Origin of the sequence: Mesorhizobium sp. WSM3224, assembly GCF_000427725.1 — a bacterium.
In the GTDB taxonomy this organism is placed as follows: Bacteria; Pseudomonadota; Alphaproteobacteria; order Rhizobiales; family Rhizobiaceae; genus Mesorhizobium.
Genome location: NZ_ATYO01000012.1, coordinates 113,491 through 168,831, shown reverse-complemented (window position 1 = coordinate 168,831; position 55,341 = coordinate 113,491). Strand labels below are relative to the sequence as shown.

At 64.1% G+C, this 55,341-nt stretch carries 58 protein-coding genes (2 of these 58 cut by a window edge); 33 read left to right on the top strand and 25 right to left on the bottom strand.

The features are described from left to right. On the bottom strand, positions 1 to 539 hold the 5' portion of the coding sequence (locus YU3_RS0120920) for a DUF899 family protein (protein ID WP_027168085.1). The gene continues 211 nt to the left of window position 1, outside the view; 539 of the gene's 750 nt are visible here — the first part of the coding sequence; the start codon lies at positions 537 to 539; its stop codon lies beyond the left edge, outside the window. A 122-nt stretch (positions 540 to 661) separates the two neighbouring features. On the opposite strand from YU3_RS0120920, the gene YU3_RS0120915 reads away from it, so the two are divergent. Together YU3_RS0120915 and YU3_RS0120910 are read left to right on the top strand one after the other, a co-directional pair. Further along, positions 662 to 1,882 carry a hypothetical protein gene (locus YU3_RS0120915; protein WP_027168084.1) on the top strand — a complete coding sequence of 407 codons (1,221 nt, stop codon included), beginning with the start codon at positions 662 to 664 and terminating at the stop codon, positions 1,880 to 1,882. An 84-nt stretch (positions 1,883 to 1,966) separates the two neighbouring features. Continuing rightward, complete coding sequence (locus tag YU3_RS0120910) at positions 1,967 to 2,608, top strand: DUF5074 domain-containing protein (RefSeq protein ID WP_027168083.1); 642 nt, start codon at positions 1,967 to 1,969, stop codon at positions 2,606 to 2,608. Positions 2,609 to 2,635: 27 nt separating this feature from the next. Here the strand turns inward: YU3_RS0120910 and YU3_RS36940 are convergent, their stop codons facing one another. The 3 genes from YU3_RS36940 to YU3_RS0120895 form a co-directional block, all read right to left on the bottom strand. Further along, positions 2,636 to 3,724, bottom strand: a complete 1,089-nt coding sequence (locus tag YU3_RS36940; protein ID WP_036259057.1) for an acyltransferase family protein — start codon at positions 3,722 to 3,724, stop codon at positions 2,636 to 2,638. A gap of 107 nt (positions 3,725 to 3,831) precedes the next feature. After that, on the bottom strand, positions 3,832 to 5,094 hold the full coding sequence (locus YU3_RS0120900; protein WP_027168082.1) for an MFS transporter: 1,263 nt from the start codon (positions 5,092 to 5,094) through the stop codon (positions 3,832 to 3,834). Next, on the bottom strand, positions 5,091 to 5,822 hold the full coding sequence (locus YU3_RS0120895; protein ID WP_027168081.1) for an MBL fold metallo-hydrolase: 732 nt from the start codon (positions 5,820 to 5,822) through the stop codon (positions 5,091 to 5,093). The genes YU3_RS0120900 and YU3_RS0120895 overlap by 4 nt, the downstream gene beginning before the upstream one ends. 103 nt (positions 5,823 to 5,925) lie before the next feature. Here YU3_RS0120895 and YU3_RS0120890 point away from each other — a divergent pair, with 103 nt between their 5' ends. Together YU3_RS0120890 and YU3_RS0120885 are read left to right on the top strand one after the other, a co-directional pair. After that, positions 5,926 to 6,591, top strand: coding sequence for a metalloregulator ArsR/SmtB family transcription factor (locus YU3_RS0120890; RefSeq protein ID WP_027168080.1), 666 nt, complete (start codon positions 5,926 to 5,928; stop codon positions 6,589 to 6,591). 116 nt (positions 6,592 to 6,707) lie between these two features. After that, complete coding sequence (locus tag YU3_RS0120885; protein ID WP_027168079.1) at positions 6,708 to 7,430, top strand: phytochelatin synthase family protein; 723 nt, start codon at positions 6,708 to 6,710, stop codon at positions 7,428 to 7,430. A gap of 112 nt (positions 7,431 to 7,542) precedes the next feature. Here the strand turns inward: YU3_RS0120885 and YU3_RS0120880 are convergent, their stop codons facing one another. Beyond that, a complete protein-coding gene (locus YU3_RS0120880; RefSeq protein WP_027168078.1) occupies positions 7,543 to 8,127 on the bottom strand; it encodes a TetR/AcrR family transcriptional regulator in 585 nt (194 codons plus the stop codon). A gap of 103 nt (positions 8,128 to 8,230) precedes the next feature. Here YU3_RS0120880 and YU3_RS0120875 point away from each other — a divergent pair, with 103 nt between their 5' ends. From YU3_RS0120875 to YU3_RS0120865, 3 genes are all read left to right on the top strand, one after another. After that, entirely contained in the window at positions 8,231 to 9,046 is an 816-nt protein-coding gene (locus tag YU3_RS0120875; RefSeq protein ID WP_027168077.1) for an oxidoreductase, read from the top strand. An 86-nt stretch (positions 9,047 to 9,132) separates the two neighbouring features. After that, positions 9,133 to 9,999, top strand: coding sequence for an alpha/beta hydrolase (locus YU3_RS0120870; RefSeq protein WP_027168076.1), 867 nt, complete (start codon positions 9,133 to 9,135; stop codon positions 9,997 to 9,999). Positions 10,000 to 10,065: 66 nt separating this feature from the next. After that, on the top strand, positions 10,066 to 11,067 hold the full coding sequence (locus YU3_RS0120865) for an NADP-dependent oxidoreductase (RefSeq protein ID WP_027168075.1): 1,002 nt from the start codon (positions 10,066 to 10,068) through the stop codon (positions 11,065 to 11,067). Between the two features lie 151 nt (positions 11,068 to 11,218). On the opposite strand, the gene efp is transcribed toward YU3_RS0120865, so the two are convergent. Beyond that, a complete protein-coding gene (gene efp, locus YU3_RS0120860; protein WP_027168074.1) occupies positions 11,219 to 11,788 on the bottom strand; it encodes an elongation factor P in 570 nt (189 codons plus the stop codon). 129 nt (positions 11,789 to 11,917) lie between these two features. Here efp and epmA point away from each other — a divergent pair, with 129 nt between their 5' ends. The 7 genes from epmA to lpxK all read left to right on the top strand — a co-directional run bounded on the left by epmA (position 11,918) and on the right by lpxK (position 18,844). Continuing rightward, positions 11,918 to 12,961, top strand: a complete 1,044-nt coding sequence (gene epmA / locus YU3_RS0120855; protein WP_027168073.1) for an EF-P lysine aminoacylase EpmA — start codon at positions 11,918 to 11,920, stop codon at positions 12,959 to 12,961. 222 nt (positions 12,962 to 13,183) lie between these two features. Then, complete coding sequence (locus YU3_RS0120850; protein ID WP_027168072.1) at positions 13,184 to 14,527, top strand: TldD/PmbA family protein; 1,344 nt, start codon at positions 13,184 to 13,186, stop codon at positions 14,525 to 14,527. Continuing rightward, positions 14,514 to 15,323, top strand: coding sequence for a 3'(2'),5'-bisphosphate nucleotidase CysQ (locus tag YU3_RS0120845; protein WP_027168071.1), 810 nt, complete (start codon positions 14,514 to 14,516; stop codon positions 15,321 to 15,323). Before YU3_RS0120850 ends, YU3_RS0120845 begins: the two co-directional genes overlap by 14 nt. Before the next feature lie 74 nt (positions 15,324 to 15,397). After that, positions 15,398 to 15,643, top strand: coding sequence for a DUF4170 domain-containing protein (locus YU3_RS0120840; protein ID WP_027168070.1), 246 nt, complete (start codon positions 15,398 to 15,400; stop codon positions 15,641 to 15,643). A 5-nt stretch (positions 15,644 to 15,648) separates the two neighbouring features. Further along, entirely contained in the window at positions 15,649 to 16,428 is a 780-nt protein-coding gene (locus YU3_RS0120835; protein ID WP_027168069.1) for a lysophospholipid acyltransferase family protein, read from the top strand. Further along, positions 16,425 to 17,741: a lipid IV(A) 3-deoxy-D-manno-octulosonic acid transferase gene (waaA, locus tag YU3_RS0120830; protein ID WP_027168068.1), complete on the top strand. Its 1,317-nt coding sequence runs from the start codon at positions 16,425 to 16,427 to the stop codon at positions 17,739 to 17,741. The genes YU3_RS0120835 and waaA overlap by 4 nt, the downstream gene beginning before the upstream one ends. A gap of 74 nt (positions 17,742 to 17,815) precedes the next feature. Continuing rightward, positions 17,816 to 18,844, top strand: a complete 1,029-nt coding sequence (lpxK, locus tag YU3_RS0120825; protein ID WP_027168067.1) for a tetraacyldisaccharide 4'-kinase — start codon at positions 17,816 to 17,818, stop codon at positions 18,842 to 18,844. Between the two features lie 32 nt (positions 18,845 to 18,876). On the opposite strand, the gene YU3_RS0120820 is transcribed toward lpxK, so the two are convergent. From YU3_RS0120820 to YU3_RS0120810, 3 genes are all read right to left on the bottom strand, one after another. Further along, on the bottom strand, positions 18,877 to 19,821 hold the full coding sequence (locus YU3_RS0120820; protein WP_027168066.1) for a UDP-glucuronic acid decarboxylase family protein: 945 nt from the start codon (positions 19,819 to 19,821) through the stop codon (positions 18,877 to 18,879). Positions 19,822 to 19,970: 149 nt separating this feature from the next. Next, positions 19,971 to 20,774 carry a glycosyltransferase family 92 protein gene (locus tag YU3_RS0120815; protein ID WP_036259054.1) on the bottom strand — a complete coding sequence of 268 codons (804 nt, stop codon included), beginning with the start codon at positions 20,772 to 20,774 and terminating at the stop codon, positions 19,971 to 19,973. 96 nt (positions 20,775 to 20,870) lie between these two features. After that, a complete protein-coding gene (locus tag YU3_RS0120810; RefSeq protein ID WP_027168064.1) occupies positions 20,871 to 21,104 on the bottom strand; it encodes a DUF2093 domain-containing protein in 234 nt (77 codons plus the stop codon). Between the two features lie 116 nt (positions 21,105 to 21,220). Here YU3_RS0120810 and YU3_RS38700 point away from each other — a divergent pair, with 116 nt between their 5' ends. Next, complete coding sequence (locus tag YU3_RS38700) at positions 21,221 to 21,811, top strand: hypothetical protein (RefSeq protein ID WP_051334008.1); 591 nt, start codon at positions 21,221 to 21,223, stop codon at positions 21,809 to 21,811. 131 nt (positions 21,812 to 21,942) lie between these two features. Here YU3_RS38700 and YU3_RS0120800 read toward each other — a convergent pair whose 3' ends face one another. Further along, complete coding sequence (locus YU3_RS0120800) at positions 21,943 to 22,869, bottom strand: LysR substrate-binding domain-containing protein (protein WP_027168063.1); 927 nt, start codon at positions 22,867 to 22,869, stop codon at positions 21,943 to 21,945. A gap of 90 nt (positions 22,870 to 22,959) precedes the next feature. Between YU3_RS0120800 and YU3_RS0120795 the strand changes: the two genes are divergently transcribed. Next, complete coding sequence (locus tag YU3_RS0120795; protein ID WP_027168062.1) at positions 22,960 to 23,853, top strand: DMT family transporter; 894 nt, start codon at positions 22,960 to 22,962, stop codon at positions 23,851 to 23,853. Between the two features lie 198 nt (positions 23,854 to 24,051). On the opposite strand, the gene mutL is transcribed toward YU3_RS0120795, so the two are convergent. Both mutL and YU3_RS0120785 read right to left on the bottom strand, forming a co-directional pair. Further along, positions 24,052 to 25,938: a DNA mismatch repair endonuclease MutL gene (gene mutL, locus YU3_RS0120790; RefSeq protein ID WP_027168061.1), complete on the bottom strand. Its 1,887-nt coding sequence runs from the start codon at positions 25,936 to 25,938 to the stop codon at positions 24,052 to 24,054. Positions 25,939 to 25,983: 45 nt separating this feature from the next. Beyond that, a complete protein-coding gene (locus tag YU3_RS0120785) occupies positions 25,984 to 26,886 on the bottom strand; it encodes a LysR substrate-binding domain-containing protein (protein ID WP_027168060.1) in 903 nt (300 codons plus the stop codon). Positions 26,887 to 26,975: 89 nt separating this feature from the next. Between YU3_RS0120785 and YU3_RS0120780 the strand changes: the two genes are divergently transcribed. The 4 genes from YU3_RS0120780 (at position 26,976) to YU3_RS0120765 (ending at position 31,399) form a co-directional block, all read left to right on the top strand. Next, complete coding sequence (locus YU3_RS0120780; protein WP_027168059.1) at positions 26,976 to 28,526, top strand: trimethylamine methyltransferase family protein; 1,551 nt, start codon at positions 26,976 to 26,978, stop codon at positions 28,524 to 28,526. 64 nt (positions 28,527 to 28,590) lie between these two features. Beyond that, positions 28,591 to 30,240, top strand: a complete 1,650-nt coding sequence (locus YU3_RS0120775) for an ABC transporter substrate-binding protein (protein WP_027168058.1) — start codon at positions 28,591 to 28,593, stop codon at positions 30,238 to 30,240. Between the two features lie 99 nt (positions 30,241 to 30,339). Next, positions 30,340 to 30,813 (top strand): DUF3828 domain-containing protein, encoded by a 474-nt coding sequence (locus YU3_RS0120770; RefSeq protein WP_027168057.1) that lies wholly within the window; start codon positions 30,340 to 30,342, stop codon positions 30,811 to 30,813. 4 nt (positions 30,814 to 30,817) lie between these two features. After that, on the top strand, positions 30,818 to 31,399 hold the full coding sequence (locus YU3_RS0120765; protein ID WP_027168056.1) for a hypothetical protein: 582 nt from the start codon (positions 30,818 to 30,820) through the stop codon (positions 31,397 to 31,399). 11 nt (positions 31,400 to 31,410) lie between these two features. Here the strand turns inward: YU3_RS0120765 and queF are convergent, their stop codons facing one another. Continuing rightward, positions 31,411 to 31,872, bottom strand: coding sequence for a preQ(1) synthase (gene queF / locus YU3_RS0120760; RefSeq protein WP_027168055.1), 462 nt, complete (start codon positions 31,870 to 31,872; stop codon positions 31,411 to 31,413). A gap of 207 nt (positions 31,873 to 32,079) precedes the next feature. Between queF and YU3_RS42150 the strand changes: the two genes are divergently transcribed. Beyond that, a complete protein-coding gene (locus YU3_RS42150) occupies positions 32,080 to 34,125 on the top strand; it encodes an NADH:flavin oxidoreductase (protein ID WP_027168054.1) in 2,046 nt (681 codons plus the stop codon). 97 nt (positions 34,126 to 34,222) lie between these two features. Here the strand turns inward: YU3_RS42150 and YU3_RS0120750 are convergent, their stop codons facing one another. Further along, positions 34,223 to 34,630, bottom strand: a complete 408-nt coding sequence (locus YU3_RS0120750; protein WP_027168053.1) for a hypothetical protein — start codon at positions 34,628 to 34,630, stop codon at positions 34,223 to 34,225. A gap of 137 nt (positions 34,631 to 34,767) precedes the next feature. Between YU3_RS0120750 and YU3_RS0120745 the strand changes: the two genes are divergently transcribed. Continuing rightward, positions 34,768 to 35,205, top strand: coding sequence for a MarR family winged helix-turn-helix transcriptional regulator (locus YU3_RS0120745; protein WP_027168052.1), 438 nt, complete (start codon positions 34,768 to 34,770; stop codon positions 35,203 to 35,205). Here the strand turns inward: YU3_RS0120745 and YU3_RS0120740 are convergent. Both YU3_RS0120740 and YU3_RS0120735 read right to left on the bottom strand, forming a co-directional pair. Further along, positions 35,196 to 35,930, bottom strand: coding sequence for a polysaccharide deacetylase family protein (locus YU3_RS0120740; protein ID WP_036259050.1), 735 nt, complete (start codon positions 35,928 to 35,930; stop codon positions 35,196 to 35,198). The two genes, YU3_RS0120745 and YU3_RS0120740, sit on opposite strands and share 10 nt — an antisense overlap. Positions 35,931 to 36,003: 73 nt before the next feature. Continuing rightward, positions 36,004 to 38,073: an EAL domain-containing protein gene (locus YU3_RS0120735; protein ID WP_027168050.1), complete on the bottom strand. Its 2,070-nt coding sequence runs from the start codon at positions 38,071 to 38,073 to the stop codon at positions 36,004 to 36,006. A gap of 297 nt (positions 38,074 to 38,370) precedes the next feature. Between YU3_RS0120735 and YU3_RS0120730 the strand changes: the two genes are divergently transcribed. From YU3_RS0120730 to YU3_RS0120720, 3 genes are all read left to right on the top strand, one after another. Further along, positions 38,371 to 39,558, top strand: a complete 1,188-nt coding sequence (locus YU3_RS0120730) for a glycine C-acetyltransferase (RefSeq protein ID WP_027168049.1) — start codon at positions 38,371 to 38,373, stop codon at positions 39,556 to 39,558. 219 nt (positions 39,559 to 39,777) lie between these two features. Beyond that, positions 39,778 to 40,812, top strand: coding sequence for an L-threonine 3-dehydrogenase (tdh, locus tag YU3_RS0120725; protein ID WP_027168048.1), 1,035 nt, complete (start codon positions 39,778 to 39,780; stop codon positions 40,810 to 40,812). A gap of 34 nt (positions 40,813 to 40,846) precedes the next feature. Then, positions 40,847 to 41,470: a DUF4304 domain-containing protein gene (locus YU3_RS0120720; protein WP_027168047.1), complete on the top strand. Its 624-nt coding sequence runs from the start codon at positions 40,847 to 40,849 to the stop codon at positions 41,468 to 41,470. A 14-nt stretch (positions 41,471 to 41,484) separates the two neighbouring features. Here the strand turns inward: YU3_RS0120720 and YU3_RS0120715 are convergent, their stop codons facing one another. Then, positions 41,485 to 41,928, bottom strand: coding sequence for a MarR family transcriptional regulator (locus YU3_RS0120715; protein WP_027168046.1), 444 nt, complete (start codon positions 41,926 to 41,928; stop codon positions 41,485 to 41,487). Positions 41,929 to 42,087: 159 nt separating this feature from the next. On the opposite strand from YU3_RS0120715, the gene hmgA reads away from it, so the two are divergent. The 4 genes from hmgA to YU3_RS0120695 are packed head-to-tail and all read left to right on the top strand — an operon-like array spanning position 42,088 to position 45,694. After that, entirely contained in the window at positions 42,088 to 43,401 is a 1,314-nt protein-coding gene (hmgA, locus tag YU3_RS0120710) for a homogentisate 1,2-dioxygenase (protein WP_027168045.1), read from the top strand. After that, positions 43,398 to 44,300: an MBL fold metallo-hydrolase gene (locus tag YU3_RS0120705; RefSeq protein ID WP_027168044.1), complete on the top strand. Its 903-nt coding sequence runs from the start codon at positions 43,398 to 43,400 to the stop codon at positions 44,298 to 44,300. The genes hmgA and YU3_RS0120705 overlap by 4 nt, the downstream gene beginning before the upstream one ends. Further along, positions 44,297 to 45,310 (top strand): fumarylacetoacetate hydrolase family protein, encoded by a 1,014-nt coding sequence (locus tag YU3_RS0120700; protein WP_027168043.1) that lies wholly within the window; start codon positions 44,297 to 44,299, stop codon positions 45,308 to 45,310. Before YU3_RS0120705 ends, YU3_RS0120700 begins: the two co-directional genes overlap by 4 nt. A 57-nt stretch (positions 45,311 to 45,367) precedes the next feature. Then, complete coding sequence (locus YU3_RS0120695) at positions 45,368 to 45,694, top strand: BrnA antitoxin family protein (RefSeq protein ID WP_027168042.1); 327 nt, start codon at positions 45,368 to 45,370, stop codon at positions 45,692 to 45,694. A gap of 67 nt (positions 45,695 to 45,761) precedes the next feature. On the opposite strand, the gene YU3_RS39480 is transcribed toward YU3_RS0120695, so the two are convergent. Next, positions 45,762 to 45,977 (bottom strand): type II toxin-antitoxin system prevent-host-death family antitoxin, encoded by a 216-nt coding sequence (locus tag YU3_RS39480; protein ID WP_084508174.1) that lies wholly within the window; start codon positions 45,975 to 45,977, stop codon positions 45,762 to 45,764. Between the two features lie 64 nt (positions 45,978 to 46,041). Beyond that, complete coding sequence (gene hppD / locus YU3_RS0120690; protein ID WP_027168041.1) at positions 46,042 to 47,157, bottom strand: 4-hydroxyphenylpyruvate dioxygenase; 1,116 nt, start codon at positions 47,155 to 47,157, stop codon at positions 46,042 to 46,044. Positions 47,158 to 47,296: 139 nt separating this feature from the next. On the opposite strand from hppD, the gene YU3_RS0120685 reads away from it, so the two are divergent. Beyond that, positions 47,297 to 47,764 carry an Lrp/AsnC family transcriptional regulator gene (locus YU3_RS0120685; protein WP_027168040.1) on the top strand — a complete coding sequence of 156 codons (468 nt, stop codon included), beginning with the start codon at positions 47,297 to 47,299 and terminating at the stop codon, positions 47,762 to 47,764. 248 nt (positions 47,765 to 48,012) lie between these two features. Here the strand turns inward: YU3_RS0120685 and YU3_RS0120680 are convergent, their stop codons facing one another. The 4 genes from YU3_RS0120680 to aztA form a co-directional block, all read right to left on the bottom strand. Next, positions 48,013 to 48,351 carry a TIGR01244 family sulfur transferase gene (locus YU3_RS0120680; protein ID WP_027168039.1) on the bottom strand — a complete coding sequence of 113 codons (339 nt, stop codon included), beginning with the start codon at positions 48,349 to 48,351 and terminating at the stop codon, positions 48,013 to 48,015. Positions 48,352 to 48,499: 148 nt separating this feature from the next. Then, positions 48,500 to 49,441 (bottom strand): zinc ABC transporter substrate-binding protein AztC, encoded by a 942-nt coding sequence (aztC, locus tag YU3_RS0120675; RefSeq protein ID WP_027168038.1) that lies wholly within the window; start codon positions 49,439 to 49,441, stop codon positions 48,500 to 48,502. A 29-nt stretch (positions 49,442 to 49,470) separates the two neighbouring features. After that, on the bottom strand, positions 49,471 to 50,346 hold the full coding sequence (aztB, locus tag YU3_RS0120670) for a zinc ABC transporter permease AztB (RefSeq protein ID WP_027168037.1): 876 nt from the start codon (positions 50,344 to 50,346) through the stop codon (positions 49,471 to 49,473). Further along, complete coding sequence (aztA, locus tag YU3_RS0120665) at positions 50,346 to 51,161, bottom strand: zinc ABC transporter ATP-binding protein AztA (protein ID WP_027168036.1); 816 nt, start codon at positions 51,159 to 51,161, stop codon at positions 50,346 to 50,348. The genes aztB and aztA overlap by 1 nt, the downstream gene beginning before the upstream one ends. A 222-nt stretch (positions 51,162 to 51,383) precedes the next feature. On the opposite strand from aztA, the gene YU3_RS0120660 reads away from it, so the two are divergent. Then, positions 51,384 to 51,728 (top strand): RidA family protein, encoded by a 345-nt coding sequence (locus YU3_RS0120660; RefSeq protein WP_027168035.1) that lies wholly within the window; start codon positions 51,384 to 51,386, stop codon positions 51,726 to 51,728. Positions 51,729 to 51,777: 49 nt separating this feature from the next. Here the strand turns inward: YU3_RS0120660 and hutC are convergent, their stop codons facing one another. After that, positions 51,778 to 52,524, bottom strand: a complete 747-nt coding sequence (hutC, locus tag YU3_RS0120655; RefSeq protein WP_036259047.1) for a histidine utilization repressor — start codon at positions 52,522 to 52,524, stop codon at positions 51,778 to 51,780. Positions 52,525 to 52,537: 13 nt separating this feature from the next. Continuing rightward, positions 52,538 to 53,893 carry a formimidoylglutamate deiminase gene (locus tag YU3_RS0120650; protein ID WP_027168033.1) on the bottom strand — a complete coding sequence of 452 codons (1,356 nt, stop codon included), beginning with the start codon at positions 53,891 to 53,893 and terminating at the stop codon, positions 52,538 to 52,540. Between the two features lie 97 nt (positions 53,894 to 53,990). On the opposite strand from YU3_RS0120650, the gene hutI reads away from it, so the two are divergent. Together hutI and hutH are read left to right on the top strand one after the other, a co-directional pair. Further along, positions 53,991 to 55,220, top strand: coding sequence for an imidazolonepropionase (gene hutI / locus YU3_RS0120645; RefSeq protein WP_198021691.1), 1,230 nt, complete (start codon positions 53,991 to 53,993; stop codon positions 55,218 to 55,220). After that, a protein-coding gene (hutH, locus tag YU3_RS0120640; RefSeq protein WP_027168031.1) for a histidine ammonia-lyase crosses the window boundary here: on the top strand, positions 55,217 to 55,341 show its start. Its footprint extends 1,417 nt past the window's final position; the window shows 125 of its 1,542 coding nt (coding positions 1–125); it begins with the start codon at positions 55,217 to 55,219; the stop codon falls past the right edge of the window. The genes hutI and hutH overlap by 4 nt, the downstream gene beginning before the upstream one ends.

Genomic DNA, 55,341 nt, shown 5'->3' with positions numbered 1-55,341 from the left:
TCGCCGCGGTTGTTGACGAAATAGGTGCGGAAGATGCGCTTGCCGTCATGGATGAAGACGTTGTGGCCATGCCATTCGTCGACGCCGAAATCCTTATCCCAGCTGTCGGTGATGGTGTACCAGGGCATCTTCCAGTCCATCTGCTGCTTCAGCCGCTGGATGTCGGCCTGTGGCGCGCGCGAGGCATAGGCAAGCGTGGTGTCGCGGGCGTTGAGATGCGCGAGGTTGCCGACCTGGTCGGCGCCGAGCGAGCAGCCGCGGCAGGCATGTTCCGGCCAGCCAAAGACGCCCGGCTCGAAGAAGGCGCGGTAGACGACGAGCTGGCGGCGGCCTTCGAACAGATCGAGCAGGCTCACCTTGCCGTTCGGGCCTTCGAACACATAGTCCTTCTTGACTTCCATCCACGGCATGCGGCGGCGTTCGGCCGCAAGCGCGTCTCGGGCGCGGGTCAGGGTCTTTTCCTTCACCAGCATCTCTTCATAAGCGCCTTCCCATGCTTCCTGCGAAACGACCGGCGGTGTCTTCATGTGTTGGGTCATTGCTCTTGTCCCGTTCTTGGGTTTGGTTGGGGGGTGACACGGACAGACATAGGGCCGCACAGTGCGATGGTGAGAGTTACAAGTGTGACGCGATTTGCTGCGGCGGGCCTTGAGGCGATGGCATGGACTCGCTGATCAACGCCGCCGGCCGCGCGCTTGCCGCTGGTGATCCGCTCGGCGCCCTGAAGCGCGTTGCGCTGCGCGATGACGCGCCGGCGTTGGCGCTTCGCGGCATCGCGATGGCGCAGCTCGGCGATTTCGCCAAGGCAAAGTCGCTGCTGAAGGACGCCGCCCGCGCCTTCAGCCCGAGGGAAGCGGTGGCGCGTGCACGCTGCGTCGTCGCCGAGGCCGAGATCGCGCTGGTCTCGCGCGACCTTGGCTGGCCGGAGAAGGCCTTGCGGTCCGCGCGCGCTACGCTTGCCGCACATGGCGACCGGCTGAATGCCGCCTATGCCGGCAGCCTCGAGGCGCGCCGCCTGATCCTGATCGGCCGCCTCGACGAGGCCGAGCGCCTGCTTTCGGACTTCGATCCGGCGCCGTTGCCGCCGGTCGCCCGCGTCGCGCATGAATTGGCCGCCGCCGGCATCGCGGTTCGGCGCCTCAGGACAAAGGCGGCGCGCTCGGCATTCGGCCGGGCATCGCTCGCCGCTTACGAAGCCAACATCCCGGCATTGAGGGCGGAAGTCGAAGCGGCGTCGCTGGTCCTGAACACGCCGGTCGGCCGACTGATCGCGCGGGGTTCGGAAAAGCAGCTGCTGCTTGACGAGGTCGAAGCGCTGCTGGCCTCGGGCGCGCTGGTCGTCGATGCCTGCCGCAATGTCGTGCGCGAAGCCGACGTGGTCGTTTCGCTGGCGACCCGGCCCGTGCTGTTTACGCTGGCGCGCACGCTTGCCGAGGCGTGGCCGGCGGATGCATCGCGCGAGGTGCTGCTGAAGCGCGCCTTCCGGGCGAAGCATGTCGACGAGTCGCACCGTGCGCGGCTCAGGGTCGAAATGGGACGCTTGCGCGCCGAACTCGCCGCGTTCGCCGAGATCAATGCGACGGCCGCCGGTTTCGCGCTCACGCCGCTGAGCGCCGCCGAGGTCGTCGTGCTCGCGCCGCCGGTCGAGGACGAGCATGGCGCCGTGCTCGCCTTCCTGACCGACGGCGAGGTCTGGTCTAGCTCGGCGCTGGCGATCGCCCTTGGCGCCAGCGCGCGCACTGTCCAGCGCGCACTGGAGCAGCTCTCGGCGCAGGACAAGGTGCAGGCGGTCGGCCGCGGCCGGGCGCGCCGCTGGATGATGCCGCCGGTAACCGGATTCCCGACTGTCTTGTTACTCCCGGGCCCGCTGCCGAGCGATTAAGCATGTCTCCCGAAAGTGGCCTCCGGTTTCGGGAAAGAGACATGCGCGGAACCTGAGACATTGTTCAGATCGATGGAGACAATAATGAAACGAGCAGCCGCCGAAATCCTGCGTGAATACGGACCCTTTCCCGGCGCCGAACGCGTCAACGGTGTCACCTATGACGGTAAGAATGTCTGGTTCGCGAGCGACGACAAGCTGAACGCTCTCGATCCCGAAAGCGGCGCGATCGTGCAGTCGATCGATGTAGCCGCGCATGCCGGCACAGCCTTCGACGGCGAGCACCTCTACCAGATCGGAGAGGACCGCATCCACAAGGTCGACCCGAAGACCGGCAAGGTCGTCGCCACCATTCCAGCCCCTGGCAATGGCGGTGACTCTGGGCTTGCCTGGGCCGAAGGTTCGCTCTGGGTCGGCGAATACAGGGCCCACAAGATCCATCAGATCGATCCTGAGACCGGCAAGGTGATCCGCACCATCGAATCGAAGCGCGTCGTCACCGGCGTCACCTGGGTCGATGGCGAGCTCTGGCATGCCACTTGGGAAGGGGAGGAAGGCGATCTGCTGCGCATTGATCCCGAGACGGGCGACGTGCTCCAGGAGGTGGCGATGCCCTCTGGCGTGTCGGGACTGGAATCCGATGGTGGCGGCTGCTTCTTCTGCGGTGGCGGCAGCAGCGGTAAGATCAAGGCCGTGCGCCGCCCCGGATACGATTCCGGCAAGTGACCAATGGCCGGATACGAGGCGGCCTGATCAGGCCGCCTCGCGCACCGGCCGCGTCATAGGCTTGTTAGAGGCCTTCGCGGCGTTCGGCCCGTCGACATGCGCCCAGGCCGGCCGCTCGAACAGGAACGCGCCGAAGCCGATGCGCTTGATGATGAAGTAGAGCACCACCGGGCTGATGACCGAGACGAGCAATACCGCGAGGCTCAGCATGCCGGTGTCGGTCAGAAGGCCACTCGCAAGTGCCGCACCGCGGAACAGCGACATCGGGATGGTGAAGGCGACATAGACGACCAGTGAATGTTCGCCCAGCCAGCGCAGCCATTCCATCGAGGCGAATTTCGACAGGAAACCGCCGGCGGCGCACAGCGCCACCGCACCGGCAACGGCAAGCGCAAGATGCAGCGGCGGCCATGCCGCCAGGCCCATCTGCATGCCGACAGGCTGCATGGCGTAACCCGGCGAGTAGACGAGCAGGCCGTCGACGAGTGCCCAGGCGAGCAGGCCCGCAACGGCGATCGCCGGCCGGGCTTGCGTCCATTCCACCAGCCGGAATATTAGCGGCGCCAGGACGAAGCCGAGATAGAAGAACACGAAATAGGCCGCGAACTGCTCGAGGGCGTAGCTGTCCGGCTTTGGCGCCCACATCTGCAGCGCCGCAGCGAGCGGGATGACGATCCAGTGCGGCACGCGAAGGTCGCGCAGCACGCGTATGACGACCCCGAACACCGCCAGCATGTAGATGAACCACAGGACGCCGTAGGGCTGGACAACAGCCATTGCGAGGTCATGCAGCATGCCGGCGGGATCGCGGCTGAAGATGCCGATCTTAAGTCCGATCGAGATGATGGCCCACAGCACGTAGAAATAGAGATAGTGGACGACGCGGCGGTCGACATAGCGCCGCCACGGCCGGTCGATCACCTGCGACAGGAACAGGCCCGAGATCAGGAAGAATTCCGGCATGCGGAACGGTGTCGCGAAACCGATGACATAATGCAGGAAGCCGACGCCGCCGGTGTACTCGCCGGTGTTGTAGGCCGAATACATCATCACCACCAGGATGATGGAAAGGCCTTTGGCCGTGTCCACCCACGGCATGCGGTTCGGGTTGCTCATGTGCGATCTCGAGGAAAATTCAACTGCCGCGATTGTAGCGGACCGGCGGATGCCCCGCAGCAACAAGCTTACGATATCGTAAACGGAAACCTTGTTCGGCGCCGGTGTTAACCATCGCCCGGCGCCGAAACCGGGGCGGCGGCACGCGTCTCCCGCATCGCCACGGCGACGATCGCGCCCGACAGGAAGGTCAGCACGGCAACGGCCGTGATCGCCGCGGAGAAGCCGAAGAAGTCGGCGATCAGGCCGGCGGACAACGCCCCGATCGCATAGCCGAGGTCGCGCCAGAAGCGGTAGACGCTGAGCGAGCGTGCCCGCCAGGACGGATGCGATGCATCCGACACCGCCGCGATCAGGCTCGGATAGACCATCGCCGTGCCGAGGCCGAGGAGCAGGCTCGCCACCAGCCACCAGCCGAAATCGCGCGTCATCGCGGTAGTGAGAAGCCCCGCCGCCTGCACCCACATGCCGGCGACGATCAGCCCCTTGCGGCCCAGCCGATCGCTTAACGGCCCGGTCGCGACCTGGCAGATGCCCCACACCGCCGGGTAAACCGCCTTGAGGATGCCGATGCGCTCGATGCCGAGCCCATTGGCAACGAAAAAGAGCGGGAACAGCCCCCAGCTCATGCCGTCGTTCAGGTTGTTCACCAGGCCGGCTTGCGATGCGGCGAAAAGGTTGCGGTCGCCGAACGAGGTCAGCATGAATATCTCGCGGAAGGAGAGCGGCGAAGCCTGTTTTGCATGGTTTGAAAGCTCCAGCCGCACATGCGAGCGCGTGTCGCGCACAAGCAGGATCGACAGCGCGGCACCGACGACTGCATAGCCGACGCCGAGATAGATCGGCACCGGACGCAGCCCGTAGCGGCTCGCCAGATAGCCGGTGAGGAAAGCGGTGACGCCGACGGCGAGGTAGCCGGCGAACTCGTTGAGGCCGACGGCCAGCCCTCGCGATTTCGGCCCGACGAGGTCGACCTTCATGATTACCGTCATCGACCAGGCAAGCCCCTGGTTGATGCCGAGCAGCGCGTTGGCCGCGACGATCCAGCCCCAGCTCGGCGCCCAGATGATGATGAATGGCACCGGCAGGCCGAACAGCCAGCCGAGGATGAGCACCCGCTTGCGGCCCCATATGTCGGCGAGCTGCCCGGAGACGAGATTGGCGCAGGCCTTGACCACGCCGAAGCTGACGATGAAGGAGACGACCAGCGTGGTCGAGGCGACGCCGAATTCCTCCGCGCCGATCAGCGGCACCACGGTCCGCTCGATGCCGACCATGCCGCCGACGAAAGCGTTGATCAGCACCAGCAGCGCGAACTGCTTCCAGTTGGCCTTGAGGCCGAGCGCGACGGCAGGCGCCGCTGTGCTCAAGGTTTCGCCCCGGCGTTGACAGCCCGGGTCCGGGCCGCATCAGGTGGCGGGGGAGGAATATCGGCAGTCATGGCGGCGATGAACTGGTCCTCGTCATCGATGCGGAATGCCTTGTTGAAGCGACGTTCGAAGCCGATGGTCGATGTCGGCTTGCCGCTCAGCGAGCGCCCGCAGACCGAGCCCGAATAGGCGCCGGGCAGCACCTCGATATGGTCGGGCAATTCCTTCAGCCGGCGCACGCTGGCATAGAGCGAGCGCGCCCCGTCCTCGGCGCTTGATGCAAGCTCGGTACGGCCGAGATCGCCGACCATCAGCGTGTGTCCGGTGAGCACGAACCACGGTTCGGCCGACCGTGTCCGGTCGGTGACCAAAAGGCTCAGATGCTCCGGCGTGTGGCCCGGCGTGTGCATGACCGTCGCCGTCACATTGCCGAGCTCCAGCACCTCGCCGTCCTTCGCGCGCCGGAACGGGAAGCCAGCTTCGGCGCCTTCGAACAGCACGTAGTCGGCGCCGGTCGCCTCTGCGAGCGTTCGCCCCGCCGAGATATGGTCGGCATGGATATGCGTGTCGACGACATAGAGGATGCGCATGCCCGTGGCATCCGCCGCAGCGATATAAGGCGCGATGTCGCCGACAGGATCGACGACCGCCGCGGACGCCTTGCCGCCGCAGCCGAACAGATAGGAAGCGGCGACGGGGTCGGTGTGCAGGAACTGCCTGAGAATCATTGCTTCCTCCGAATGGGCAACCGCGCGAGCCGCCCAGCTTGACAGCAGGTCGAAACTATCATTCAATAATTCTGTTGAATGACGATGCGTCGCTGAAAGGCCAATGTCAATCCGCAATCCGAAGCAGGCACTCTACGAACAGTTCGCGATCGTCGCCAAGGCGCTCGGCCATCCGCTGCGCCTTGAGATGATCGAGCACCTGGCGCAAGGCGCGCGCAGCGTCGAGGCTCTCGCCGCCAAGCTCGGCCAACCGGTCGCCAATATCTCGCAGCATTTGCAGGCGCTGCGCCGCGCCGGCATCGTCTCGGCCGAACGAGACGGCAAGTTCGTGCACTACGCTCTCGTGGATGAGAGCGTGCTCTCCGCTTTTGCGTCGGTGCGGACCGTCGCCGAGCGTCACCTTGCCGAGGTCGACCGCATCGTGCGCGGCTATTTCGACGCGCGCGACGACATGCGGCCGGTTACGCGCGACGAGCTCCGGAAACTGATGCGCGATGGAGTGGTGACGCTGATCGACGTCCGTCCGGCGGACGAGTTCGCGCTCGGCCATGTGCCGGGCGCGATCAATGTCCCGCTAGGTGAAGTCAGGGCCTGGTCAGCTGGTGCCGCTACCCGTCGCGAAGTCGTCGCCTACTGCCGCGGCCCGTGGTGCGTGATGTCCTTCGAGGCAGTGGCCGCGCTGCGCTCGCTCGGCCATTCGGCGCGCCGCCTCGAGGACGGCATGCCGGAATGGAAAGCCGCCGGCCTGCCGGTGGAGACGACCGCCTGATATTGTGGCTGGCCAATTGGCCCCGCCTGGCGGGCGCGCCGGCAGATCGACGTGCGTTGGGTTGCGAATGCTGATAGCATCCCTCGATGCTTTTCTTGACCGGGCGGAGGGTCACCATGTCTGCGCGTTTCTATTCGCTCTTGCTAGCATTTCTATTGATTGCACCCAGCGCGTTCTCGGAGACGCTGAAGCTTCCGGACAATCTGACGGGATTCAGTTCTCCTTCCGGGGAGAGCTTTCTTGCCGAGAGCACGGCGAAGGAAGCCTATTTTCCTCTCGCGAGCAACTTTCTCACACAAAAGACGCAAGCCTATTGCGGCGTGGCTAGCATCGTCATGGTGCTGAACGCGCTCAACGTTCCGGCGCCCGCGGTGCCCGAATACGAACCCTATAGAACGTTCACACAGGAGAATGTCCTGAACGAGCGCACGGAGGCCATTCTTCCTCGCCAGGTCCTGGACGAGCAGGGAATGACGCTCGACCAGATCGGGGCCATTGTTTCCACGCAGCCGATCAAGGCCGAGGTCCGCCATGCGTCGGACGCCAGTCCTGAGCAGTTTCGGACCCAGGCCAGTTCCTTCCTTTCCAAGGCCGGACACTTCGTCATCGTCAACTATCTGCGCAAGGCAATGGGCCAGGAGAAGGGCGGGCATATATCCCCGCTCGCCGCTTACGACGAGAAAGCGGACAGGTTCCTGATCCTCGATGTCGCTCGCTACAAATATCCGCCAGTGTGGGTGAAAACGGCCGACCTGTTCGCAGCGATGAACACGGTCGACAGCGACAACGAGAACAAAACCCGCGGATACGTGCTGATATCGTCCCTTTCGGGACAGTAGTTCGAACCGTCCGTTTTCGCGATGAAAGGGGCGAGAAGCGGACGGATGCGCCCGCCTCGATGCGGGCTGCTTCATGCCCAAGCCAGACTTATGACTGGCCCGGCTCCCCACCTCAAGGCGCCGGTGCTTCCTGAAGCGGCTGGATCAAGCTCCGCGCCGCATCTTTGCCCGCCGCGAGTATGCGATCCGACAGCGCCGTGCCTTCCACGGCTCGCGCCATTTGAAGCGTGCCGATGAGCGTCGCAAAGATAGCCAGCGCCGCGCGTTCCGGGTCCTTGCTCTGCGGAAGCGCATCGGCCAACTCGCGCACCAAGACCAGCAAGCGGTCGGTATAGACTTCGCGCGTTTCAGGCGGCTGACGCGTAATCTCCGGCAGCAGCGCGGCGGAGGCACAGCCCTTTCCCGGATTGTCTCGGTGCTCGGCCGACAGATACGCCTCCATGGCCATTTCCGGGCCACCGGCGGCCAACGCTTCCCGTATTTGTTGCGCCTGAAGCTCCATCGCCGCCGCCACGCTTTCGCGCACAAGTTCCGCCTTGGATTGGAAGTGCGGATAGAAGGCACCGTTGGTCAGGCCGGCGTCGCTCATGATGGTCGCCAGTCCGGAGGCCGCGATCCCGTCACCGCGAAACCGGTCGGCGGCGGCCTCCATGATCCGGCCGCGTGAGGCGTCCTTTCGGCCCTTTTCATAGCGCATGGCTGCGTTTCCTTTCTGCTATTGCATTATGAGCGTAATCTGATATTATGAGTGTAATTCAATTGGTGGCGAAAAGCTAGCCCTCACGATTTTGGAGCACGAAATGAAAGCGAATTCGGGAAGAACTGCAATCGTGACCGGAGCCTCTTCGGGCATCGGCCGCGCCAGCGCCGAGGCTTTGGTGAGGGCGGGATTCACTGTCTTTGGGACAAGCCGCCGCAAGGCCGACAATGGCCCGGACGGGGTGACGATGCTGGCATGCGACGTGACCGACGGTGAGGCCGTCACCGCACTCGTTTCGACGGTGCTGTCGCAGACCGGTCGGATCGATCTCCTGGTCAACAATGCCGGTGTCGGTCTGCTTGGGGGCGCCGAGGAATTCTCGGTTCCACAGGTGCAGGCGCTGTTCGACGTCAACCTGTTCGGTGTCATCCGCATGACCAATGCGGTTTTGCCGTCGATGCGGCGGCGTGGCGAAGGCCGCATCGTCAACATCGGCTCGGTGTTGGGTTTGGTGCCGGCGCCGTATTCAGCGTATTATTCGGCGGTCAAGCACGCGCTTGAGGGCTATTCGGAATCGCTCGATCACGAGGTTCGTGCCTTCAATATTCGTGTCTCGGTCATCGAGCCGGCATTCGTGCGTACCGTCTTCGACCAGAACGGCATCGAGCCGGATTCTCTGTTGAAGGAATACAATCAGGCTCGAGCCGGGCTCAAGGCGCTGCTGAGCGATGTGATGCCCAAAGCCGATCGGCCGGAGGTGGTGGCCCAGGTGGTCGTCAAGGCGGCGACCGATGCCCATCCGCGACGGCGCTACACGGCGGGCAAAGCCGCGCGGCAGGTCAGCCTCCTGCGCCGCTTTGCCCCTGCAGGCATATTCGACAAGAGCTTGCGAAAACAGTTCCGCCTCCCGGTCTGAACAGCAATTCGGCGAAGGATTTCACGCACATGCGACTGGCAACCACCACACACTTGATCAGGCGGCACGGGACGGAGGAGTCGAGCATGCCACTTACATTCAGTCGGTCGCCGCACTCACCGGCATCGTTCCAGGACACGCCAACGCGCTCCGTCGATGTCGACGGCACGGCATTTGTCTACCGGGAGCTCGGGCCCAAGACGGGCGTGCCGGTGATCCTGCTCAACCATCTCGCTGCCCAGCTGGACAATTTTGATCCGCGCATCGTCGACGGCCTCGCAGAGAGCCGGCGGGTGATCGCCTTCGACAACAGAGGCATTGGCGCTTCGGGTGGCAAAACGCCGTCGACCATCGCCGGGATGGCGCGCGATGCGGTCGCCTTCGTCAGGGCTTTGGGGTTCGAGGAAGTCGATCTCTTCGGCTTTTCGCTCGGCGGCTTCGTGGCGCAGGAGATCGTCCTGACCGAACCCGGGCTTGTGCGCAAACTGATCCTTGCCGGCACCGGTCCGGCCGGTGGCGAAGGCATCGACAAGGTGACGCCGCTGACGATCGTGGACATGATCAAGGGCGCGCTGACGTTTCGCGATCCAAAATACTACCTCTTCTTCACGACGACGCCGAATGGGCGCCGCGCCGCCAAGGCCTTCCTGCAACGGCTGACGGAGCGCCATGCCGACCGGGACAAGCCGATATCGCTGGGCGCGTTCGGCGCGCAGCTCAAGGCGATCAAGGCTTACGGACTGCAGGCGCCGCAGGATCTGAGCGCCATCCGCATTCCTGCCTTGGTTGCCAACGGCGATCACGACAGGATGGTGCCGAGCAGCAACACCTTCGATCTCGCCCGGCGCATACCGGGGGCGCAACTGGTGATCTACAGGGATGCCGGGCATGGCGGGGTCTTCCAGAACCATGCCGATTTCGTCCCGAAAGCCCTGGCCTTCCTCGAGGCCTGACGCCTGTCTCGGGACGGCTTGACTGGTCCCGGAACATCAAGAAACATTTTTCAGAAAGTCACTGCCATGAAGGCATTTGTCGTCGATAAATATAACAAGAAGCGCATGCTGCGGTTGGCCGAAATGCCCGTGCCGAACGTCGGGGACAGCGATGTCCTGGTCGAGGTCCACGCCGCAGGGTTGAACCTCCTGGATTCCAAGATCAGAACCGGAGAGTTCAAGCTCATCCTGCCTTATCGCCGGCCCTTCATTCTGGGCCACGACGTTGCTGGGACGGTTATCCGCGCGGGATCGAAAGTCCGCAAGTTCAAACCCGGCGACGATGTCTATGCGCGGGCGCGCGATGGCCGGATCGGCGCATTCGCCGAGTTCATCGCCATGGATGAAGCCGACGTGGCTTTGAAACCCAAGAACCTCAGCATGGAAGAGGCGGCCTCGATCCCCCTGGTCGGCCTGACCGCCTGGCAGGTGCTCGTCGAAAGGGCGAACCTGAGGAAAGGACAGAAGGTCTTCATCCAGGCCGGCTCCGGCGGCGTCGGCACATTCGCCATCCAGCTGGCAAAGCATCTCGGCGCGACCGTTGCGACGACGGTCAGCGCGGCAAGCGCCGGTCTGGTCAAGGGTCTCGGCGCCGATGTCGTCGTCGACTACAGGAAAGACGACTTCGAGAACGTCTTGTCGGGCTACGATGTCGTCTTGAACAGCCAGGACGCCAAGACGCTCGAAAAATCCCTGAACGTGCTGAAACCAGGCGGGAAGCTCATCTCCATCTCCGGCCCGCCGGATCCCGAATTTGCCAGGGAAAAGGGGTTGAACCTGGTGCTGAGGACGCTGCTGCGCCTGCTAAGTCGCGGCATTCGAACCAAGGCCAGGCGCCGCGGCGTGAACTACTCGTTCCTTTTCATGTGGGCGCAGGGTTACCAGTTGAGCAAGATCACCGCTCTTATCGAATCCGGAGCGATCCGCCCGGTCCTCGATCGGGTCTTTCCTTTCGAATCGACCAACGAGGCTCTGGCTTATGTCGAAACAGGGCGTGCCAAGGGCAAGGTCGTCGTCAAAGTCAGGTAGCAACCGCTGGCTGTGTTTGACGTCAGCATTCAGGAAACGGCAAAGCTGATCTATACGGCCGAGATCAGGCGCAAAGCAGACTGGCAAAACATGCCGATGGCCGGCTCGCCTCGTCGCAGGCGAGCCACGGGCGATTGGGCTGCCGTAGGGCTCAGTCCTTGGCGCGTTCGACGTAGGAGCCGTCGGCGGTCATCACCACCACGCGCGTGCCGGCGGAGATGTGCGGCGGCACGGCCGTGCGCACGCCATTGGAGAGCATGGCCGGCTTGTAGGAGGAAGACGCCGTCTGGCCCTTGGTGACCGGCTCGGTATCGACCACCTCGAACGTGGCGCGCTGCGGCAGCACCAGCGAGATCGGTACGTCGTTGAACTGCGCCAGCTGCACGGCCATCCCTTCCTGCAGATAGGGAGCCATGTCGCCGACCACGCTTTCGGGAGCCACGACCTGGTCGTAGCTTTCCGGATTCATGAAATGGAAGCCCTCGCCGTCAGCGTAGAGGAAGGTATGCTCGCGCTCCTCGACATAGGCGCGCTCGACCATTTCGGTCGTGCGGTAGCGTTCCGAAACCTTCACCCCGTCGCCGATGCGGCGCATGTCGAGTTGGGTCACCGGCGTGCCCTTGCCAGGGTGGATGTTTTCGGCAAAGAGGATGACATAGAGCTTGCCGTCCTTATCGACGACGTTGCCTTTGCGTAAGGAACTGGCGATGACCTTGACCACGGTATTCAATCCCAATCGAGTTTTTCGGCCCGCAAGCATTGATCGCCACAAATCGGCGACGGCGGCCTTCGCCTGCGCCCTAGCGCATCTTGCGCCGAACCGCCAGCCTTCCCGGCGATTTTCCTGCCCATGACCGGCGCTTCGCCCTGGTGGACGCCGCATATCCATGCCGATCGCCGGCCACGGCTGATGGCGCGCAACGCGATTGCAATCGCCCTTCGCGGCTGGTTCGCGGAACACGACTTCGTCGAGGTGACGACCTCGGCGCTGCAGGTCTCGCCGGGCAACGAGGCGCATCTTTCAGCCTTCGCCACCGAGGCGATCGGGCCGGACGCATCGCGCCTGCCGCTCTATCTCCACACCTCGCCGGAATTCGCCTGCAAGAAGCTGCTCGCCGCCGGCGAGGAGCGCATCTTCAGCCTCGGCGCGGTCTGGCGCAACCGCGAGCGCGGGCCGCTGCACCACCCTGAGTTCACCATGCTCGAATGGTATCGCGTCGGCGATACAGTTGAGCGCCTGATGGCCGATTGCGCCGAATTCCTGGCGCTGGCCGCCGAAAAGGCCGGCGCCAAAAGCTTCCGTTTCCGCGGCCGCGAGGCCGATCCTTTCGCCGAGCCGGAACGGCTGAGCGTGGCGGAGGCCTTCACGCGCCATGCCGGCATCGACCTTCTGGCGACCGTGTCAGTCGACGGCAGCACAGACCGTGATGCGCTTCACGAAGCGCTGGTCCGCGCCGGCCTGCGCACCGCGCCCGACGACAGCTGGGCCGACCTGTTCAGCCGGGTCATGGTGGAAAAGATCGAACCGTCGCTGGGGCAGGGGCGGGCGACCATCCTCTACGGCTATCCGGTTCCGGAGGCCGCACTTGCCCGGCCGAGCGCTGATGATCCGCGCGTTGCCGAGCGCTTCGAACTCTATTGCTGCGGTGTCGAGCTTGCCAATGCCTTCGGCGAACTGACCGACCCGGCCGAGCAGCGCCGCCGCTTCGTCGCCGAGATGGACGAGAAGGAGCGCGTCTACGGCGAGCGCTACCCGCTGGACGAGGATTTCCTGGCGGCTTTGGCCATCATGCCGCAGGCGAGCGGCTCGGCGCTGGGCTTCGACCGGCTGGTGATGCTTGCGACGGGAGCCGCCAGGATCGATGATGTCATCTGGGCGCCGGTCGCCGAGTAACGCGCCTTCGCGTCGCCGCGGCAAAGCATCCATCACGAACACGGCGCTTGCCTTGAGATTGCCGCATCCGCCATTGCACAAGCGTCGGCGGAACAATAGATGGTGCGACAGCATCCATGATGGTGCGGCAGGGCCGATCCTACCACGGACCACCCTGACGGACTGTCCTTCCTAACGGACTGCCCTTGTTAACAGACCGCTTGAGCAAACAGGAATAACCGCATGATCGACAAGCCCGACGCAGCGAAATTGACCGATCGCGTCGCGGCGCTCGTCGAGGCTGCCAGGCGCGCCGGCGCCGATGCCGCCGACGCCGTGACGGTGCGCGGCCGCTCCGCCGGCGTGTCGGTGCGGCTGGGCAAGGTCGAGGGTACCGAATCGTCGGAGAGCGAGGATGTCTCGCTGCGCGTCTTCGTCGGCCAGCGTGTGGCTAGCGTCTCGGCCACCGCCGCGTCTGACCCGAAGGCGCTTGCCGAGCGCGCGGTGGCCATGGCCAAGGTCTCACCGGAAGATCCGTTCCAGGGCCTCGCCGATCCAGCGCTGCTTGCCCGCAATCTGCGCGATCTCGATCTCTTCGACTCGACCGAGGTGTCGGCTGACGAGCTGAAGGAAGCGGCACTTGCCGCGGAAGAAGCCGCATTGGCCGTCAAGGGCGTCACCAATTCGTCCGGCAGCAGCGCGGGCGCTGGCCTGGGCGGCCTTGTGCTCGCCACCTCGCATGGGTTTGTCGGCCAGTATGTCGCCTCGCGTTTCTCGCGCTCGACCAGCGTCATTGCCGGTCAGGGCACGGCGATGGAGCGCGACTATGAATTCTCCTCGCGCCAGCATTTTGCCGATCTCGACGCGCCGCAAGACATCGGCCGCAAGGCCGGCGAGCGTGCTGTGCGCCGCCTCGGCGCCCGCAAGGCGGCGACCGGCCCGGTCGACGTGGTGTTCGATCCGCGTGTGGCGCGCGGCATCGCCGGCCATCTCGCCGGTGCCATCAACGGCGCCGCGGTCGCCCGAAAAACCAGCTTCCTGCGCGACATGATGGGCAAGCAAGTGGCTTCGGCCGCCATCACCGTCACCGACGACCCCCTGCGGCGGCGTGGCCAGGCCTCTCGCCCCTTCGACGGCGAAGGCATCGAGGGCGAGAAGCTGCTGATGGTCGAGAAGGGCATCTTGAACCACTGGTTCCTGTCGACCTCAGCCGCGCGCGAGCTCGGCCTCATCACCAATGGACGCGGTTCGCGCAGCGGCTCGTCCGTTTCGCCGTCCTCGACCAACCTCGCTATCGAGCCGGGCGAGCGTTCGCCGGAAGATTTGATCGCATCGCTGAAGCGCGGCTTCTTCGTCACCGAAGTGTTCGGCCAGGGCGTCGACATGGTGACCGGTGAATATAGCCGCGGCGCCTCCGGCTACTGGATCGAGAATGGTGCGCTGGCCTATCCGGTGGCCGAAGTGACGATCGCCTCGAACCTGAAGACCATGTTCCTCAACATGGTGCCGGCGAGCGACCTCGACCGCAATTTCGGTACAGCGGCGCCGACGCTCCTGATCGAGGGGATGACCCTTGCCGGCGCTTGACCAACTGACGTCGAGCGAGGCCCGCGAGGATCTCGCTCTGCTGCGCGATGCCGCCAGCGAGGCTGGCGTCATCGCCATGGGCTATTTCGGCAACAACCCGCAGGTGTGGATGAAGGGCGGTACCTCGCCGGTGAGCGAGGCCGACCATGCGGCGGACGCTTATTTGCGCGAGACCTTGCTCAGGGCGCGTCCGGATTATGGCTGGCTGTCGGAGGAGACCGCCGACGATCATGCCAGGCTGTCGGCCCGTCGCACCTTCGTTGTCGACCCGATCGACGGCACGCGCGGCTTCCTCGATGGCCTGCATTCCTGGTGCGTCAGCGTCGCCGTGGTCGAGGACGGGCGCTCGCTCGCCGGCGTGCTCGAATGCCCGGCCAAGCGCGAGACCTATTGGGCGCTGCCGGGCGAGGGAGCCTATCTCAACGACAAGCGCATCAATGTGCGCCCGCTTGGGCAGAACGTCGATATCGGCGGGCCCAAGCCGCTTGTCGACTTGATGCCGCAAGCCTGGCAGGACAGGCTGCGCCGGACGGCTTACATTCCCTCGCTTGCCTATCGGCTGGCGATGATTGCCGCCGGCAAGCTCGACGCGACCTTCGTCAAGCCGAGCGCGCATGACTGGGACATCGCCGCCGCCGATCTGATCCTCACCGAGGCCGGCGGCGCATTGCTCGACCGCGCCGGCAAGCCGCCGCGCTATGCCGGCGAGGTGATCAACCACGGCGCGCTCGCCGCCGGCAGCGGCGAACTGCTCGGCGTGCTTGCCGGCGTCATTGCCGGGCTTGACCAAGGGTGAGTCGGTCCACGGTTTCAAAACCGGCTGCTTTGGTCTAAACGTTTCACAAAACTCATGAATATTCGAGGATCGGCATGGCCGTGGAAGACGGAAAGAAGCAGCTTTTGCACCTGGTGTTCGGCGGCGAGCTGAAAAAGCTGGGTGGAACCGAGTTCCGTGATCTCGACGCCCTCGACATTGTCGGCATCTATCCCGACTATCAAACCGCGCTTGGCGTCTGGAAGGCCAAGGCGCAGGCCAGTGTCGACAATGCCCATATGCGCTATTTCGTTGTTCATCTGCACCGTTTGCTCGATCCAGAATCGAAGGTCGGCGGTTGACGTCGGTGGAGCATGAAGCGGTGAAAGGGGCGACCAAGCGGCGCGCCGCCAGACGCGGTGGAACGCGCACGCTGTGGCGGCGCATCCGCGAGCCGTTGGCGCAGTCGAGTTTCGTCAAGAACTTCATCGCCAACCTGTTCGCCTGGTTCCTGCGGCTGATTCGCCTTACCAGCCCGCTGGTCGAAGGCTCGACCCAGGTAGCCGGCGGCGCTTATGCGCATCTTGAACCCGGCATCATCGCGCTGTGGCACGGCCAGCATCTTCTGACCCCTGCCTATTACCCCAAGGGCCGGCCGCTGGTCGCCATGGTTTCACGCAGCGCCGACGCCGAGCTCCAGGCGCTGATGATCGGGAAATTCGGCATCGAGGCGGTGCGCGGCTCCGGCGGCCGCAACCATTCCAGGCATCTCGACAAGGGCGGCGCCAAGGCCTTGATCGCGCTCAAGAAGTCGCTCACCAACGGCAAGAACGTCGCCATGATCGCCGACATACCCAACGGCAAGCCGCGCGACGCCGGGCTTGGCATCGTTCTTCTGGCAAGGCTTTCCGGCCGGCCGATCCTGCCCTCGGCCATCGCCACCAGCCGCCGCAAGGTGCTGGAGAAGAGCTGGGACAAGACGACTATCAACCTGCCTTTCGGCCGCTCCGCGGTCATCGTCGGCCCGCCGGTCTTCGTGCCAGCCGACGCCGACGATGCCGAGATGGAGCGCAAGCGCCAGGAGGTCACCGCCTCCCTCAACGCCGCGACGGCTGAGGCCTATCGCCTCGTGGATGGCGCCAAATGAGCGAGCGCTGGGCGCGTGCTGCCCTCACGGCTTACCGCTATGCGGGGGCGGTCGCCTATCCGCTGATCGGACCCTATGTCGCCTGGCGCGCCTCGCGCGGCAAGGAGGACCGGGTCCGCCGCCGCGAGCGTTATGGCGTAGCCGGCCGTCCTCGGCCGGAAGGGCCGGTGATCTGGATCCATGCCGCAAGCGTCGGCGAGACGATCGCGGTTGTGCCGCTGGTCGAGAGCATCCTCGACTATGGCGTCAACATCGTCTTGACCACAGGCACCGTGACTTCGGCCAAGGTCGCCGACGAGCGCCTCGGCGACCGCATCATCCACCAGTATGTGCCGCTCGATCTCAAGCCCGCGGTAAGCCGCTTCCTCGATCACTGGCGGCCGGAACTGGCGATCATCGCCGAATCGGAAATCTGGCCGATGACCATCCTGGAACTTGGCGCCCGCAATGTGCCGCAGGTTCTGGTCAACGGCCGGCTGTCGGACCGCTCCTTCACCTCGTGGAAGAAGCGCGCCGGCGTTGCCGAGGCGCTGTTCGAGAACCTCGCCCATGTCATCGCGCAGTCGGATGTCGACGGCGAACGGTTTCGCGCGCTCGGTGCCCGGCCGGTCACCGTCTCCGGCAACCTCAAGGTCGACACCAATCCGCCGCCGGTCGACGAGCGGACGCTGGCCACGCTGCAGCGCCAGATCGGCAATCGCCCGACCTGGGCGGCGATCTCGACCCATGACGGCGAGGAGGTCGTCGCCGCGGAGGTCCATGCCAGCCTGCACAGGCGCCATCATGGGCTTTTGACCATTATCGTGCCGCGCCACCCCGACCGCGCCGACGCGCTTGCCGCGCAGATTTCGGGCATGGGGCTGACGGTCGCGAGGCGCAGCAAGGGCGACCGCATCTCGCCCGACACCGATATCCTGCTCGGCGACACGATCGGCGAGATGGGCCTTTACCTGCGGCTGACCGAGATCGCTTTCGTCGGCCGCTCGCTGACCTCGCAAGGCGGCCAGAACCCGCTCGAGCCGGCGATGCTTGAAACCGCCGTGCTTGCCGGCCGCAACGTGCAGAATTTCCGCGAGGCCTATCAGCGCCTGCTCGACAGCGGCGGCGCCAAGCTGGTGCGTGACCGCGACATGCTGGCCGGCGCCGTCAATTTCCTGTTGACCAACGAAGTGGCGCGCCACGAAATGATGGCGGCCGGTGCAGCCACCGTCGACGAGATGCGCGGCGCGCTTGCCCGCACGCTGAAATCGCTGGAGCCCTACATCCAGCCGCTGGTTGTCAAGGCGCGCCTGAAAGGCGCGAACGGACGCTAGAGCATGACCCCAAAAATCGAATCCGATTTTTGGAAAGGATCATGCGCAAAACCAAATTGCGTGGAACCCACGCAATGACCAGCGAAGCGCCCCCGTTCTGGTGGGAAAAGCCGGACTGGCGCGTGCTGGCGCTGTCGCCGGCCTCGGCGGTCTACGGGCTGGTCGCCGGCCGCCGTATGCGCCACGCGCCGCGCGAGAAGGTCGCGGCGCCCGTGCTTTGCGTCGGCAACCTTACGGTCGGCGGCAGCGGCAAGACGCCGGTCGCCATCGCCTTGGCCAAACAGGCCAAGCGCATGCAGCTCACGCCCGGCTTTCTGTCGCGCGGTCATGGCGGTTCGTTCGCCAAGCCGCATGTCGTCGATGCGCATCACGACGCCGCCAAGCATGTCGGCGACGAGCCGCTGCTTCTGGCCGAACATGCGCCGGTCGCGGTGACGGCGAACCGCGCCGCCGGCGCGAAGCTGCTCATCGAGGAACATGGCTGCGACTTCCTGATCATGGATGACGGCTTCCAGTCGGCGCGCGTCCATATCGACTATGCGCTGGTCGTGGTCGACGCCCGCTTCGGCGTCGGCAACGGCCGTGTCATCCCGGGCGGACCGCTTCGCGCCAAAATCGTCGATCAACTGGTCTTCACCAGCGGCTTGCTGAAGATGGGCGAGGGGGCCGCAGCCGACGGCGTCGTGCGCCAGGCGGCGCGCGCCGGCCGGCCGATCTTCCTGGCGCATGTCGAGCCGGCGGATCCGTCGCGCTTTGCCGGGGGCCGCTTCCTTGCCTTCGCCGGCATCGGCCATCCGGAGAAATTCTTCGACACTGTGAGCGCGACGGGCGGCGAAGTCGTGCTTTCGCACGCCTTTCCGGATCATCATTTCTACGCCCAGGACGAGCTTGCCGACCTCTTGGCGCTTGCCCGGCAGGAGGGGCTGCGCCTCGTCACCACGGCAAAGGACGCCGCGCGGCTGCGCCATGGCAAGACCCCCGCCGGTTTCCTCGATCAATTGGACGTGCTCGATATCGAGGCCGTGTTCGAGCTCGACCACGTGCCCGAACGCATCATCGACGAGACGCTCGACGCCTGGCGTCTGCGCAAGATGCGGGGCTGAGGTTCAGTTGCCGGCTTGTCCGGCGCCGGCCGTCAGTTGCCGTTGATAATTTGGCGGAAGTAGCGGACTGTCTCGCCGAGCCCATCTTGGAGGGCAACGCGAGGGGACCAGTCCAACGTCGCTCGCGCCAGATCTATGTCGGGCTGCCGCTGTCGGGGATCGTCCTGCGGGAGGGGCTTGAACTCGATTTTGGACTTGCCGCCGACAAGGCTCAACACCAGTTCCGCCAATTCCAGGATCGTGACTTCCGTTGGGTTTCCAATGTTGAGGGGACCTACGAAATCGTCGGGCGTCGCCATCATCCGAACCATCGCGTCAACGAGGTCGTCGACATAGCAGAAGCTTCGCGTGTGGCTTCCGTCGCCGTAGATGGTTATCGGGTCGTTCCGCAGGGCCTGGACGATGAAATTGCTGACCACGCGTCCATCCGCCGGGTGCATGCGGGGCCCGTAGGTATTGAATATGCGCACCACCTTGATGGGTAATTTCGACTGACGCCAATAGTCGAAGAACAGCGCCTCGGCGCATCTCTTGCCTTCGTCGTAGCAGCTGCGCGGCCCGATCGGATTGACGTGGCCCCAATAGGCCTCTGTCTGAGGATGGACTTGCGGATCGCCATAGACCTCGGATGTCGATGCCTGAAGGATCCTGGCTCCGGAAGCGTATGCCAGATCGAGCATGTTGATCGCTCCATAGACGCAGGTCCTGGTCGTCTCGATCGGAATGCGCTGATAGTGAACGGGCGAGGCCGGGCAGGCGAGATTGAAAATCTCATCGGCTTCGACCTCGAGGGGCGTGGTGACGTCGTGCCTCAGCAGCCTGAACCGCGCATTGTCCGAGAGGTGGCGGATGTTTTCATCCGAGCCGGTCGAGAAATTGTCGAGACATGTTACTTCTCGGCCTTTTGCCAGCAACAGGTCGCATAGATGCGAGCCTATGAAGCCGGCGCCCCCGGTCACAAGAGCCTTCACGGCAATCCCCCATACCCACCGCTTCGTCTATAGCCGCAGATTCGCGAACATGTCACCTGCGTTCGACAAAGGCCGTTCGCCGCCGCGATCGATCGTATCTGATATTTGGCTGCGAATTTGCAAGGCTTCCACGGGAGGACGGCGCCTGAGGCGCCTTAGCGGGGGGGCCGCATCGCCGCCAGGATGGCTTCGTCGCGCTCGACGTTGAGCTTGCTTTCGAAGTCGAAATGCCAATCCCGATCGCGCAACGTGGAAGTCGACGCATCGCCGCGACGGATTTTCTGATCGAGGTCGGCGAGCGAACGCGACCAATAGTGATTGATCCGCAAGATATCGAGCTTGGGAGGCATGCCGGGCATGATCGCCCGTCGATGGGTATCCATTCCTTCGCCGACCAGGAATTTCGATAGATGGACGCCCGGCTTGTAGACCAGGCGCGGGTTGACGATCGTCTTGGCCGTCGTGATATCGGGTCCGGCTCGCATCGTATAGGCTTCAACCACCGGACCTCGCGGCCGCTCGACATGGCCGGAGGAGCCATAATACGCTTGCCAGACACAGACGCCCGGCAGGTCGCGATAAGCTTCGAGAACGGAGCGCACGTTGCGCCCGTCGGGCGCGAAAAGAAACTCGTCGATATCGAAGAATCCGATCCACAACGCTTCATGCCAGCGCCTGCGGATGCAATCCTCATAAGCCGACAACTGCCCTACGGGCCGCGGCCAGTCGACAAGCGTGACCAACCCTTCCTGGATGAACGGCTCCAGCACCGCCTTGAAGTCGTCGGTCGAGAAGTTGTTGTAGAGATAGAAGTGTTCAAATCCCACATTCTGGTGGAACCTGATCCATTCGGCCAGGAACGGCGCTTCCTCGCGGAAGATGGCGCAGGCCGTCAGGTTGAATCGGGGCGCCCTCGACACCGCCCGCTCGCGCAATCTTGCACGGATGGTGAGCGGCATTCGAACGACGGCCTTGAAAGATTTCTTTAGTCTTTTCAATGCGATACCCTAGGCACGATCGACGTTGGCTGCCACCGCCCCATGAGTTCGCATGGGCTATCCCCGCTTGCGCAAGTCCGGGTGCATCTCGATCTCGCGGGCAAGCGAGACTGCCGCGTTCACATAGGGCTCCTGCCGGGCGACGCTCCAGTATTTGAGCTCGTCGAGCGGAATGTTCTCGCCGGTCACCGCGCAGCGCACGAACGAGCCCGGACTGGTGACCTGGAAGTCGCCGTCGAGATAGCGGATCCGGGCTTCCCTGCCGCCCGGGCCTTCGAAACGGTTCATCATGAAAGGACGCTTGAGTTCATCGCGTTTCAATCGCCACAAATCGCAAGCAACGTCAAGCTTGACGCAATGCTCATCCAGTATGGCTGGAGCGGCAAATTGGTTCCCGGGAGCCCGGCATGGACATCACCCCGACCCGCTTGAACACGCTGATCAACGAGGCGCTCACCCCGCAGGCGGTGCCGTCGCCCAAGGCCGATCCGGCGACCGCCGCGCTGATCAAGGCGCTCGTCCAGCCGCCGGCGCCATCCATGGCGCAATTCGCGGCCCAGGCGCTGCAAGGCGCGCTGCCGCGCCCTGCAACTCAACCGTTGCAACGCCTGGCATCTTCCGAGGTCGAGGACGCTTACCGGGCCGTCATGGAGCCCGACGCCGCGACGGACGATGCGCCGGCAAGATCCTCGCCGGGCAGGGCGTCGGACACCGATCAGGCTCAACGCGCCTTCGTCCCGCCGCAGGCAGCGGTCGCCGACGGCACGCCAGGGCCGGCGGTTGCACCGGCGCCGTCCACATTTTCGCCGGCTCTCGCTTCCGCCGCGATGCTGGTCGCGGCCAACGCCAACGCGCCCCAGCCGCGGGGTATCGCCAGCCGTCCGTCAGGCCATGCTCCACGATCCGATTCGATCCCGGTGTCCCTGTGGACGATATCGGTCGTCACGGCCGTCGTCTCGGCCGCGACCACCACGATCGTGCTGCTGTTGCTTCGCTAGAGCAATTCCAGGAAAAGTGTGAGCGGTTAAGTTCGGCGTCTTCGCCGTAACCTTCCGCCCGGAATTGCGCCAAAACAAAGAGATAGAGCGGTTCGCCGTTTCCGTGAAACGGTGAACCGCTCTAAGTCCGCTCAGTCGTCGTCCTGCAGGAAGGCCTCGAGCTTTTCCGGGGCCAATCCTGCCTGGTCGGCAATGCGCCCGGCGAGGTCTGCGGCCGCCGCGCGCGGTCTGCCGACCGGACGATCCAGCCAATAGGACACCGGGTTGAGCGCGACGCGCTCGTCGACAGCGACGACGCGTCCCGATTTCAATTGGTCCTTGGTGAGCGGCGGCCGCGCCAGCGCGATGCCAAGACCATGCGCCGCCGCGTCGAGCACCAGATTGTAGTCCTCGAAACGCCGGTCCTGCGGGCGCGGGCGATAGTCCATGTCCTGCGCCGCGAGCCAGGCGCGCCAGCCCGACGCGTCGGAATCGTTGATCAGCGGGAATTTTAAAAGCCGGGCAGGATCGCCGCGTCCGATCTCCTTTGCCAGCTCCGGCGAGGCGATCGGAAAGATATGCTCCTCGAAAAGCTGCACCGACACACGGCCCGGAATGCGGCCGCGCCCGCAGCGCACCGAAAGATCGATGCCTTCGTCGGCGAGATCGGCCTGGCGGTTGTCGACATCGAGCACGATGCGCAGCCGCGTTGGATGGTTCTCCAATGCGGCCATGCGCGGCATCAGCCACAACCCGCTGACCGACGGAATCGAGGCCAGCCGCACCACGGCGGTGCCGCGCGGCTCGACCCAGCGGTCGGAATTGACCGAGATCAGCGCGAAGGCTTCGGCGGTCCTCAGATGCAGCCGGTTGCCCTCGATGGTCAGCGTCACACCGCGCGCATTGCGCTCGAACACTTTCAGCCCCAGCCAGCCTTCCAGCTTGGCGATCTGGCGGCTCACCGCGCCATGGGTGAGGTTGAGTTTTTCAGCCGCCGCGGAAAAACTCCCGGTCCGCGCCGCGGCATCGAAGGCGCGCAAGGTCTCCAACGGCAGTATCTGGTCCGAGCTGTGATCCATGCTCACAGCTGACCCTCGAATTGCTCGTTTGTCAATTGGCGGGCGATGGCGTTTTCTGCATCCATGACACAGAAAGACGAGGCTACGGCAATGAGCGCTTACACCGGCACATTGAATGAGACACAGCGCATGGACACCGCCGCCATTATCGCGGTGACGCTGACGGTCATCGGCTGGGCCTCTGCTTTTCCGGCGATCCGCGCCGGCCTTGCCGCCTTCCAGCCGCTGGAACTCGGCGCGCTGCGCTTTGGCATCGCGGCGGTCCCGGCTGCCGTCTTCCTGGCGGTCAAGCGCCCGGCACTGCCCAGGATCGACGAGCTATGGCGCTTCGCATTCGGCGGCGCCATCTTCGTCGCGCTCTACACCGCCATGCTCAATTTCGGCGAGCTCACCGTCTCGGCGGGCGCGGCCGGCTTCATCATCAATGTTAGCCCGATCTTCACCGCCATCATGGCGATGGCGCTGCTCGGCGAGCGTTTTTCCGGCATGGCCTGGCTCGGCACGGTCATCTCATTCACCGGCATCGGCATCATCGCGGTCGCCGACGGGCACGGCCTGCATTTCAATGCGGGCGCGCTGCTGGTGCTGGGCTCCGCGCTCTGCTCCGCCGTCAACACCATCGTCCAGAAGCCGCTCTTTGCCCGCCATCATCCGCTGACGATCGCGGCATCCAACATGGTGCTCGGCGCGCTCTGCCTGTCGCCCTTCCTGCCGGAAGCGTTTTCACAGGCAGCAGTCGCCAACACCGCCGGTCTTGGCGCCGTCATCTATCTCGGCATCGTGCCGAGCCTGATCGCCTACGCCGCCTGGGCAACCGCGCTCTCCCGCCTGCCTGCCGCGCGCGCCTCGAACTTCCTCTACCTCGTGTCGCCGACCTCCGCCCTGATCGGCTTCTTCTGGCTGGGCGAAGTGCCGACGCTGCTCGGCATAATCGGCGGCGCGCTGGCGCTGGGCGGCGTCATCGTGGTGAATTTAAAGCGGTGAGTCGGTGGGTTGGCGTCGTTTCCTGACGCATGAAAAAGAGCCGCTTCGAGCGGCTCTTTTTCATGCCCCTCATCCGGCCGCTACGCGGCCACCTTCTCCCCGCCGGGGAGAAGAGGTTGGCGCCGGCGCTGAAAGTCTCCTCTCCCCACCGGGGAGAGGTCAGCCGAGCGAAGCGGAGGCTGGGTGAGGGGCTTTGGCTCATCTTCGCCCAAATAACCTTTCAATGTCAGCCAGCTTGAGCTCGATATAGGTCGGGCGGCCATGGTTGCAGGTGCCTGAGCCCGGCGTCGCCTCCATCTGGCGCAGCAGCGCGTTCATTTCCTCGGCCTTGAGCAGCCGGCCGGAGCGGACGGAACCATGGCAGGCCATCGTCGCGGCTATTCTGTCCAGTCGTTCCTTCAGCGTCTCGATCGTATCGTTGTCGGCGATCTCGTCCGCAAGGTCGCGCACAAGCTGCTGCACATTGGTTTCGCCGAGCATCGAGGGCGTCTCGCGCACGGCGACCGCGCCTGGTCCGAAGCGCTCCAGGCCGAGGCCGAATTTGGCCAGCATTTCGGAATGCATCGCCAGTCGCTCGGCATCCTCTTCGGGCAGGTCGACGATCTCGGGCAGTAGAAGCATCTGCGAAGGCACCGCGCGAGAATGCAGCGCGTTCTTCAGCGCTTCATAGACCAGCCGCTCATGCGCGGCGTGCTGGTCGACGATGACGAGCGAATCCCTGGTCTGCGCGACGATATAGTTCTCATGCACCTGCGCGCGCGCCGCGCCCAGCGCCATGCCGAGCAGCGCCTCGGCCGGCTCGGCCATGCCGGCGCGGGCATCGGCGCTGGCGAGCGGTCCGGTGTCGAAGGCGGCCTGCTCGTTTTCGGCGAAACCATTGGCTCGCGGTCTGGCCTCGCCATACCCCATGTCCAGTGGCCGCTGCGGCGAATGTGCCAAATCCGAACCACGGTCGAAACCGCTGGAGCCGGAAGCACGGTAGGCCGCCTCATAGCTGCGGTGGCCGTTGGCCGGGCCGGGATGCGAATAGGGCGCCGCACCGGGCCGGAACGCCGCCATCATGCCGGCGGCACCCGTGGTCGCCGCCCGGATGCCGGCACCGGCCAGCGCCTCGCGGATGGCGCCGACGATCAGCCCGCGCACCAGCCCGGGATCGCGAAAGCGCACGTCGGCCTTGGCGGGATGCACATTGACGTCGACCGTCGAAGGATCGAGCGACAGGAAGAGCACGGTCACCGCATGCCGGTCGCGCGGCAAAACGTCGGCGAAGGCGCCGCGGATCGCGCCGGCAATCAGCTTGTCGCGCACCGGCCGGCCATTGACATAGGCATATTGCTGCAGCGCGTTGGCCCGTGTGTAGGACGGGATCGAAACGTGGCCGGCAAGATGCACGCCGTCGCGCATGGCATCGATGGCAATGGCGTTGTCGGGGAAGTCCTTGCCCATCACCTGCGCGACACGCGCCAGCCGGCCCTCCGGCGTGTCATTGGTCGCCGGCAATTCCAGCGTCGAGCGGTCGGGGCCGGCAAGCGTGAAGCGCACGGCGGGGAAGGCGATAGCAATCCGCTTCACCACGTCGCTCGTGGCCGAGCTTTCGGCACGCTCGCCCTTCATGAATTTGAGCCTGGCCGGCGTGGCGAAGAAGAGGTCGCGCACCTCGACCGTCGTGCCGCGGTTGGCCGCCGCCGGTTTCACCGCCGAGACGCGGCCGCCTTCGATGCCGATCTCGGCCGCGCTGTCGCCGCTTGCCGTGCGCGAGCGGATCGACAGCCGCGCGACGGAACCGATCGAAGGCAGGGCCTCGCCGCGAAAGCCCAGCGAGCGGATGTCATGGATATTGTCGGAAAGCTTCGAGGTGCAGTGACGGGCAATCGCCAATCCCAGTTCGCGCTCAGCGATGCCCGAACCGTCATCCGTGACGCGGATAAGGTTCAGCCCGCCGCCCGCCGTGACGACCTCGATGCGCGACGCGCCGGCATCGAGCGCGTTCTCGACCAACTCCTTCACCACGCTCGCCGGGCGCTCGATAACCTCGCCGGCGGCGATCTGGTTGATCATCGTTTCGGAAAGCTGGCGGATGGGCATGCGGCGATTATAGGCGGATTCGATCGGCGGAGGGGAGGGCCAACTTCACGCCTGTGCAACCAGCCAGTCCCTGACCTTGCGGGCGTTGTCGCTGAGATCGCGGTTCTTTGGCCAGATGACGTGGAATCCGATGCCGGTTCTCATCACATGATCGGTCACCGGCACAAGCAGTCCTGATGCCACCAGACGCTCGACCAGATGCCGCCAGCCGAGCGAGATGCCTTGCCCCTCCATCACCGCCTGGATCACCAGGGCGTAGTCGTTGATGCGCAACCCGCGCTCGGCGTTGCGCAGGCTGGTTCCGGCCGACGCGAACCATTCGTCCCAGTTCGGCGCCTCGCGGTAGGGCTCCTCGAGATGGATCAGCCGGTGCGTGGCCAGTTCCCCGACGGTCTTCGGCTTGCCGAATTTGGCCAGATAGTTGGGGCCTGCGACTGGGAAGATCTCTTCGTCGGACAGCGACAACGAGTGATAGTCCGGCCAGTCGCGCGGCACGCCGCCGCGCACGCCGAGCGGAATGCCCTCGGCGATGATGTCGAGGTCACGGTCGGCGGTCTGGATGCGCAGGTCGATGCCCGGCAGTTGGTCGCGGAACTGCTGCAGGCGCGGCATCATCCAGAACGAGCCGAAGGCGGTCGAGGCGGCAAGCGTCACGTGCCCGCCGGTCGCCTGCAGGCGAAGGTCCTCCGCCGACTTGCGGATATGCGACAGGCCGAGCGACACGTCGGCATGGAAGCGTTCGCCGGCCTCTGTCAAAAGCACCTGGCGGTGGCGGCGCAGGAACAGCTTTGCGCCAAGCTGCTCCTCCAGACCGCGCACTGCATAGGAGACAGCGGCCTGCGTCATGCCGAGCTCGCGCCCGGCGGCAGTGAAGCTGGATAGCCGGCCCGCGGCCTCGAAGACGATCAGGCTGCCGGCCGAGGGCAGGAGGTGGCGCAGGCTTCGCATAAGCACAGCTTATACTGAAGATCAGGATTTTCCAGCGTCACAGCCACATTTAGCGTCGCTAACGTGGATGGCGGGAAGAAGGAGGCTCCATGAACGCACCGGCCGTTGAATTGACCGAACAGACCCACCGCCGCGGCGGTGGCCGTCTTGGCCGCAAGGCGCTCAGAAGCGCGCCGATCGCGTCATTCCCGACACTTGTCCGGCAGATTCCTGTCTACGAGATCGTGCCCGACGAGGCGGTGGAATTGATCCACGAAGAATCGCTCAAGATCCTCGAGGAGGTGGGGTGCGAATTCCGTGACGACGGAGCGATCGAGCTCTGGAAGGCGGCCGGTGCCGATGTCAGGCAGACGCGTGTCCGCATCGACCGCGCGCTGCTGATGGAACTCGTCTCGAAGGTCCCGGCGGAATTCACGCTCAATGCGCGCAACCCCGAGCGCACCGTGCGCGTCGGTGGCAAGAACTCGATCTTCGTGCCGATGTATGGCGCGCCCTACATCCGCGACCTCGACAACAAGCGACGCTATGGCTCGCTCGCCGACCTCAACAATTTCCACAAGATGGCCTATATGGCGCCGGCGCTGCATTCCTCGAGCTCGGTCATCTGCGAGCCGATGGAAATCGCGGTGCCGAAGCGGCACCTGCACATCATCCATTCGGCGCTGAAACATTCCGACAAGCCGTTCATGGGCATCGTGACGTCCAAGGAACGCGCCGAAGACACGATGGCGATGGCCGCAATCGTCTTCGGCGAGGAGTTCGTGCGCGACAACCCGGTGCTGGTGGCGATCACCAACTGCAACTCGCCGCTGGTCTGGGACGCCACCATGATCGACGCCATGCGGGTCTATGCGAGCCACAACCAGCCGCTGATCCTGGCGCCCTTCGCGCTCTGCGGAGCCTCGACTTCCGCCTCCGCCGTCGGCGCGGTGGCGCAGGTCAACGCCGAGGCGCTTGCCGGCGTGGCCCTGACCCAGCTTATCCGCCCGGGCTCGCCGCAACTCTACGGCCAGTTCATGGTGACGGTCGACATGAAGACCGGTGCCCCGATGGGTGGCACGCCGGAAGCCGCGCAGATGATGTATCTGATGGGTGCGCTGGCCAGGAAATACAAGCTGCCCTGGCGCACCTCCGGCTTCCATGTCGGCTCGAAGCTCAACGACGCCCAGGCCGGCTACGAGGCGAACATGCTGATGCATGCTGCGATCCTTTCCGGCGCCAACTACATCTGGCATTCCGCCGGCTGGCTGGAAGCGGGCCTCACCTGCGGCTATTCGAAATTCGCCACCGACTGCGAGCAGCTGGTCGGCTGGTACAAATATGCCGGCGGCGTGCCTTTCGACGATTTCAAGGAGGCGATGGCGGCAATTCGTGAGGTCGGTCCGCAAGGACATTTCCTCGGCACGCAGCATACGCTCGAGCACTTCGAGAGCGCCTTCTTCATGCCCAATATCATGGACTTCAACTCCTTCGAGCAATGGAACGCCGAAGGCGCGAAGGACCACGACACGCGCGGCCGCGAAAAGGCGCGCAATATGCTTGCCGACTACCAGGAGCCGAAGCTCGACGAGGGCGTTGCAGAGGGTCTCGCGGATTTGATCGCGCGGCGTGAGGAAAAGCTGCCGGACAGCGTTAGTTGATAAACTGCAGCCTTAGGTGAAGCCAAACGGGCGAAGACCCGATCAGATCAATGGGAGAATGAGAATGACACTTTTCAGAAGCAACGGCGACCGGGTCCCGGCCGCTATCGAGGCGATGGCCGAGGAGGCGCGTGCGGGCCGCGTCGACCGGCGCGAATTCCTGGCTTTGGCCAGCGCCTTCGGCGCATCGACGGCTTTCGCCTATGGCATGATCGGTCTTGCCGCCCCGACCAAGGCACTCGCCGACGAGCCGAAGAAGGGCGGAACGCTGCATGTCGCGATGTCGGTCAAGGCGCAGAAGGATCCGCGCACCTATGACTGGACGGAGATGGCGAACGTCACCCGCACCTGGCTTGAGCCGCTGGTACGCTACACGCACCAATTCACCTTCGAGCCGGTCCTGCTCGAAAGCTGGGACGTCAATGACGACGCCACCGAATACACGCTGCATCTGCGCAAAGGCGTCACCTGGAACAATGGCGATGCCTTCAACGCCGATGACGTGGTCGCCAACCTGAACCGCTGGTGCGAGAAGGGCGCTTCCGGCAATTCGATGGCAGCCCGCGTCGGCGCGCTGATCGACACCAAGACCGGCAAGGCGAGGGATGGCGCGATCACCAAGGTCGACGACCACACGGTCAAGCTGAAGCTCAACGAAGCCGATATCGCCATCATACCGGGCTTCACCGACTATCCGGCGCTGGTCGTGCACCGCGACTTCGACAAGGACGGCGCCGATCCGATCAAGAAGCCGATCGGTACCGGAGCTTTCGAGCTGGTCTCCTATTCAGTCGGATCGAAGGCGATCGTCAAACGTCGCGAGAACGGCAAGTGGTGGGGTGGCGAGGCGCCGCTCGATGGCGTCGAATTCATCGACTATGGCACCGACTTCAACGCCACGCTGAATGCTTTCGATTCCGGCGAGATCGATCTCGATTTCGAGACGCCGGCCGACTTCATCGGTCCCCTGGATAAGATGGATCTGGTGAAATCGGAGGTTGCGACAGCGACCACGCTCGTTGCCCGCACCAACGTTACCCACAAGCCCTATGACGACAAACGGGTGCGCAATGCGCTGCAGATGGCGGTCGACAACAACCAGGTGATGCAGCTTGGCTACAATGGCCTTGGCACGGTCGGCGAAAACCATCACGTCAGCCCGATCCATCCCGAATACTACCCGCTGCCCAAGAAGGAGCGCGACGCCGCCGGCGCCAAGAAGCTGATGGCGGAGGCAGGCCAGGCCGACTTCGAGCATGAGCTGATCACGGTCGAGGACGAATGGCAGAAGAACACCGGCGATGCCATCGCCGGGCAGCTGCGCGACGCCGGCATCAAAGTGAAGCGCACCGTGCTGCCGGGTTCGACCTTCTGGAACGACTGGACGAAATATCCTTATTCGATGACCATCTGGTACATGCGCCCGCTCGGCGTGCAGGTGCTGGCGCTCGGCTACCGCACCGGCGAGGCCTGGAACGAGACGGCCTATTCCAACCCGGATTTCGACGCCAAGCTCAAGGACGCGCTGTCGCAGATCGACGTCGCCAAGCGCAAGGAGGTGATGAAGGACGTCGAGATGATCCTGCAGGATTCCGGCGTCATCATCCAGCCCTTCTGGCAGAAGCTCTACTGCCACATGAACAAGAAGGTGAAGAACTACTCGATGCACCAGACCTACGAAATGGACTTCCAGAACGTCTGGCTGGACGCCTGAGCGGGGTAACGCAAGGACTTCATGCGCCGCGAAAAAGCCGATATGCAGGATGCGTGGTGGTGATCCTGCCACCACGCGCCGAACATCCGGAGTTCCTGCATGAAGCCGATAGCGCTTGCCGTTGCCATGTCGATTGCCTTGCCCGGCTCCGCGCTCGCCGGGCCGGCTTCCAACACGGTGAAGTTCTTCTACGTTCCTGAAGTGAAGTTCGAGGCGGACGCGAAATACCGTGACCGCTTCACCGACCCGGTCACCAAGCTCTTCGAGGCCAACGACAAGGCGCAGAAGGAGAAGCCCGACGAGGTGTCCTGCATCGACTTCGACCCCGGCCTCGACGCGCAGGATTTCGATCAGAAGACCCTGTCGAAGACGCTGAAGCTCGCCGAGGCCGTCAATGGCGACACCGCCGAGGTGACGGCAAGCTTCAATCTTTTCCCGGAAGGCGATGACTCCAAACGCGAAATGGTGTGGTCGCTGAAGAAAGTGGACGGCAAGTGGAAGATCGCGGACATCGCCTCCAAGACCAGCGACTGGAAGCTCAGCGCGCTGGAATGCGGCTCCTCGACGGAGTGATGCCGTGCTGCGCCGTCTCGTCCTCGCGCTGTCGAGCTTGTCTATGCTGGCCGCGGGGCTGAATGGCGGCGCTTGCGCGCAAAGGCTGTTCGGCTCGCCTCCGCCGACCGCGTCCCCAGGCGACAATGCGCCTGCGGACGGCAAGTCGCCGCCCGCCGAAACGCAGACCAAGCCGGCCGAGCCGCCTCCCCCGCCTGTCCTGCCCGGTTCGCCGACGGCGGTGGTGAAGCCCTTCTATGAGCATCTCGGGTTGGAATTGGATCCCGCCCAGCGCAAGAACTTCGTCGACCCGGCGAAAACCGTGCTCGACAAGAGCGACGCGCTGCGCGCCTCGGGGCAGGGCGAATGCCTCGACCCCAACATGGCGCTCGACAATGCCGACTACGACAAGCTCGCCATCGACCAGAGTCTGCGCACTATCGAAGCCGTCAATGGCGACCAGGCCAAGGTGGTCGTCGCCTTCGTCGTCGATGGCCACCAGCACCGGCTGGAGTGGAAGCTGAAAAAGGTCGGCGGCGACTGGAAGGTGTCCGACCTCCTGTCGGTGACCGGCGAATGGGCGCTGAGCCAGTACCAGTGCGAATGATGGCGACTGACTCAACCTCTTCCGCGATAGGGCGCCACGCCGGTATCCGGCAGCCACACGTCCTTGGGCGGCGCGCCGGTCTGCCAGAAGACGTCGATCGGGATGCCGCCGCGCGGGAACCAGTAACCGCCGACGCGCAGCCAGAGCGGCTTGGTCGCCTCCACGATGCGGCGGCCGATCATGACGGTGCATTCCTCATGGAAGGCGCCGTGATTGCGGAACGAGGTCATGAACAGCTTCAACGACTTCGATTCCACCAGCGTCTTGTCGGGCGCGTAGTCGATGACGATGTGGGCGAAGTCCGGCTGGCCGGTGACCGGGCAGAGCGAGGTGAATTCCGGGCAGGTGAAGCGCACGATCGCCGGCGGGCCGTCGCCGCGCTGGAACGGCACGGTCTCCAGGACCGCCTGTTCGGGGCTCTGTGGTGTCTCGACGTGCTTGCCGAGCTGGGTGAGGTTCTTGGCGTCGGTCATGGGCGGCTCCTTGCTGCCGCCCCAAGGGTCCGAGCGGCAGGCAAAACAAAGCGGAAATTACGCCGCAATCTTTCAGACGCGGCGGGTTTGGGCCGCTCATTAGCATCGGACCGAAAAATGCGCAGCGGTTTTCGGACGAATCCGATGCGCGAAATGGAAGCGGGAGCGGCACGACGCTCCCGTGCAATTTGAAACGGCAGGAAGAAGATGACCAGCAACGACCCGCTTCTCCAACCTTACCAGCTCAAGCACCTGACGCTGAAGAACCGGGTGATGTCGACCAGCCATGAGCCGGCCTATTCGGAGGACGGCATGCCGAAGGAGCGTTACCGGCTCTACCATGCCGAAAAGGCCAGGGGCGGCATGGCACTGACCATGACGGCGGGATCGGCGATCGTCTCGCGCGACAGTCCGGCCGCCTTCGGCAATCTGCATGTCTATGACGATCGTATTGTGCCGTGGCTCGCCGAACTGGCGGATGCCTGCCACGAGCATGACTGCAAGGTGATGATCCAGATCACCCATCTCGGCCGCCGCACCGGCTGGAACAAGGCCGACTGGCTGCCGGTTCTGTCGGCCTCGCCTGTGCGTGAGCCGGCGCACCGCGCCTTCCCGAAGACCATCGAGGAGTGGGACATCGAGCGCATCGTCGCCGACTATGCTTCGGCCGCGCAGCGCTGCCAGGCGGCCGGCCTCGACGGTATCGAATTCGAATCCTACGGCCATCTGATGGACGGCTTCTGGTCACCTTTGACCAACCATCGCGACGACGAGTTCGGCGGCTCGCTCGACAACCGGCTGCGCTTCACCGACATGGTACTGGACGCCGTGCGCGCGGCCGTCGGGGAAAAATTCATCGTCGGCATCCGCATGGTCGCCGACGAGGATCTCGAAAAAGGCATCTCGAAAGAAGTGGGCATCGAGATCGCCGGGCGGCTCGCCAAGTCCGGCAAGGTCGATTTCCTCAACATCATCCGCGGCACGATCGAAACCGATGCGTCGCTGACCAAGGTCATCCCGGTGGCCGGCATGCGTTCCTCGCCGCATCTCGATTTCGCCGGCGAGGTGAGGGCGGCGACGAAATTCCCCACCTTCCACGCGGCGCGCATTTCCGACGTCGCTACAGCCCGCCACGCCATCGCCACCGGCAAGCTCGACATGGTCGGCATGACGCGCGCCCACATCGCCGACCCGCATATCATCCGCAAAGTGATGGAAGGCCGCGAGCACGAGATCCGCCCTTGCGTCGGCGCCACCTATTGCCTCGACCGCATCTACGAGGGCGGCGAGGCGCTGTGTGTCCACAACGCCGCGACCGGCCGCGAGGCGACCATTCCTCACGTCATCGCAAAGAGCGAAGGGCCGAGGAAGAAAGTCGTGGTGGTGGGCGCCGGCGCCGGCGGGCTCGAAGCGGCGCGCGTGGCGGCCGAACGCGGCCATCAAGTGACGGTGCTGGAAGCCTCCAGCCAGGCCGGCGGCCAAATTCGGCTTGCCACGCAGAATCCGCGCCGCAAGGAATTGATCGGCATCATCGACTGGCGATTGGCCGAACTGGACCGCCTCGGTGTCGAGCTGCGCTACGACACCTGGGCCGAGAAGGACGATGTGCTGGCGCTGGCGCCGGATGTGGTGATCGTGGCGACTGGCGGTCTGCCGCAGAACCCGCCACTGACGACCGGCGAAAATCTCGTCACCTCGAGCTGGGACATCATGGCTGGCAGCGTCAAGCCGGCTGAGAATGTCCTGCTTTACGACGACAATGGCGGCCATCAGGGCATGGGCGCCGCCGAACTCATCGCCAACAGCGGCTCGAAGCTCGAGTTGGTCTCGCCGGAGCGCTTCTTCGCGCCGGAAATGGGCGGCCTGAACCACGTGCCCTATATGCGCGCCTTTCATGAGAAAGGCGTTACCGTCACCATCAACACCCGCCTGCGCTCGGTGCGGCGCGAGGGCAACCAGCTCATCGCCGAACTGGCGTCGGACTTCGCCGACGGCTGGCGGGGCGAGCGGCGCGTCGACCAGGTGGTGGTCGAGCACGGCACCGCGCCCCTCGACGACCTCTATCTGTCGCTGAAACCGCTGTCGAAGAATGGCGGCGCGGTCGACTATGAGCGGCTGGTGAATGGCGGCGACATCTTCCCCGCGCGCAATGCCGAAGGCAGGTTTGTGCTGTTTCGCATCGGCGACGCCGTCGCTTCACGCAACATCCACGCCGCCATCTATGACGGCATCCGTTTCGGCATCAGGATCTGATGGTTTGGTGGCGCGCAACGGACCTTTGCAAGGAGAGCCACCTGCCGCTTTGGCCCGTTGCGCGCCGCGCCCGGCCGGTTTCGCCGGCCGTGCGATTTCAGAACATTCTCGCCGTCGCCATGCACAGCACCGTGAGGACCAGCAGCCCGCCCGCGATGCGCTCGCCCCTGGTCATTTTCGCCCGCAGCTGGGTCTGCGTCGCTTGATCGGCGCCTGCCAGCTGCCTGCTGGCGGAGGCGACAAGGGCGCCCTGCACGCCGGCGGCGATCAGCGCCGTTAGAATGCCCAGCGCCAGCACCTTCTCCATCGAGCCGAACGCGCCCTCATGGAAGAAATACCAGAGCAATATGCCGGTCAGGAAAACCAGGCCGGAGGCGCCGAGCTGCGGCCGGATGAAGCGCTCCGCCTTGATCTCCGGATCGCGGGCGACCGCAATGGTCGTGCCGGCCCAGAACACGCCGGCCATGACGTGCAGGCCGATGACGACGATGTAGACATATTGCATGACTGCACTCCTCTCTGCCGCCCGCCGCGCATCGCACCCGCGACGCCATCAATAAGACAAAGTTAGATATCTAATGATTAGATGTCAATGCATTGAGCCGAGTTCCACCTTGCTGTTGCATGCTCTACTGTCAGATCATGACACCGTTTGACCGTCCGCCCGTTGGCATGAATCTCGCCCGCACCTCGAAGGTGGTGGCGCAGGCTTTCGATGCCGCGATGGTCGAGGCCGGCGGCACGCTGCCGGTCTGGCTGACCTTGCTGTCGGTCAAGTCGAAGGAACTCGCCAACCAGCGCGAGCTCGCCGGGATGATCGGTATCCAGGGCGCGACCCTGACGCATCACCTCAACGCCATGGAGGCGCAAGGGTTGCTGACGCGGCGCCGCGATCCGGAAAACCGCAGGGTCCACCAGGTGGCGCTAACCGAGGCCGGCGAGGCGATGTTCGAAAGGCTGCGCAAGGCGGCGCTTGCCTTCGACAAGCGGCTGCGGACCGGAATTCCCGACGACAAGCTGGCCGAATTTGCGGAAGTGCTGGCGGCGCTTAGGCGCAACGCTGAGCCACCTCAGTCGTAGCCCGGTATCGCGCCAAAGGCGTAGCGGCGCAGCCGGAGTGCTGCGATCAACGCCGTCAGTTTCGCCTTGCCGTCAAAAGCGTCCTGGAACATCTCGTCATGCATGAGCAGGATCAGCTTGTTCGGCTTGGCGAAATGGCCGTAGCCGAACAGATGGTCGATCTCGCTGACCAGATGGTCGACGCTCTGCACCGGCTTGCCGCTGTCCTCATGCACCCATTCGTGGTCCCAGCCGTAAAGCCAGAAGCCAGACGCCGCGACGAATTCGTAGTCCGGGTCCTCGCGCCCCGCCTGCGCCAATCCAAGCGAATTGTCGTCTTTCGAATAACTTGGCAGCCGGAACACGTCGCGTCCCGGCAGCCGCGCATGCACGGCCGGCTTGAGGCCGAGCACGATATTGGCCCTCAGCATGTCGGCGACCACGCCCTCGGTGTCGCCGTAAAAATGCCGGTAGTGGTTATAGGCGTGGCTGTAGCTGTGATTGCCGATCGTCACCAGCGGCATCGATTTCGCCCGCTGCAGCAAAGCCCGATTGGTGGCGCTGGCCTCGGCGTGCATGCCGACCATGAACAGCGTTGCCGGCACCTGCTCGGCCTGCAGCACGTCGAGGATGTTGCTGGTGCCGTTCAGCGGACCGTCGTCGAAAGTGAGGTAAATGGTGCGATCGGCGGCCAGGGCCGGCGACGAGACAAGCAGCAGCGTCAGTACGAGAAGTCGAAGCCGCATCCGCAAGTTCCGGTTGCAATCGTGTCAAGCCGCCATGCTCGCCTGAGCTTGTCAAGCTTGTCGGTAGATTGCGCTATGCGAGGCTGCCCTGCAGCACCTTCAGCTTCGTCTTCTTCGGGCTGCGCGCGACCAGCCATTCGCGCGCCTTGTCCTGCGGCATCGGGAAGGCGATCGAATAACCCTGCACCTGGTCGCAGCCGATCGCCATCAGCGAGTCGAGCTCGGCCTCGGTCTCGGCGCCCTCGGCGACGATCGAGATGCCCAGCCCCCGGGCAAGCTCGGTGATGGCGCGCACGATCTTGCTGTTGTCGCCGTTCTCGTTGATGTTCTGGACGAAGCGGCGGTCGATCTTCAGCCGGTCGATCTCGTTCGGATTGACGTGGCTGAGCGAGGCATAGCCGGTGCCGAAATCGTCAAGCTCGAGATGCACGCCGGCGGCGCGGATGTGGCGGAGCTTGGCGGCAATGCCGGTTTTCTCGTCGTCCAGGATAACGGATTCGACGATCTCCAGCGCCAGCTTCTGCGGTGGCAGCCCGGCGCGCTCCAGCGTGCCGAACAGGAAGGCGTCGAAATCGGGCTCGCGCAACTCGGTGCCCGACACATTGACGGCGATGCGCCCGAAGTCGATGCCGGCGCGGTTCCATTCGGCGGCTTCTTCAATAGCTTTGGCAATGACGATGCGGCCGATCTCCGGCATGAAGCCGCATTTTTCGGCGACGGGAATGAACTCGCCGGGCGAGATCATGCCGCGCTCGGCGTGCCTCCAGCGCACCAATGCCTCGATGCCGCTGATCTTGCCGCTGGTCAGCGATACCTGCGGCTGGAAATAGACATCGAAGCTCCTGTTGGCGATCGCCGTGCGGATGTCCTGTTCGAGCTGCTTGCGGTAGTCGAGCTCGCGCCGCAGTTCCTCCGAGAAGAAGGAGAAGTTGCCGCCGCCGAGCTTCTTGGCGGAATAGAGCGCGAGGTCGGCATGGACGAGCAGGTCCTGCGCATTGTCGGCGTCGACCGGATAGACTGCGATGCCGGCGCTGGCGCCGGGCATGATGGTCGTGCCCTGGAACGTGATCGGTTCGTTGATCTCGCCAATGATGCGCTTGGCCAGCGCATGGATGTCCTCGGTGCTGCCGGCGCCGTTGAGGATCATGACGAACTCGTCGCCGCCGAGCCGGGCGCAGAGATCCGATGCCCGGCAGGAATCGCGCATGCGCTGCGCGGTCACCACCAGCACATAGTCGCCGGCGGCGTGGCCGAGCGTATCGTTGATCTGCTTGAAGCGGTCGAGATCGAGCTGGATCACCGCCAGGCGCTCACGGCGGCGGTGCGCCCCCTTGATCAGCGTTTCGAAATGGTCGGTGAGGAAGGTGCGGTTGTGCAGGCCGGTCAGGCCGTCATGCACGGCGATGAAGGCCATCGAGTTGCGCGCGTCGACCAGCTCGCGCGTCTTGCGCAGGATGGCGTTGGACATCGGCCGGAAGATAAACAGCGCCACCAGCACGATGACGCCGAGGGTGGCGAAGAACAGCGTGCGGTGCAGGTCGAGCATGTTGCTGGACTTTTCGTCGGCGAAGGCGCTGATGCGCTGGCCGAGCGCGGCATAGCCGGACATCGTCGCGTTGGCGACGGAGGCGTCGAGGCCGACGCGTTCGCCGCCGCCCTTGTAGCCGTCGCTCTGCATGCCGAGCTGCGAGGCGAAGGACGAGATCAGCCTGTCGCCATTGGCGACGAGGCCGACCGAGAAATAATCGAGGTGGAACGGCTTGCTGAACAGCACATACTCGATCGACTTCGGATCGTTGCGCGCCGGCGACAGCGGATCGGCCCCCGTCTCCTTGAGCAGCCGGTCGTAGTTGGTCTCGAACGCTCCTGTCGCGTCCTTGAGAGCCGTAACCAGCGCCGGCTGCTTGTCGCGCGAGGCCGCGCCGGTGGCGCTGGCCAGGAAAACGATGCGCTGCGACAGCGCCTTCTGTGTCGAGACGATGTCGAGCAGCGCATCGTTGTGCTGCTGCTGCGCCATCAGCTGCTGCAGAAGAATGAAGGAAGCCACCACCATGGCGGCAATGATCGTCAGCGCCAGCCAGTAGCCGGTCTTGATGAGCAGGATCAGCTTGCGCGAAACGCTGTGCACTGGCTGCTGCGACATAACTGGGTGACCCCTCCGACCGACGGATTCCTGCCCTGGATTCGTGGAAAAACGCTTGCCTTGAAAGAGTTAACAGGTCGGCAAGGGGCGCTGGCGGCCGTCATGGCGGCGCGGCAAAGCTCGCAAGATGGTTATCACGTCCTTTCCCGGACACTCCTGTTTTGATCGCATTGTGGTCGGACCGTCGCCAAGGATTGCGATCGAGCTTTCGCAACGCCACCGAGGCGGTCGCTTTTGCGATGGATTTTTTGCGCCCATAGCGCGACAGTCCGGCCTCGAACCGAACAGGGCCGGACCATGAGCAAAGCATTCCTTTCCCACATCGACAGCGAGCTCGAGGGCCTGAAATCGGCCGGGCTCTACAAGTCCGAGCGGGTGATTTCCTCGATGCAGTCCGCCGAGATCGAAGTCGGCGGCCAAAAGGTGCTGAATTTCTGCGCCAACAACTATCTCGGCCTCGCCGACAGCCCAGATCTGCGCGACGCGGCGAAGCACGCGCTCGACCGCTACGGCTACGGCATGGCCTCGGTGCGCTTCATCTGCGGCACGCAGGAGGAGCACAAAGAGCTCGAGGCGGTGATCTCGTCCTTCCTCGGCATGGACGACACCATTCTCTACGGCTCGTGCTTCGACGCCAATGGCGGCCTGTTCGAGACGCTGCTCGGCGAGGAAGACGCCATCATCTCGGATGCGCTGAACCATGCCTCGATCATCGACGGGGTCAGGCTCTCCAAGACCAGGCGCTTCCGCTACGCCAACAACGACATGGCCGATCTCGAAGCCCGCCTGAAGGAAGCGAAGGACTGCCGCTTCCGGCTGATCGCCACCGACGGGGTGTTCTCGATGGACGGCATCATCGCCAACCTGAAGGGCGTCTGCGACCTCGCTGAAAAATACGACGCCATGGTCATGGTCGACGATAGCCATGCGGTCGGCTTCGTCGGCAGGAACGGCCGCGGCTCGGCCGAGCATTGCGGCGTCGAGGGCAGGGTGGACATCATCACCGGCACGCTCGGCAAGGCGCTGGGCGGGGCCTCCGGCGGCTACACGTCGGGCAAGAGGCAGGTGATCGACTGGCTCCGCCAGCGCTCGCGGCCGTACCTGTTCTCCAACACGCTGATGCCGGCGATCGCCAGCGCCTCGATCAAGGTGTTCGACCTGATCCGCAATGGCGACGCGCTGCGTGAGCGCCTATATGCCAACGCGGATCGGTTCCGGTCGCAGATGGGCAAGCTCGGCTTCACGCTGGCCGGTGCGGATCACCCGATCATACCCGTGATGCTGGGCGACGCGGCTTTGGCGCAGGAGATGGCCGCGCGCATGCTGAAGCGCGGCATCTATGTCATCGGCTTCTCTTTCCCGGTGGTGCCGAAAGGCCAAGCGCGCATCCGCACGCAGATGTCGGCGGCACATTCCGCTGCCGATATCGACCGGGCGGTCGAGGCGTTCGGCGCGGTGGGGAGAGAGCTTGGAGTAATCGGGTAATTGCGGATGCTTTTGCTCTACGGCGCCCCCCTCTGTCCTGCCGGACATCTCCCCCACAAGTGGGGAGATTGGCCGTCACGACGGGCTTCGCCAATATCCGACGTTGAAAGGCGGCGCTGGCGCCGAAGCTGCCAATCTCCCCCCAAGTGGGGGAGATGTCCGGCAGGACAGAGGGGGGGCGCGAAGGAGCGCAGTCTCTCAAGTTGTAGGGAGATCCTGATGTCCAACTTGATGAAGGCGCTGGTGAAGGCCAAGGCCGAGCCGGGCATCTGGATGGAAGAGGTGCCGGTGCCCGAGATCGGCCCCAACGACGTGCTGATCAAGGTCAAGAAGACTGCGATCTGCGGCACCGACGTCCACATCTACAATTGGGACCAGTGGGCGCAAAAGACGGTGCCGGTGCCGATGGTGACCGGCCACGAGTTCGTCGGCACGGTGGCCGATTACGGTGCGGCGGTCACCGAGTACAAGGTCGGCCAGCGCGTTTCGGGCGAAGGCCACATCGTCTGCGGCCATTGTCGCAACTGCCGCGCTGGGCGAGGCCATCTCTGCCGCAACACGCTCGGCGTCGGCGTCAACCGCCCCGGCGCCTTCGGCGAATATCTGGCGATCCCGCAGCACAATGTCGTGCCGATTCCCGACGACGTGCCCGACGAGATCGCCGCCATCTTCGATCCATTAGGCAATGCGGTTCACACGGCATTGTCCTTCGATCTCGTCGGCGAGGACGTGCTGGTCACCGGCGCCGGTCCGATCGGCATCATGGGCGCGCTGGTCGCGCAATGCGTCGGTGCGCGCAAGGTCGTCATCACCGACATCAACCCGGTCCGCCTGGATCTGGCGCGCAAGCTCGGTGTCCAGCATGTCGTCGACGCCTCGAAGGAGAAGCTGCGCGACGTCATGCCTTCGATCGGCATGAGCGAAGGTTTCGACGTCGGTCTGGAGATGTCAGGCGCCGCGCCAGCATTCCGCGACATGATCGACACCATGAACAATGGCGGCAAGATCGCCATCCTCGGCATTGCGCCCACCGGCTTCGAGATCGACTGGAACAAGGTCATCTTCAAGATGCTGCATCTGAAAGGCATCTATGGACGGGAAATGTTCGAGACCTGGTACAAGATGATCGCGCTCGTGCAGGGGCCGCTGGATGTGTCGGGGCTGATCACGCATCGCATCGGCATCGACGATTTCCAGATAGGCTTCGATGCGATGCGGAGCGGCAGTTCCGGCAAGGTGGTGATGGATTGGTGAACACCGAGCTTACTGCCTTTATGTGAGTCCCAAAATGCCGGAAAACGAGCACGGTCGTATCATTGCTTCGGAGGCAAAGACCGTATTGCAGCCGGCTGGATTTCGACGAAAAGGACGGTCACGTATCTGGATCGCTGATCGCGGTTTCTGGCTGAGTGTAGTCGAATTTCAGCCCAGCTCCTGGTCTAAAGGCACTTACCTGAACGTGGCTGTCCACTGGCTTTGGGGTTCGCTTCCGCAAACACTGACCTTCGATCGCTCTGAACGCGTCGGCGGGTTCGTTGAGTTCCAGAACTCCGCACAGTTTGTGCCTCTGGTCGGTCAAATGGCTAGGAAGGTACTCGAGATTGACCAGATTAACCGATCGATGTTCCCTTCCGTGCAGGCGACAGCGACAATTCTCGCAAATGAATTGCAGCCGGGCGCATACGGCGAGTGGGCAGCCTTCCATGCCGGGGTCGCGGCCGGCCTGGCTGGTGACTTTGAAACGGCAAAGCGGTTGTTTGTAAGCGCTCAAAGACATGCGGCTTCGCAAGCGCAGGTTCTCTTGGGCTACATCGATGATCCGGGAGCATTTCGAAGCTATGCCAGAGGCACTATCGAGGACGAACGTGCCTACTACGGTCTAGGAGCATTGCCTGCCACCATAGCCATCTGATTTCTGCAACGATTTCAACCCAAAGTGAGTTTCGCCTCCAGCGCCGCCACACCGCCAATAATCGCTGTCCGTTCCTCTGCGCTCAACCTCTCCAGCAGCTCCCGTTCAAACGCCTTTGCCAACGGCACCATCTCGCGATAGGCGGCTAGCCCTGCTTTGGTCAGTGTCAGGTGCTCGACCCGGCGGTCGTTTTCGTCCGGCGTGCGCGTCAGCCAGCGCCTGCGCTCCAGCTCGGCGACGGCGCGCGACACCTTGGTCTTGTGCATGGCCGACTGCTCGCCGAGCTCGGTGGCGGTCATCGTGCCGCGCTGGCCCAATCCGGAAAGCGTGCGCCATTCCGGTCGTGTCAGGCCGTGACGCTCCTTGTAGATTTTCGAGAACTCGCGGCTGACGGCATCGGCAAGACGATAGAGCCGGTACGGCAAGAAGGTTTCGAGTTCCAGGACCTCCGGTTCCATGGGTTCCCCCCCGGCCATCAGCGGTTGATAGTTACATTTTCAATGGTTACAAATGAAACCAGTTTGGTCAATTCCCAAAGTGCCGCGTGTCTCTGTGGGCGCGCAGTGGACGCTTCGGGACGAAAGGAGCGCCGCTCATCTTGGCGCCAGGAGGAAACGATGGCCTTTGCCTATATGCCGGGCTTCGGCAACGACTTCGAGACCGAGACGCTGCCCGGCTCGCTGCCGCAGGGCCGCAACTCGCCGCAGCGGCCAGCCTACGGTCTCTATGCCGAGCAACTGTCCGGCTCGCCCTTCACCGCACCGCGCGGCACCAATGAACGTTCCTGGCTCTACCGCATCCGTCCCAGCGTAAGGCACACCGGCCGTTTCCGGCGCGCGAGCTACCCCTTGTGGAAGACCGGGCCTAATATCGGCGACCACGAGCTGGCGCTCGGCCAATACCGTTGGAACCCGACGCCGATGCCCTCCGAGCCGACGGACTTCATCTCCGGCATGCGCACCTTCACCACGGCCGGGGACGCGGTCGGCCAATCCGGCATGGCCGCGCATGTCTATGTCGCCAACCGCTCGATGACCGACGACCATTTCTTCAATGCCGACGGCGAGCTGATGATCGTGCCGCAGGTGGGCGCGCTGCGCTTCGTCACCGAGATGGGCGTGATCGAGCTTCGCCCCGGCGAGATCGCGGTGCTGCCGCGCGGCCTCGTCTTCAAGGTCGAGTTGGCCGACAAGGAGGCGCGCGGCTATGTCTGCGAGAACTACGGCGCCAAATTCACCATGCCGGACCGCGGTCCGATCGGCGCCAACTGCCTGGCCAATCCGCGCGACTTCAAGACGCCCTGCGCATGGTTCGAGGAGAAGGAGACGCCCTGCCGTCTGATCGTCAAATGGTGCGGCTCCTTCCACGTCACCGAACTCGGCCATTCGCCGCTCGACGTGGTCGCCTGGCACGGCAACTATGCGCCCTACAAATATGATCTGGCGACGTTTTCGCCGGTCGGCGCGATCCTGTTCGATCATCCCGATCCGTCGATCTTCACGGTGCTGACGGCGCCGAGCGGCGAGGAGGGCACCGCCAATGTCGACTTCGTCATCTTCCCGCCACGCTGGCTGGTGGCGGAGAACACCTTTCGGCCGCCCTGGTACCACCGCAACATCATGAGCGAGTTCATGGGCCTGATCCACGGCCAGTACGACGCCAAGGAGGAAGGGTTCGTGCCCGGCGGCATCAGCCTGCACAACCAGATGCTGGCGCATGGGCCGGACGCATCCGGCTTCGAAAAGGCGACGCGCGCCGACCTGAAGCCGGTCAAGCTCGACAACACCATGGCCTTCATGTTCGAGACGCGCTTTCCGCAGATGCTGACACGCTACGCCGCCGAACTCGGCACCTTGCAGGAGAACTACATCGACTGCTGGTCGGACCTGAAGAAGCGCTTCAACGGCACGCCCGAGGGCGACTGGTCTTGAGCGGCGGGGATACGTCCGAGCGCCTTGTCCTTCTCGGCTCCAAGGGCGGCCCGGCGGTCCGCCCTGGCGGTCCTTGGCCTAGTTCTTCGCTGCTTGAAGTCGCTGGGCGGGTGATCGTCGTCGATTGCGGGCTGGGTGTCACCCGTTCGCTCACCGATACCGGCATAGGCCTCAAGGCGCTCGACTTGGTCTTCATCACGCATCTCCATTCGGACCACGTGCTGGAACTCGGGCCGCTGATCCACACCGCCTGGACGGCGGGGCTGGCGACGCCGGTGATTGTCTATGGACCGCCGGGCACGGGCCTTTATTGGCAGCACTTCTGCCAGGCGATGAATTTCGATATCGAGATCCGCATCGTCGACGAGGGCCGGCCGGATATCCGCAAACTGGTCTCGGTCGAGGAGTTCGGCGAAGGGCTGGTGCTGGAAGACGGCCGCTTGAAGGTGACGTCGCTGCGCGTCGACCATCCGCCGGTGACCGACTGTTTTGCGCTTCGATTCGAGCATGGCGGCCGGAGCGTTGTGTTCTCCGCCGATACGGCGTTCTTTCCGCCGCTGGCCGACTTTGCCAAAGGGGCAGATGTCCTCGTCCACGAAGCCATGCTGGAGGCCGGCGTCGAAAGGCTGGTTGCCAGGACCGGCAACGGCGCGCGGCTGCGCGAGCATCTCTTCGCCAGCCACAGCCTGGCCGAAGAAGCCGGCCGTATCGCCAGCGGGGCCGGCGCGAAGCGGCTGGTGCTCAATCATCTCATTCCGGCCGATGATCCCGCGATCGGCGACGCCGACTGGACAGCAGCCGTCAGGAAAACATGGGCCGGTGACTTGACGATCGCCCGCGATGGCCTTGTTGTGGAATTAGCCGGCGACCAGGCCGCGTCAGGAGAGGAAACCGCATGAAGCTTGCTACATTGAAGAACGGGACGCGCGACGGAAAACTGGTCGTGGTCTCGCGCGATCTGACGCGGTTCACCGACGCTTCCTTCCTGGTGCCGACGCTGCAGGCCGCGCTTGATGACTGGCGCCGCATCGCGCCGCATCTGGCGGCCATGGCGGAATCGCTGGCGACCAACGCAGTCCCTTCCGCGCGCTTCCATGAGCATGACGCGCATTCGCCGCTGCCGCGCGCCTACCAATGGGCGGACGGCTCGGCCTATGTGAACCATGTCGAGCTGGTGCGGAAGGCGCGCGGTGCCGAGATGCCGGCTAGTTTCTGGACCGATCCGCTGATCTACCAGGGCGGCTCGGATAGCTTCATTGCGCCGCGCGATCCGATCCGCACGGCCGACGAGGCCTTCGGCATCGACATGGAGGCCGAGGTCGCCGTCATCGTCGACGACGTGCCGATGGGCGCCGGGCTCGACGAGGCGAGAGAGGCGATCCGCCTCGTCATGCTGGTCAATGATGTCACGCTGCGCGCCATAACCGGGCCGGAACTGGCAAAAGGCTTCGGCTTCTTCCAGTCCAAGCCGTCATCCGCATTCTCTCCGGTCGCGGTGACGCCGGATGAGTTGGGAGATGCCTGGGACGGCGGCAAGGTCAACCTTGCGCTGCTGGTCGATCTCAACGGCAAGCCGTTCGGCCGGGCAAATGCTGGCATCGACATGACCTTCGATTTCCCGGCGCTGATCGCGCACGCCGCAAAGACGCGGCCGCTCGCCGCCGGCACGATCATCGGCTCCGGCACCGTGTCGAACAAACTGAATGGCGGACCGGGCAAGCCGGTCTCGTCCGGCGGCGCCGGCTATTCCTGCATTGCCGAACTGCGGATGATCGAGACGATCGAAAGCGGCGAGCCGAAGACGCCCTTCCTGCATTTTGGCGACACTGTGCGCATCGAAATGAAGGACAAATCGGGCCATACGATCTTCGGCGCCATCGAGCAGAAGGTCGAGAAATACGAGGGGTGAGGGAAGAGCCCGAACGGTGACCCTGCTCGAGCATCTGCGCCGCATGGAGGTTCTTCGATGACGAAAGCTAAGTTGAACGCGACCAAGCCTGACAAGGAGTTCAAGCCAGGCAAGGGCTTTACCAAGGAAGATTGGGACGCCGTTTCCGACAATCCCGAATGGACCGAGGAGGACTTCCGAAACGCCCGTCCCTTCACCGAAGTTTTCCCTGACCTTGCTGAGAGCATTCGCCGCTCGCGCGGCCGCCCGGCGCTCGACAATCCAAAGAAGCAGGTGACACTGCGCCTTGATAGCGACGTGATCGCCCGCTTCCGCGCCGGCGGACCCGGCTGGCAGAGCCGGATCAACGATATCCTGCGCAAGGCCGCCGGTCTTGCCAAATAGACTTCGGCGACACTGGAGCTACCGCGCCGATTGTGTGATCTTACGGTGAGGAAGCCCGTTGCTGGACCTACCCGGCCCGTTCAGGGCCGAGGGTGTCAAAATCGGATGTACGAATCTTACCCTTCAGAGCGCCAACGCGCGGCAGGAAATCTTCCTTCGCCGGCGGCGGTAAGAGACGCGCTACGGCCTTGCCGCGTCGGGTAATCACAATCTCCTCGCCGGCTTTCACGCGACGCACGAGCTCCGATAGTTTAGCTCTTGCATCGGTTATGGAAACGTTCACGGTTCGACCTCTTATAATCGGAACTTAGATCAAAGCCGGTCGAGCCGCAAACGAGCTTACGGTTTCAGGCCGCCTTGCCATCCAGCTTGATCACGCCGCGCTTGATCTGGTCCTGCTCGATGGACTCGAATAGCGCCCGGAAATTGCCTTCGCCAAAGCCTTCGTCGCCCTTCCGCTGGATGAACTCGAAGAAGATCGGCCCGATCACGGTCTTCGAAAAGATCTGCAGCAGGATCTTGGTCGTGCCGCCATCGACGACGCCTTCGCCGTCGATGAGGATGCCGTGCTTCTTCATGCGCTCGATCGGCTCGTCATGGCCATTCACGCGCTCGTGCGACATCTCATAATAGGTGTCGGGCGGGCCGGGCATGAATTTCAGCCCGTTGGCGGCAAGCTTGTCGGTGGCCTCGTAGATGGCGTCGGTACCGACGGCGATATGCTGGATGCCCTCGCCATTGTACTTCTTCAGATACTCGGCGATCTGGCTGGTCTCGTCCTTGGACTCGTTCAGCGGGATGCGGATCTTGCCGCAGGGCGAGGTGATGGCGCGGCTGACCAGGCCGGTGATCTTGCCGTCGATATCGAAGAAATGGATCTGCTTGAAGCCGAACAGGTCGCGGTAGAAATCCCACCATTTGTCCATGTTGCCGCGATAGACATTGTGGGTGAGGTGGTCGAGGAAATAGAAGCCGACGCCTTCGGGCTTGGGGTTACGCTCGCCCAGCCACTCGAACTCGGCGTCATAGGCCGAACCCTTCTCGCCATAGGCCTCGATGAAATAGAGCAGCGAGCCGCCGATGCCGACGATGGCCGGCACGTCGACCGCCTTGTCTGTGCCTTCATGGGGCGTAGCGCCTTTCGAAACGGCATGATCGAAGGCATGCTTGGCGTCAACCACACGCCAGGCCATCGAGGCGGCGCAAGGGCCGTGCTTCTCCACGAACTTCATCGCATGCGAGCCGGGCTCGGCATTGACGACATAGTTGATGTCGCCCTGGCGCCAGACGGTGATGTCCTTGCTGCGGTGCTTGGCCACCGCGACATAGCCCATGCGGGTGAAGAGTTCAGCGAGTTTTTCGGGCTCCGAATGCGCGAACTCGACGAACTCGAAACCATCGGTGCCGGCGGGGTTTTGCTTGCTGATTTTCGCGGGCGGTGCGTCGTGCGGGAAGGGGCCCATGGCAGTCCTCCGAAAAGCTGTCGCGGCCGGGTTTGGCCAACTTCCCCCATCATAGCGCGGAGCCGTCGCACGGTGCTTGCATTCAACCGGTTGAAACGCGTATCATGTGCGCAAATTGTGCATTGCGTGAGGAAAATCCATGGATGACACGCGCCTTGATCAGTTTGATCGCAAGATAATGGCGCTTTTGCAGGATGATGCGCGATTCACCAACAACGACCTTTCGGAGCGCGTGAACCTGTCGCCTTCACAATGCTCGCGCCGCCGCCTGCGGCTGGAGGAGGACGGCTATATCAAGGGCTATCGGGCGGTGCTCGACCGCGATCGTCTCGGCTTTTCGCTGGTCAACGTCATCTCGGTGACCTTAGCCACCCACAACCGCGACAATGCGCAGCGCTTCGGCGAACTGGTGGCGCGCCTGCCCGAGGTACAGGAGGCGCATGCGCTGACCGGCGAGATGGACTACATCCTGAAGGTGGTGACGCCTGATCTCAAATCACTGTCGGAGTTCGTCAACGGCGTTCTGCTGCCGCATGAATCGGTGCAGCATGTGAAGACGGCGATCGTGCTGGAGACGTTGAAGGAAACCGGCGCGCTGCCGATTTAGTTTCATTCAACTGAGTGGATTTTGCTGGATATGTCGGAGGGACAGCACCCCCCTCTGGCCTGCCGGCCATCTCCCCCGCCAGGGAGATTGGCAGCTCCACCGACGGCGCCATTCTGCAACGTTGGCGATTGGCGAAAGCGGTCGCGACATCCGATCTCCCCCCTTGCGGGGGAGATGGCCGGCAGGCCAGAGGGGGGTGTGAAGGATCGCCGGCATTCGTGACTGACGGCCTTCAAACCTAAAAACGGTCACCCCTTCTGCTGCTGGATCAGCCCATAAAGGTTGTTGCAGCGCGCGCCGGACCGGCAATAGGCAAACACCGGACCTTCGAGCTCGTCGAGTGCCTTGGCCTGGTCCTCGACATTGTCCATGGTGATCTGGCCGCTGATGACCGGGATGTAGCGAAACGCAAGCCCTGCCGCTTCCGCTGCGGACTGAACGCTCTCGGCCGAAGGCTGGCCCGGCTGCTCATCGTTCGGCCTGTTGCAGATCACGCTTTTGAAGCCGGCGTCCTTGATGGCGACGATGTCGTCGGGTTGGATCTGGCCGGAGACCGAATAGTCCTCGCTGATCTGGCGGTATTCCATGATGTCGTCCTCGCGATCTCTTTGGCGGCAGTTTTGCCACTCCGGAGGAGGGGCGGCAATCCGCATTGAAGGAATTCCCTGCCAAATAGCGATCCCCGATCGAAAAATCCAACCGGGCCGATCCTGGCCCGGTCGGATGCTGAACCGCTCAGCTCCCCAGGATCGCGCCTTTGATCTGCGTGATGTTGTTGTGCATCATGTCGATATAGGTCGCGGCCGGACCGTCGGGCTGTGACAGCGCGTCCGAATAAAGCGTGCCGCCGACCTTGATGCCGGTCTCGCTGGCGATCTGTTCGATCAGCCGCGGATTGGTGATGTTCTCGACAAAGATCGCCGCTGCCTTGTCCTGCTTGACCTGCTCGACCAGCTTGGCGACGTCGGCGGCCGACGGCTCGGAATCGGTCGAGATGCCCTGCGGCGCCAGGAACGTCAGCCCGTATGCGTGCTCGAAATAGCCGAAGGCGTCGTGGGAGGTGATGACGACGCGCTTCGCTTCAGGGATCGACTGGATCGCCGCCTTCACTTCGCCTTCCAGCGCATCGAGCTTGGTGGTGTAGGCGGCGGCATTGGCCTTGTAGCTGTCGCAGCCTTCGGAGTCGGCCGTGCAGAAAGCGTCGGCTATGTTCTTCACATAGATCTTGGCGTTGGCGATCGACTGGAACGCATGCGGATCGGTGACCGTCTTGCCGCCGGCGGTATCCGCGCCTTCGGCTGCGTCGGCATCGGCGAATTCCGGCTTGAAGTCGATCGGCGTCACGCCCTTGGTGAGTGTCACGATCGATGCCTTGGTGGCGCTGGCATCGACCAGGCGCTGGAGAAAACCTTCGAAATGCAGGCCGTTGACCAGCACGATATCGGCGCCCGCCATCGCAACGGCATCGGCCGGGCTCGGCTCATAGACATGCGCGTCGCCATCCGGCCCGACGATGGTGGTGATGTTCACCCGGTCGCCGCCGACATTTTTCGCGAACTCGGCAATGACGGTGAAGCTCGCCACCACTTTCAGCGGCGCGGCGAAGGCCGATGAGGTCGCGAAGGCGCTTAATGTTATAACGCTCATTGCGAGGGCGGCACGAAAGGATTTCAACATTGGGCAGTCTCCTTGCTTGGGGATGGGGATCAGGCGGTCCGGTGGCGGTGATGCACGATGCGGGCACGCAGCACGCCGCGCGTGCCGAACAGGATCGAGCAGAAATAGACCACGCCGGCCGAAAGGATGATGGCCGGGCCGGAGGGCAGCGAGGCATGATAGGACAAAAGAAGTCCCGCAATGCAGGAAGCAAAGCCGATCAGCACCGCCAGCACGCACATCGGCTCGACGCGCATCGTCCAGAAGCGGGCGGCCGCCGCCGGCAGCATCATCAATCCGACCGACAGCAGCGTGCCCAGCGCCTGAAAGCCGCCGACGAGGTTGAGCACGACCAGCCCGAGGAAGATGAAATGCACCGGGCTGCCCATGCGGCTCACCGAGCGCAGGAACAGCGGATCGAGGCATTCGGCGACCAGCGCGCGCCAGAAGACGGCAAGGCTGGCGAGCGTCACCACCACGATGCCGCCGATCAGGATGAGCGCCTCATTGTTGAGCGCCAGCACGGTGCCGAACAGCACATGCATCAGATCGACGCTTGAGCCGCGGATCGACACCATCAGCACGCCGACGGCAAGCGAAATGAGATAGAAGGCCGCCATCGAGGCGTCCTCGCGCTGGATGGTGAAGCGCGAGACGGCGCCCGCGCCGAGCGCCACGATGATGCCGGCGATCAGCCCGCCGACGGTCATCGGCAGGATTTCGAGGCCATAGAGCAGGAAGCCGGCTGCGGCGCCCGGCAGGATTGCATGCGCCATGGCGTCGCCCGACAGGCTCATGCGCCGCAGCATCAGGAAGACGCCGACCGGGCAGGCGCCGAGCGACAGCATCAGCGAACCGAACAGTGCCCTCTGCATGAAAGCGAAGTCGGCAAAGGGCGCAATGAACAGGCCGTAGAGGAAATCCATCACGCCGCCCTCGGTCCTGAGCCATGCTGATGGTCGTGGTGGTGATCGTGAGCATGATCGTGCCCGTCGCCATGGTCATGATCGTCAGGCTCGCACCATGGCGCGTTCTCCTCCCACGCCTCGTGGAAGCGCCGCGCCTTGAGCAGGTTTTCCGGCCGCAGCGTTTCTTTTGTATCGCCCCAGGCGACGGGCTGGCGGGCAAGCAGCAGCGTCTCCGGGAAATTCTGCCGCACGAGATCGAGGTCGTGCACCACGACCATGATCGTGCGCTCCTCGCCATGCCAGCGTTTGATCAGCTGGATCAGGTCGCCGACCGTCTTGGCGTCGACAGCATTGAAAGGCTCGTCGAGTAGGATGAGGTCGGCATCCTGCAGCAGCACGCGGGCAAACAGCGTGCGCTGCAGCTGGCCGCCGGACAGCGTGTCGATCGGCCGCTTCTCGAAGCCGCCCAGCCCGACCGCCATCAGCGCCTTGCCGACGGATTCGCGGTCTTCCCTGGTGTAGCGGCCGAGCATGCCGCGCTTCGGCCATAGCCCCAGTGAGACGAGGTCGACCACCCGCGCCGGGAAGCTGCGGTCGAGTTCCGACTGCTGCGGCAGGTAGGCAGTGCGCACGCCAGGCATGCGGACCACCGCGCCTTCCATCGGTTTGAGCACCCCGACAATGCCCTTCATCAACGTCGACTTGCCCGAGCCGTTGGCGCCGACGACTGCGGTCAGCGAGCCTTTGCGGACGACGCCGTTGAGGTGATGGATGGCGGGATGGCTGTTGTAGCCAAGCGTCAGGTCGCGGAAGGTCAGGCAGGCATTGGTCATCAGGCGTCGGTCCGCGAAATCGGGTGGGTCGTCGATATGTGATGTTATTACATTAGTCAACATGGCGGTCCGGCGGAATTGTGTCACGGCCGCTCAACTCGCCGTGTATGCCGGTGGGCGCGGACCCGACGATTGGCTCAATTGGTTTCGGCTCCGCCGGCCTTGCTCCAAGCCGGCATGAACTCTAAACAGGCGCGACGCTGAAAAGAAGGAACCTCTCGAATGAGCATTCGTCGCATCGATGTCGGCCCGCGCATGAGCCAGATCGTCATCCACGGCAACACCGTCTATCTGGCCGGCCAGGTCGGCGAGCCTGGCGGCAATGTCGCCTCGCAGACGCGCGACATCCTCAAGGCCATCGACGAATTGCTGGCCAAGGCCGGCACCGATAAGACCAAGATCGTGCAGACGATCATCTGGCTGGCCGACATGGGCACCTTCGCCGAGATGAACTCGGAATGGGACAAATGGGTGCCGCAGGGCCACACCCCGGCCCGCGCCACCGGCGAAGCCAAGCTCGCCGGTCCGGAATATCTGGTCGAGATTATTGTTACGGCGGCGCTGTAAGGCGCCACTTTGCCTTCTCTCACAACAAGGGGAGAAGGGAGCGTTGGCGCTACCCCTGCGACGGCGTGAACCGCGCCACCAGCGTGTGGCTCTCCGCCGGATAGACAAACCGCACATGCGTCACCGGGTGCTCGGCGCTCCAGGTGCGGCGCTCGACCACCAGGCAGGGCGCGCTCGCGTCGATATCGAGCGCGTCGGCGATCGTGTCGTCGGCGGCCATGGCGCGGATGCGGTGCTCTGCCTCGCTCCAAGGCACGCGGCCGATCAGCCATGGGCCTGGAGCGATATCGAGAAATTCTTCCTCGGCAGCCTTGGCCACGGCTGAAAGGTTGATCAGCCGCTGCTCGAGCGCGAACGGCCGTTCGCCGGCAAAATGCAGGCCTTCCAGCGCCAGCACCGGACCCGGTGCGGAAAGCCCGAGCAGCGCACGATCCTCGGCGCTGCTGCGTCGTCGCAGCCGCTCCAGCCGCTCGTAGCGATAGGGCAGGCCAAGCGCCTCGACCTCGATCCTGATGTCGTGCAGTTCGAGCACCGCCGCCTGCGACTGCGGCTGGCGCACAAAGCTGCCGGAACGGCGGCGGCGCTCGATCAAACCGGCCTTGGCGAGTTGCGAAAGCGCCTTGTTCACCGTCATGCGCGAGCAATTATAGTGAGCCGTCAGCTCATGCTCGAAGGGAATGCGATGTCCAGGCGCCCAGGCGCCCGACAGGATCTTTTCGCGGATGTCGGACAGAATGCGCTGATGCAGCGAAATGATCTCGCCGCCCTCGATGTCAACTGTCTCGACAAGGCTCATCGGATGTTCCTGTTCAGCCTAGCGACAATGCGGTCATGACTTCGCGGAACCGCGCGGCGATCGCCTCGCGCTTGGCATGCCTGCCGCCGCTGACCTGCTTTTCGCCATGCACCCAGACACAATCGACCTTGCTGCCGTTGGCAAAAATCCAAGCGTCGAGTACCGCGTCGCCAGTCTTGCCGGCCAGCGAGGGATGGTTTTGGTCGAGCGAGACGAAATCGGCGGGACCGCCGGCGGCAATCCGCGACAGGCCGGCGCCCAGCGCTTGGCTGCCGCCGTCGAGCGAAGCGTCGAACAGCGCGCCCCCCGTCGAGCCGCCGGCACGCGCCATGACGTTGCGGGCGCGGTGGGCGAGGCGCTGCGAATATTCGAGTTGCCGAAGCTCGTCCGGCAGGCCGATCAGCACATTGGAATCGGAGCCGACGCCGAAGCGCCCGCCATGCTGAATGAACAAGGGGGCCGCGAAAGTGCCGTCGCCGAGATTGGCCTCGGTGATCGGGCAGAGCCCGGCGATCGCGCCGGTCCGGGCCATTGCGATCGTCTCTGCCTCGGTCATGTGCGTGGCGTGGATGAGGCACCAGCTTTTGTCCACCTTGGCGTTGGCCAGCAAGAACTCGACTGGACGCTTGCCCGACCAGGCGAGGCAGTCCTCGACTTCCTTCACCTGCTCGGCGACATGGATATGGATCGGCCCGCTCGGCGCCATCGCGGCGACAGCATTGAGTTCGTCCGGGGTTGTGGCGCGCAGGCTATGCGGCGCGACGCCGACGACAGCCTGCTCCAGCAAACGAACGGCCTCGCGGCTTTTCTCAAGCAGGCGCCCGAAACGCTCGGCATCATTGATGAATCGCCGCTGGCCCTCGTTCGGCGCAGCACCCCCGAAGGACGAATGAGCGTAAAAAACCGGCAGCAGCGTCAGGCCGATGCCGGTGTCGGCGGCGGCAGCCGCGACCCGCTCGGCCATCTCGGCGATATTGGCGTAAGGCTGCCCGTCGCGGTCATGATGCAGGTAGTGGAACTCGCCGACGCGCGAGAAGCCGGCCTCCAGCATTTCGACATAGAGCTGCGCCGCGACCGCCTCGACCTGGTCGGGCGTCATCGACAGCGCGAAGCGGTACATCACCTCGCGCCAGCTCCAGAAACTGTCCGCTGAGGGACCGCGCAGTTCGGCCAGCCCCGCCATGCCGCGCTGGAAGGCGTGGCTGTGCAGATTGGGCATGCCAGGCACGACGATGGCATGGCGCTCGTCGCCGGCCTGCGCGGAAGCGCCGGCCTCGATTGCGGCGATGCGGCCGCCATCGAAGGAGATCCTCACATTGCCTTGCCAGCCGCCGGGCAGCAGCGCCTGTTCCGCAAAGATCGCCGTCAATTGGCCCTCCAAATCTCGATGCGCGAGCGACGATACCACTTGCGTCGCGTTTCAATATGTATATACATAATCGTCATCCTTTCAAATGGAAAAGATGATGGGTGGAGCAAACAAGAAGAGCGGCCTTCGGGTCTGGCGCAATGCGCGTCTGGCGACCATGGCCGATGGCGCGGCTGGTCTCGGTATCGTCGAGAAAGGCGCGGTCGCCGCGCACGACGGGATCATTACCTATGCCGGTCCTGAGGCCGATATGCCGGGCTCAGCCGGGCAGGGCGCCGAGATCGTCGATTGCGCGGGCCGCTGGATCACGCCCGGCCTGATCGACTGCCATACGCACCTCGTCTATGCCGGTAATCGCGCCAACGAGTTCGAGATGCGGCTGGCCGGCGCTACTTACGAAGAAGTGGCCCGCGCCGGGGGCGGCATCGTGTCCTCGGTCAAATCGCTGCGCGCCGCGAGCGAGGACGAGCTTGTAGCCCAGACCCTGCCGCGTCTCGACGCGCTGATGGCCGAAGGCGTCACCACCGTCGAGGTCAAATCGGGTTACGGCCTCGATGCCGACAATGAGAAGAAGTCGCTGCGCGCCGCCCGCCGACTGGCCTCCGAGCGTCCCGTCACGGTCCGCGCCACCTGTCTGGCCGCCCACGCCCTGCCGCCGGAAGCCAAGGGCGACAAGGATGCGTTCATCGACCTCGTCGCCGGCACGATCCTGCCGCAGGTCGCCGCCGAAAAGCTCGCCGACGCCGTCGACGGTTTTTGCGAGGGCATTGCCTTCTCGCCGGAACAGATGGCGCGCGTCTTCGACAAGGCCAAAGCGCTCGGGCTGCCTGTAAAACTCCACGCCGACCAGCTTTCCAATCTGCATGGCGCAGCGCTTGCCGCCCGTTATGGCGCGCTGTCGGCCGACCATCTCGAATACACGGACGAGGAAGGCGCCGAAGCGATGGCCAAGGCCGGGACCGTGGCGACCATCCTGCCCGGCGCCTATTACTTCATCCGCGAGACCAAGAAGCCGCCGGTCGATCTTTTCCGCCGCCACGGCGTGAAGATGGCTGTCGCCACCGACAGCAATCCCGGCACCTCGCCGCTCACCTCGCTGCTGCTCACCATGAACATGGCCGCGACGCTATTTGGCATGACTGTCGACGAATGCCTCGCCGGCGTCACCCGCGAAGCCGCGCGTGCGCTTGGTCTGCTCGATAGCTCAGGCACGCTCGAAGCCGGCAAATCGGCCGACCTCGCCATCTGGGACATCGAGCGCCCGGCCGAACTCGTTTACCGCATGGGCTTCAACCCGCTCCATGCCCGTATCTGGAGAGGACAATGACCGAACTTACCCTGAAGCCCGGCGGCGCGACGCTTGCCGACTGGCGCGCCATCTATCGCGGCGCCGTGCCGACGCTGGACGAAGCCTGCCGGCCGAAGATCAAGGCGAGCGCCGAGGCGGT

Coding starts and splice junctions, on each gene's coding strand:
- YU3_RS0120915 (WP_027168084.1), top strand. CDS start 662: ATGGACTCGCTGATCAACGCCGCCGGCCGCGCGCTTGCCGCTGGTGAT.
- YU3_RS0120910 (WP_027168083.1), top strand. CDS start 1,967: ATGAAACGAGCAGCCGCCGAAATCCTGCGTGAATACGGACCCTTTCCC.
- YU3_RS36940 (WP_036259057.1), bottom strand. CDS start 3,724: ATGAGCAACCCGAACCGCATGCCGTGGGTGGACACGGCCAAAGGCCTT.
- YU3_RS0120895 (WP_027168081.1), bottom strand. CDS start 5,822: ATGATTCTCAGGCAGTTCCTGCACACCGACCCCGTCGCCGCTTCCTAT.
- YU3_RS0120890 (WP_027168080.1), top strand. CDS start 5,926: ATGTCAATCCGCAATCCGAAGCAGGCACTCTACGAACAGTTCGCGATC.
- YU3_RS0120885 (WP_027168079.1), top strand. CDS start 6,708: ATGTCTGCGCGTTTCTATTCGCTCTTGCTAGCATTTCTATTGATTGCA.
- YU3_RS0120880 (WP_027168078.1), bottom strand. CDS start 8,127: ATGCGCTATGAAAAGGGCCGAAAGGACGCCTCACGCGGCCGGATCATG.
- YU3_RS0120875 (WP_027168077.1), top strand. CDS start 8,231: ATGAAAGCGAATTCGGGAAGAACTGCAATCGTGACCGGAGCCTCTTCG.
- YU3_RS0120870 (WP_027168076.1), top strand. CDS start 9,133: ATGCCACTTACATTCAGTCGGTCGCCGCACTCACCGGCATCGTTCCAG.
- YU3_RS0120865 (WP_027168075.1), top strand. CDS start 10,066: ATGAAGGCATTTGTCGTCGATAAATATAACAAGAAGCGCATGCTGCGG.
- epmA (WP_027168073.1), top strand. CDS start 11,918: ATGACCGGCGCTTCGCCCTGGTGGACGCCGCATATCCATGCCGATCGC.
- YU3_RS0120850 (WP_027168072.1), top strand. CDS start 13,184: ATGATCGACAAGCCCGACGCAGCGAAATTGACCGATCGCGTCGCGGCG.
- YU3_RS0120840 (WP_027168070.1), top strand. CDS start 15,398: ATGGCCGTGGAAGACGGAAAGAAGCAGCTTTTGCACCTGGTGTTCGGC.
- waaA (WP_027168068.1), top strand. CDS start 16,425: ATGAGCGAGCGCTGGGCGCGTGCTGCCCTCACGGCTTACCGCTATGCG.
- lpxK (WP_027168067.1), top strand. CDS start 17,816: ATGACCAGCGAAGCGCCCCCGTTCTGGTGGGAAAAGCCGGACTGGCGC.
- YU3_RS0120815 (WP_036259054.1), bottom strand. CDS start 20,774: ATGCCGCTCACCATCCGTGCAAGATTGCGCGAGCGGGCGGTGTCGAGG.
- YU3_RS0120810 (WP_027168064.1), bottom strand. CDS start 21,104: ATGATGAACCGTTTCGAAGGCCCGGGCGGCAGGGAAGCCCGGATCCGC.
- YU3_RS38700 (WP_051334008.1), top strand. CDS start 21,221: ATGGACATCACCCCGACCCGCTTGAACACGCTGATCAACGAGGCGCTC.
- YU3_RS0120800 (WP_027168063.1), bottom strand. CDS start 22,869: ATGGATCACAGCTCGGACCAGATACTGCCGTTGGAGACCTTGCGCGCC.
- YU3_RS0120795 (WP_027168062.1), top strand. CDS start 22,960: ATGAGCGCTTACACCGGCACATTGAATGAGACACAGCGCATGGACACC.
- mutL (WP_027168061.1), bottom strand. CDS start 25,938: ATGCCCATCCGCCAGCTTTCCGAAACGATGATCAACCAGATCGCCGCC.
- YU3_RS0120785 (WP_027168060.1), bottom strand. CDS start 26,886: ATGCGAAGCCTGCGCCACCTCCTGCCCTCGGCCGGCAGCCTGATCGTC.
- YU3_RS0120780 (WP_027168059.1), top strand. CDS start 26,976: ATGAACGCACCGGCCGTTGAATTGACCGAACAGACCCACCGCCGCGGC.
- YU3_RS0120775 (WP_027168058.1), top strand. CDS start 28,591: ATGACACTTTTCAGAAGCAACGGCGACCGGGTCCCGGCCGCTATCGAG.
- YU3_RS0120770 (WP_027168057.1), top strand. CDS start 30,340: ATGAAGCCGATAGCGCTTGCCGTTGCCATGTCGATTGCCTTGCCCGGC.
- queF (WP_027168055.1), bottom strand. CDS start 31,872: ATGACCGACGCCAAGAACCTCACCCAGCTCGGCAAGCACGTCGAGACA.
- YU3_RS42150 (WP_027168054.1), top strand. CDS start 32,080: ATGACCAGCAACGACCCGCTTCTCCAACCTTACCAGCTCAAGCACCTG.
- YU3_RS0120750 (WP_027168053.1), bottom strand. CDS start 34,630: ATGCAATATGTCTACATCGTCGTCATCGGCCTGCACGTCATGGCCGGC.
- YU3_RS0120745 (WP_027168052.1), top strand. CDS start 34,768: ATGACACCGTTTGACCGTCCGCCCGTTGGCATGAATCTCGCCCGCACC.
- YU3_RS0120740 (WP_036259050.1), bottom strand. CDS start 35,930: ATGCGGCTTCGACTTCTCGTACTGACGCTGCTGCTTGTCTCGTCGCCG.
- YU3_RS0120735 (WP_027168050.1), bottom strand. CDS start 38,073: ATGTCGCAGCAGCCAGTGCACAGCGTTTCGCGCAAGCTGATCCTGCTC.
- YU3_RS0120730 (WP_027168049.1), top strand. CDS start 38,371: ATGAGCAAAGCATTCCTTTCCCACATCGACAGCGAGCTCGAGGGCCTG.
- tdh (WP_027168048.1), top strand. CDS start 39,778: ATGTCCAACTTGATGAAGGCGCTGGTGAAGGCCAAGGCCGAGCCGGGC.
- YU3_RS0120720 (WP_027168047.1), top strand. CDS start 40,847: ATGCCGGAAAACGAGCACGGTCGTATCATTGCTTCGGAGGCAAAGACC.
- YU3_RS0120715 (WP_027168046.1), bottom strand. CDS start 41,928: ATGGAACCGGAGGTCCTGGAACTCGAAACCTTCTTGCCGTACCGGCTC.
- hmgA (WP_027168045.1), top strand. CDS start 42,088: ATGGCCTTTGCCTATATGCCGGGCTTCGGCAACGACTTCGAGACCGAG.
- YU3_RS0120700 (WP_027168043.1), top strand. CDS start 44,297: ATGAAGCTTGCTACATTGAAGAACGGGACGCGCGACGGAAAACTGGTC.
- YU3_RS0120695 (WP_027168042.1), top strand. CDS start 45,368: ATGACGAAAGCTAAGTTGAACGCGACCAAGCCTGACAAGGAGTTCAAG.
- hppD (WP_027168041.1), bottom strand. CDS start 47,157: ATGGGCCCCTTCCCGCACGACGCACCGCCCGCGAAAATCAGCAAGCAA.
- YU3_RS0120685 (WP_027168040.1), top strand. CDS start 47,297: ATGGATGACACGCGCCTTGATCAGTTTGATCGCAAGATAATGGCGCTT.
- YU3_RS0120680 (WP_027168039.1), bottom strand. CDS start 48,351: ATGGAATACCGCCAGATCAGCGAGGACTATTCGGTCTCCGGCCAGATC.
- aztC (WP_027168038.1), bottom strand. CDS start 49,441: ATGTTGAAATCCTTTCGTGCCGCCCTCGCAATGAGCGTTATAACATTA.
- aztB (WP_027168037.1), bottom strand. CDS start 50,346: ATGGATTTCCTCTACGGCCTGTTCATTGCGCCCTTTGCCGACTTCGCT.
- aztA (WP_027168036.1), bottom strand. CDS start 51,161: ATGACCAATGCCTGCCTGACCTTCCGCGACCTGACGCTTGGCTACAAC.
- YU3_RS0120660 (WP_027168035.1), top strand. CDS start 51,384: ATGAGCATTCGTCGCATCGATGTCGGCCCGCGCATGAGCCAGATCGTC.
- hutC (WP_036259047.1), bottom strand. CDS start 52,524: ATGAGCCTTGTCGAGACAGTTGACATCGAGGGCGGCGAGATCATTTCG.
- hutI (WP_198021691.1), top strand. CDS start 53,991: ATGGGTGGAGCAAACAAGAAGAGCGGCCTTCGGGTCTGGCGCAATGCG.